This is a genomic window from Paenibacillus lignilyticus, from assembly GCF_017942085.1.
Taxonomy (GTDB): Bacteria; Bacillota; Bacilli; order Paenibacillales; family Paenibacillaceae; genus Paenibacillus_Z; species Paenibacillus_Z lignilyticus.
This window is the reverse complement of record NZ_JAGKSP010000030.1, coordinates 1-40442: the sequence shown is the minus strand read 5'-3', so window position 1 is coordinate 40442 and position 40442 is coordinate 1. Positions and strand designations below refer to the sequence as shown.

The following is a 40442-nucleotide window of genomic DNA, read 5'->3' as shown; positions in this document are numbered from 1 at the left end:
CTGCTCGCCGCCGCGGCTTGCGCCGGCACGGCCGGCGCCTTCGCCGATTCGCTGCTCGGCGCGACCGTGCAAGTGATGTACCGCTGCCGGGTATGCGGCAGCGAAACAGAGCGCGCCGAGCATTGCGGCGGCAGCGACGCCGTGCAGCGAATTCGCGGCTTCGCCGGGATGAGCAACGACGCGGTGAATTTCGCGTCCTCGGCGCTGGCCGGCTTGCTGGCGCTGCTGATAGGCTGCGCCTTTTTCTAATATCTCCCTGCAGCAAACTCGTTGAATTAAGACTATCCCTATGGATGTCGTACGAGTTATAATCAACCTAATGTTCACGTTTTTGGATGCAATTGTGCGAAAATCTAACAGGTTCTCGGGTTGACAGCCCAGTTTTCGCCTAGTATCCTAACTCTAATAGAAAATTTTTACAGATGTAAATGTAAACGAATTCATAGATTCGGGAAGGAGAATGGCCGCACGTGAAGATTCATACGGCGGAATCGCCGATTGCCAGCAACCTTCCGCTGCTCCAAGCGGATAATGTGAAACGAGTCTTCGGCCGCGGTGACAATTCTGTAACCGCTGTCAAGAATATTAATTTGACGATTAAGAAAGGCTCGATGATCGCGCTTAAAGGCCGTTCCGGCTCCGGCAAGACGACGCTGCTCAATTTACTTGCAGCTTTGGATCAGCCGACAGAAGGTGACGTTTATTTTAACGGCCAAGTTATTTCCAGACTGCCCGAGAAACAGCGCAGCACCTGGCGCAGAACGAATCTGGGGCTGGTGTTCCAGGCTTTCGGTCTTATCCCGCTTATGTCCGCGTACGAGAATGTGGAGTTCGGGCTGCGTATCGCAGGCAGCGATTCGAAGCTGCACAAGGAACGCGCCGAACAAGCGCTGGAATGGGTGGGCATGAAATCCCGCATGAAGCACCGCCCGCCTGAGCTCTCAGGGGGGGAACAGCAGCGTGTAGCGATTGCCAGAGCGATCGCGCATCGACCCGTCCTTCTGCTGGCGGATGAGCCGACAGCCGAGCTGGACAGCCGGATGGGGCTGCAGGTGATTAAAGTGTTCCGTGACCTCGTTGAAAACCTGGGAATGACCGTTGTCATGACGACACACGATCCCGGTATTATGGAAATCGTCGATCATGTTATTGCATTGGAGGATGGAGAGATTGTCTCAGAACCTAACGCGTAAACATCGCCGCAGATTGTTCGTCAAGGAGGCTGCCGCAGTCATGGTCGCGGCTTCGCTGCTTTCCGGCTGCTCGCTTCTGCCGCAGAAGCAAGTTGTCCTGCAGCCGCCGCTTGTACAGCCTGCCGCGGAGAAGGTAGATGCCATCGAAGTGAAGAAGGCGACAATTGAGCGGAGTTTCTCCGGCGCGGCTGTAGTCGCGTCGAGCAAGAATGTGCCGCTCTTCTATAAGGAAAGCGGAAGATTGAAGGAGCTCCACGTGAAGCTCGGGGATGAAGTGAAGGCAGGACAACTGGTGGCCGAGCTGGATATGGGTGATTTGGACCTGCGCGTGAAGCTGCAGAAGCTAAGCCTGGAGCGTGCTCAAATCGAATATTTCCGAGTGAAGCAAAGCGGTGTTACCGGTAATGAACTGCGCATGAAGGAAATCGATCTGGAGCGGGAACAGCTGATGCTCGATTCGATGAATGATCAGTTTGAGTCCGCGAAACTGACGACAACGATCAGCGGCATCGTATCTTATTTGGATACGAAGTCGCCGGGTGACGGCTTGAACGGGTATACGCCGCTGGTGACTGTTGCAGATCCGACGCAGCTTTATCTGATCTACACGGCAGAGGATCCGAAACAAATTGCCGGTGTTCAACGAGACATGGCCGTCCAGATCAAGATGGGCGATAAGAAATTTGATGGCAAAGTGCTGCAATCCCCCTCGGATGCGCCGATTACGCTAAACAAGGAAATCGACGATCGCAACACGAGGCTGCTCTATATTGCCATCGCGAAACCGGACAAAACGTTCGAGCTGGGCAAAACAGCCGACATTCATATCGTGCTTGAGAAACGTGACGATGTGGTAGTCATACCTCGCAGCGGCTTGCGTACTTACTTGGGACGTACCTATGTACAAGCGCTGGATGGCGACCGCCGCAAAGAAATCGACGTTCAGCCGGGTATCATGACATCCACGGAAGTCGAAATCGTCAAGGGATTAGATCCGGGCATGAAAGTGATCCTGAATAACTAATTTCAGCTCATGAGAAGAGAAGAGGTGAACCGATGGCAATCTGGACGATGATTTTTCGTAAAATGGCGAAGAATCGTTGGCTGCAGCTTAACTTATGGTTTGGGCTTACGATCTGCGTAGCACTGTTCAGCTCCATGCCGCTATACTCGCATGCGATTTTGCAGCGCACGTTATTTAAAGAGCTTCAACAGCTTCAGAAGGATCAGAACGTCTACCCTGGCTCATTAAGAGCTTCTACTTCTGTTTCCGGCACGAGAAACTTCGACGAAATCAGAAGTTTGATCGGCAAAGCGGATCGCTATATGTACAACGCGCCGCAGCGCCTTGGCTTGGATGCCCAGTCGTATATCATGTCGAGGGCAACACAGTCGTTCAAGATTATTCCTGTCGATGCCTCCGAACGCGAGAAGAAAGAAATGAGCGTGACGGGAAGCATTCGGACCGTCTCGGATATCGACAAGCGGGTGCATCTGATCGATGGCCGGATGCCGGATGCGAATCGCAGCGACGGCGTTTATGAAGCACTCGTTACGCAGAAATTTATTATTGATCTTAAGCGTGATCTTGACCATGAGTTCGTCTATACGAATAAGGATACGGGTCAGCAGCTCCGCATTATTCCGGTAGGGATCGTGGAGTCGAAGCAGGACAACGTGTACGATCAGTTCAATGTGGAATCGTATAATACTTCCTTCTATATTCCGTTCAAGCAGTTCAACCATGATTTTATCGAGAACCAAGGACTGTTGAAAATTTCGGTGCTTTCCTGGCAGTACTCGCTTAACTATGAGCAGATGAATATTGACCGGATCGATACGTATCTGGGCCAATATACGGCCATGAACAATTATTTCAACATGCGCCTTGGCATTTCGTCGGTGGATATGCCGGCTAAGAATCCGATTGCCACGTATACGGTGAAGAAAGACAAGCTCGACATCATGCTCTGGTCCTTATATTCGCCGGTCATGTTCATGCTTGCGTTCTACTTGTATATGGCAGCTAATCTGATTATTGAGAGGCAGAAGACGGAGATATCCGTATTGCGAAGCCGCGGCGCAAGCCGACTGCAAATTATGCTCGTCTTTCTGGTGGAAAGCCTGCTGCTCGGTCTGTTGGCCCTTGCGGTCGGCCCGTTCATAGGCGTCTATTTCACCAAAATCTTAGGGGCTTCAAGCGGGTTCCTGGAGTTCGTGCAGCGCTCCTCGCTGGATGTTGTGCTGAACAGCACCTCTTATAAAATTGCCGGTGCAGCCGTAATCGGCTCCATCATTCTCATTCTGGTTCCGGCATTCTTGGCTACTCGGATATCGATTGTAGGGCATAAACAGCAGATGGCGCGCTCCAACAAAATGTCTTTCTGGCACAAAACAGGCATAGACATCGTTTTACTGGGTATGGCGATCTACATGTTATATGGCTTTAACAAGCGGATGGCCGATCTGAAGGCGCTTGCACTGGATCCGAATGCGATCCAAGTCGATCCGCTGCTGTTCTTCATGCCGGCACTCTTCAGCTTGGGAACGGGGCTCTTCATTCTTCGGATCTATCCGTGGCTGATTAAATTGGTTTTCTGGATTGGCCGGAGATGGTGGACACCTGCGCTGTATTCCACGCTGCTGCAGATCAGCCGTTCGTCATCGCAATATTTAACCATCAAGGTGTTCTTGATTATGACGGTCGCCATGGGACTGTTCAGCGCCAATGCGGCACGCACGATCAATGGCAATATGGAAGATAAGATTCAATACACGACAGGTTCGGATATTCAGCTGTCCGTTCACTGGGATAACGACAAGCCGCCTCCGGCGCCGGCAGGCATGCCGGCCATGGTAAATGCGGATGATGCGGGGGCGGTTCAAGCTCCTAAAGTTGTCACGTATACGGAGCCTTCGTTCATTACGATGAAAGAGCTTGCCGGCGTGGATACGGCAGCGCGCGTGTTCCGCAAGGATGATGCCAATTTCTCCGCGAATGGGCAGAATGGCGGTACGTCCTTATACGGGATCGATACGTATGAATTCGGTAAAGTAGCCTGGATGCGCGGCGGACTGCTGGAGTATCCGATCAACAGCTACTTGAACCTGATCGCGAGTAATCCGAAGGCAGTGCTTGTCTCCAGATCCATCGCCGACAAAATGAATGTGAAGCCGGGCGACCCGATCTCGGCGAAATGGGCAGGGCTCGACAGCGCGAACTTCATCGTTTACGGGATTATCGATTATTGGCCGGGATGGAATCCGCTGCCTCAGTCGGGCAACCAGGACGATCCGAATGTGCGGATGCCGAATTTGATTGTCGGCCATCTGTCTTACATTCAGAACCATCTTGCGCTTGAACCTTACGAGGTGTGGATTAAGCTCAAAGAAGGCGCCACAAGCTCGGTGATCTATGCGGACTTGGAGAAGAAAGAAATCCCGGTTGAGAAGCTAGTGGATGCGAACCAGCTGTTGATTCGCTCGAAGAACGATCCGTTCCGGCTGGCGATCAACGGTGTCATGACGCTTGGTTTCGTCATTTCGATGATGATCAGCTTCTTCGGATTCCTATTGTTCTGGGTGCTTACGTTATCGGGCAGGACGCTGCAATTCGGTATATTACGGGCAATGGGAATCTCGTTTATGCAGATTATCGGCATGCTGCTAAGCGAGCAGCTGTTGACTTCTGCGGCTGCAATCCTATTTGGGGTACTGATCGGAAATGCGGTGAGCAGCCAGTTCGTTCCGCTGTTCCAGCTGTCCTTCAACGCTTCGGATCAAGTGCCGCCTTTTGAAATTGTCCGTCAGCTAAGCGATTACGTGCAGCTGTACAGCGTCGTAGGCATTATGCTGACAATCGGGCTGGCCGTGCTCGGCATTCGGGTTTCGCGTATGAAAATTACGCAAGCGCTGAAGCTTGGGGAGGAATAAAACATGATTCACTGCGACGGGCTTGTCAAAATTTATAAGACGGACGACTTGGAGGTCGTAGCTCTGCAAGGGCTTGACCTTCATGTCGAAGCCGGTGAGCTGATGGCGATTATCGGCAACAGCGGCAGCGGTAAATCCACGCTGCTTAACATGCTGGGAGGGCTTGACCGCCCTTCAGCCGGTAAGCTGCTTGTAGACGGCAAGGATTTGCTCAAATTTACGGAACGCGATCTGGTCAAATACAAACGGGAGACGGTTGGGTTCGTATGGCAGAGCAACGCGCGAAACCTGATTCCGTATTTGACTGCGCTGGAGAACGTGGAGCTGCCGATTCTGCTGAAAGGCCGAGGCAAACGGCTGCGGGCGCTCGAGCTGCTGGAGGCGGTTGGGTTAAGCCATCGCATTAAGAATCGGCTGAGCGAGCTCTCCGGCGGCGAGCAGCAGCGGGTAGCCATCGCGATAGCGCTCGCGAACGAGCCGAAGCTGCTGCTTGCCGATGAACCGACGGGCTCGCTCGACACGCGCATGTCCAATCAAATTCTGGACTTGTTCCGGGAGCTTAACAGCAGAATGGGCATTACGATCGTTATCGTTACGCATGATCCGTTGCTTGCGCGCAAAGTTGACCGGGTCGTTGCGATCCGCGACGGCAAAACCTCTTCTGAGATTATCAGACGGCAATCTTATGCGGAAGAGTTGGCTGCGCTTGCGAACGGCAGCATCTTCGAAGCGGAAGAAAGCCATGTGGAATATGCCGTTATCGACAAAGCAGGTCGGCTCCAGATTCCGGCATCGTATCTGCAAGCGGATGAGTTCAAGGAGAAGAATAAAGTGCGGGTAGAGATGGAAGAGGGAAGAATTATTTTGTATCCGCCGGAAGCGAAATAATAGGCAAAGATCCGGGAAGACTGGCCAGTAACTGCAGAGGCAAGTCTCCCGGATTATTTTTCATTTATTCATAGTTTACATATCGGAATTCTATTAGTATACTAATCCCATAAGATGGATTGCTTGTGCAAGCTAAAATATAGCGATAAACCGGGAGTGTGAGCAGCTATGCCGAAAGTAGTAATAATTTCAGGAAGTCCGAATCCGATTTCTCGTTTGAACGGGTTGACCGATTACGCGGAAGCTAAGCTTCTGGGACTCGGGTGGGAAGTGAGCTCGCTGCATGTAGCTTCGCTTCCGGCAGAGGATCTCGTATTGGCTCGCTGGGACAGCTCGGCGATTAAAGATGCGAATAAGCAGATTGCAGACGCGGACGCTGTCATCGTAGCAAGTCCGGTGTACAAAGCATCTTTCACCGGCGTGCTTAAGACTTACCTGGATTTGCTGCCGCAGACCGGCTTGGAAGGGAAGGTTGTGCTGCCGTTGTTCATTGGCGGAACGATCGCTCATTTGCTGACGATTGATTATGCCTTGAAACCGGTGCTTTCGGCGTTATATGCGCGTCATGTTTCAGCAGGCGTCTATGCCGTAGATTCGCAAATCAAGAAGACCGATGCCGGCGGCTTGCAGCTGGATGAGGAGCTTATTCAGCGTCTGGACGGAGCCGTGTCTTCTTTCGCGGAAGCGACAGAATTGTTTGCTTCGCTGCGGACGCCGTCCCAGCCGTAATAACCGCGCAATGAGAAAGAGCAGCCCGGTTGGGCTGCTCTTTCTCATTCTTAGGAAGTGGAAGCAGCTTAAGAAGTCAGCTGCTCCATTTGCTCGATCAATTGTTCGAACACGCTCATCGCTTGCTCGATCGGTTCCGGGGTCGACATATCGACGCCGGCTTTCTTCAAGATATTGATGGAATAGTCGCTGCCGCCGCTCTTCAGGAAGCCGAGGTAACGCTCCACCGCAGGGGCGCCTTCCTCCAGGATCTGTTTGGAGAAGCTGGTAGCTGCGGAGAAGCCCGTCGCATATTTGTACACATAGAAGCTGGTGTAGAAATGCGGGATACGTGCCCATTCCATTTCGATGTCTTTATCGATGACCATGCCGTCGCCATAGTACAGCTTGTTCAGGTCGTAGTAGATTTTACTGAATTCCTGCGGCGTCAAGGAATCGCCTTCCTCGGCGCGTTCGTGAATGATCTTCTCGAATTCCGCGAACATCGTCTGACGGAATACCGTTGTGCGGAATTGGTCGGCATAGTAGGTCAGCAGGTACATTTTTTCTTTCGGATCGGTCGACTTCTTCAGCATGTAATCCATGAGCAGCGCTTCGTTGAGCGTCGAGGCCACTTCGGCCAAGAAGATCGTGTATTGCGCGTCGCGGTAATCCTGATTGTTGTCGGAATAGTAGGAATGAAGCGCATGGCCCATTTCGTGCGTCAAGGTGAACATGCTGTTCAAGTTGTCCTTGTGGTTGAGCAGCACGTAAGGGTGCGTGCCGTAAGCGCCCCAGCTATATGCGCCGCTGCGTTTGCCTTCGTTCTCGTATACGTCGATCCAGCCTTTATCGAATCCATCCTGCAGCACGGTCAAATAATCGCTGCCTAGCGGCTTCAAGCTCTCGCTGACGGTTTTCTTCGCATCCTCGAAGGTGATGTCCATCTTGAACTCATCTACAAGCGGAGCGAACAAGTCATACATATGGAGCTCATCTACTTTCAGCAGCTTCTTGCGAAGCTCCATGTAGCGATGCATGAGCGGAAGATACTTATGAATGGTGCTGATCAGGTTCCCGTACACTTCCTTCGGAATGTTGTCTCCGTAGAGCGACATTTCGAGCGTAGAAGGATATTTGCGGGCACGTGAGTAGAACAAGTTCTTCGTTACATTCGAGCTGAGCGTGGAAGCAAGTGTGTTCTTAAGCTTGCCGTACGTGTCGTACATCGCTTTGAAAGCACCTTCGCGCACTTCACGGTTCTTGCTCTCCAGAAACTGTATGTAACGGCCATGGGACAATTCAACCTCTTCGCCGTTCTCGTCCTTCACTTTCGGGAATTTCAAGTCGGCGTTGTTCAGCATGCTGAAGATTGTGCCCGGAGCTTGGCTGATGTTACCGACCTGCGCAAGCAGCGCTTCTTCGGATTTGGAGAGTACATGCGCCTTCTGACGGCTCATTTCTTCCAAGGTGTGGCGATACTTAGCGAGATCCGCGTTATTGATCATGCTTTGGAGCGCTTCGTCGGAGAGACTGAGCACCTCAGGCGTGATGAAGGAGAGCGCTTCGCCGGTTTCGACGCTCAGCTTCTTGGATTTGTCGGAGAGGGCTTGGAAGCCCGGCTCTGCCGTATCCTCGTGATGTTTCATGTTCGCGTACACATAGAGTCGTTCTACTTTGAGCGAAAGCTCGTCCTCAAGCTCGAAGCAAGCTTTGAGCTGTGCTGGGTCTGCTAATTTGCCTTGATAAGCTTCTACTTTCTTCATCTGCTCTTTCGCTTGCGCATATTCCTTGTCCCATGCGGATTGATCCGCGAAAATATCCTCCAGCTGCCAGCGGTGCTCAGCTGCGGTTTCGGAGCGTTTTGGTACTTGGTTCATGGGAACCCTCCTCGCATGATGGTTGGTAGATGTGGCGGAATCAGCAGAATGGGGTGCTTCACGCTGCAGGACGTTAGCTTGACTTGATTGCAGCAGTGAGAGCGATAATAGGATCGGCAGCCATTTCACGCTAGAAGTCACGCTCCCTGAAAGGTTGTGACTCTAGTTTGGCCCGGCAGGCGGTTCCTTATGTCCCCATCGTTGTCAAACTGTACACGATCAGGAAAAAGGCAAATGCAATAAATACGATCGCTGCGATGGCAAGTCCTCTGCGCAAGCTGGGCGGAATATTATTCCGCTGCATGATGATGACGACCCCGAGTGAAAAAGCGGCAATGATGAATATAATCGTAGATGTCTTATCCACTTATATGTAGCTCCCCTCCGCACAACCTATGCAGGTTGGTACATGGTTATGTTCGATAAACAGGATGAATTTTCCTCCTGCACGCAAGCCTCGAATTTAGACCGATCTGAAGGCTTCCATGATAGCTGCGAGTTCTTCCTCGCGGCCTGCAAATTCAGATGGACGGAAGCGGTTCTCGGCCCAGTGCAGCATTTCCGGGCGGCTGACGAATGTATGGCATTCTTCGCCCCATTGATCGTTGATCTCGCGAACAATCAGTGTTTTGCCTTGTACTTCAACGTTGAGCATATTGTATTTATCTGTTTTATAAATTTGAACCTTTTTAAACATAAGGACCATCCCTCTCTGTAAATAGCTTGATGCTTCATACAATGATAGCCATAAAATAGGGTAGAAATCAAATATTTCATGGTCTTACGCCGTCAAATAAAGCGGCTTTTGGGGGAGAAAAGGATAAACGAATTTGGTTCACGAATTACTTATGAGGTCGAATAACAGCCAGTGAATTATTTAATCGAAGGAAGTGGAGAAGTGGATAGCTTGCTAAGAGAGAAAATTATCAGAAGAGAACCGGGCATCACTACATATGGCATGACACCGCCTAAGGAGTCGAATACTGCCGAGAAAATCGCCGAAATCGCTCAGAAGCAAGTGGAGCGGCTGGAAGGTTTACAAATAGACGGTTTAATCCTGTACGATGTGCAGGAGGAGAGCGATCGCATCGAGCAAGACCGGCCGTTTCCGTTTCTGCGGACAGTCGATCCCACGACATACAGCAAGGAGTATTTGAATCAATTAGCGGTTCCCAAGATCATTTACCGCTGCGTCGGCAACTATTCAGCGAATCAGTTCTCGGAATGGCTGCAGGCAGAATCGGATCAAGACCGATTCTCCGTCTATGTGGGAGCATCCTCGAGCAAGCAGGCTACGAGCATGCGGCTACCGGAGGCGTACGAGCTAAGCCGGCGTATGGATCCGAACCTGACCTTCGGCGGTGTTGTGATACCGGAAAGACATACGATGAAGAACGATGAGCATCTTCGCGTGATACAGAAAATGAACAGCGGCTGCCAATTCTTCATCTCTCAGGCAACGTACAATATAGAAGCGACCAAAAATTTCTTATCGGACTATTACTATTCCTGCAGAGATCAGGAAATCGACATGGTGCCGATCTTGATCAATGTTGCGCCTTGCGGTTCGCCGAAGACGCTGGAATTTATGAAATGGCTTGGCATCAGCATTCCGAAATGGCTGGAAAATGACTTGAAGCATTCCAATGATATTTTAGATAAATCCGTTACGCTCTCGCATCGCATGTTTGAAGAAATTTTCGATTTCGGATTGGAGAAGGGGATTCCGCTCGGGTGCAGCGTAGAGAGCGTTTCGACGAGAAAAGTTGAAATTGATGCTTCCGTGGCCCTTCTGAATGAAATCAGAGCGACGATTGCAAAGAAACGGGTCAAGTAACCCAAGATTCCATTAACACAACTCGTCCTTTTTGTCAACATTTAATTGCAAATAACTGGCATCGAGTGTATAATAAAGCAAGTCGCCCGGTTTTACGGTCGCGCTCATTTTTAGGAGGTTGTTCATTTGAAAGGAACAGTTAAATGGTTTAACGCAGAAAAAGGCTATGGCTTCATTCAAGTAGAGAATGGCGAGGACGTGTTCGTTCATTATTCCGCAATTCAAGGCGAAGGCTTCAAGTCGCTGGATGAAGGTCAATCCGTAGAGTTCGATATTACACAAGGCAATCGCGGGCCGCAGGCGGCAAACGTTACCAAACTGTAAGCTATGCAGCTTCCACCGGGAAGCTTCTCATAAGTAAACGCTATAGATGAGCCCGACATGATGATGTCGGGTTTTTTTTATTTGTTTGGGGGCTTTGACCTCCACATGGACAAGATGATAAACTGGTGAATGGAAATTATTCTACCTCTGCTAAGGAGCGAATTAGAGCTTATGAAATTCAAATTGTTTAAAGACCGCAAAGGGAAGGCCGATCAGGCTAAAAATAATAAATTCGTTAAGCTGGCAAGAGAGCTATACGTTCATGCACGCAAAGGCGGACCGAACCCGGAGTCGAACTTTGCCTTGAAGAATACGATTGCGGCGGCTCGTGCCGAGCAAATGCCGACAGACAGCATTGAACGTGCGATCAAGAAGGCTGCAGGCGCCAATGATAATGTGGAGTATGAAGAAATCATGTATGAAGGCTACGGCCCGGGCGGTACCGCGATCATGGTTCGCTGCTTGACGGATAACCGGAACCGCACGGCTGCGGATGTTCGTTCGATCTTCAATAAACGCGGCGGGAATATGGGCGAGAGCGGCTGCGTCTCCTATATGTTCGATCAGAAGGGACTGCTCGTCATTAGCCGTGAAGAGCTGGATACCGACGAGGATACGATGATGATGCAGGCGCTGGAAGGCGGAGCGGAGGATGTTATCGTCAATGAGGAAAGCTTTGAAGTCATTACGCATCCGCATGAGTTCGAAGCCGTGAAGACGGAGCTTGAGAAGCTTGGGCATAAGTTTGAAACGGCGAGCGTTCAATGGCTGCCGCAAAACACGGTTTCAGCAGAAGGCGAAAATGCAGAGAAGCTGCAGAAGATGATGGATGCTTTCGAGGATAATGAGGATGTCCAAGACGTTTACGTCAATTTCGAACTGTCGGACGAAGAATAGATCTTGATAAAAGCCCCCTTGCAAATTGCGAGGGGGCTTTTTTACTATATGCAATAGGAGCATGCTAGGCTAGGCATCGCGATCGATGTAATGTTTACCAAGGAAAGCGACAGATGCGACTAAGGCAAGCGTCATGGCCAGTTGGAAGAAGGCTGTTCTTCCGAACTGCTGGAAGACTGCGCCGCCGGCAGTCCCGCTTATTGCGCCGGCAAAGCCGCTCCAGACGATGGCGTAAACGGCCTGCCCGGAGGAGCGGAACTCATCGGGAATGATGGAAGACAAGTAACGCAGCGCCGTAACCATGTAGATCCCGAACGTAATGCTGTGCATCGCCTGGATCGGAATAATCCAGATCGGGTCTGTTATTTCGCTGATGAGCCAGAAGCGCAGGGCATACATCAGGCTGGCGATAGCCAGCAGGGGAAGCTCTTTGAATTTATGACCGTACTTGCCGAGCAAGTACAGGATCGGGATTTCACTGATGGCGGAGATCATCCACGCAATGCCGACAAGCGAGTTGTCCGCACCCATTTCCCGCATTGTGACGGCCAGAAAGCCTTCATACATCCGATGCGCGATGGAAACAACCAGAACGATGGCGAAGTAGCTGAGGATGCTCGGTTTGCGAATGAGCTTCAGGAAACCGCCGAATTGGATTTTTCGCTTCGTTCCCTGATAGTCTTTAAGTGTAAAGGATAGCAGCAAGGCAAGGCTGATCGAGCCGACAGCCAGCGGAATTGTCGTTGAAGTACCGGTTACTTTAATGAGCTGGCCGACCAGAAACGCCGAGAATGCAAAACCCAGTGATCCGAATACTCGAATGAGCGCATAGGGCTTGGATGTAAATTGACTGGATAACAGAATCAGGCTGTCGCTGAGCGGATTGACAGGCGTCTGAAAGAAATAGAAAGCCAGCATAATGAAGCAGACAATAACGAAGGCATCCGTCGTAAAGAGCAGTGAGACCATGACCAGTTGTCCAAACATGAGAAGCGTCATTATTTTCTTAATGGTCCGATAGCGGTCGCTTGCTGTTCCGAAGATGATGTTCGCGAAAATCGAAATGAACGGCCCGGTTGAATAAATGATGCCAATTTGACCCGCCGTATAACCGCGGTCCATGAAGTACAACGGGAAGTAAGAGACGACAAGCGCTTGTGTAGTATAAATAACGTACATAAAGAATCGTAGCATGAACACTTCTCGCGTCTTCGAGCCAGCTATAGAAGCCGCTTGCGCGTTATCGGCGGAAGCGTTGTTTAGGTTTGATCGTGTAGTGCCCAAAATAATTTCACTCCAAATCTGCTGCCTGCCTAGACATTGTTTTGTCCGCATGTCCGACTCGTCTGATCGCAATCGCGATGAACAGACATTCTGCGGCTACCCCAATCGATTGTGCCCATGCGCCGATTGCGCCATTCCAGCCCGGCGTCAGCATAATGCATAGAACCGAGGTTGCTACCGTGAACAATAGATTCACGGATTGTGAGCCCAAGATGATGCGTGTCTGACCGCGCACCATAATGAGTCCGTTACCTACATCCAGCCACGGCAGCGCCAAGGCGAGCAGGACGAATGGCTGCATGGCAAGGATGGTTTCCGATTTCAGTTTCCCTTCAACGCCCATGACATGGCCGACGATGAAATCGCCTGCCGGCGTGAAGGCCAGAAGAGCGACGAGCAGCGTTGGGATGAAGCCAAGCAGCAGCGTGAATTTTCGGACGGCTTTCGGATCGATTTTATAGAAGTTCAGTACAATTTGATGGAAATAAGTAAAGAAGCTTAAAGTGAGCTGAACCAGACTCGCTGCAAGCGCAAAGGATGCAATGGACAACGCCGCATCGCTTGTTTTACCGAGCAGTATATTGATAGAAGGCCCGATCCAAACCGCGATCAGCGTGGACAGCAGCAATGGACGATAGAACGAGAATACTTGCCTGAAGTTCTGTATGGCATGCCGTTCTACTTTCTCCGGCATCTGCTTGACCAGCGAAGAGCCTTCAAGATAACTAACCAATGCTTCGATCATCATGCCGGCCAGGAAAATGACAGCGCCGACCGTTCCGCTTGTTACCCCTTTGTTCATAAAATAAACAGCAATGCCGTACATTCCGACAAGACGCAGCGCCATGCCGATCGTCAACCATTTGGTGCGTAAATGATAAATAATGACGCCGTGATATAAACAGCGGATGCCTGAGAAAATACTGACGAACATGAGAATTTGATAGACCTCCAGAATATGCGGAACGAGGTCGTCATCTGCGCCGAATAGTCCTCCGAATATCCAAGTGCCGAGCGGTGAATAGCAGATGACCATACCAAGTACCAGTATGGCTGCGAACACAACTTGGCCGACTCGCAGCATAGCGCGGAAAGACTGCTTATCGCGTACCAGTGCCGAGCATGTCTGGCGCAGCAACACGGCGGGCCTTTCCGTAATAATAAGCAGACTCATCGCGATGGCATAACTCGCGATGACGACTTTCTGATTGGCTGCATGTGCCAGTGTACTATTGATTATGACATGTGAGATAGTTACGAGAGAGGCTGAAAGTCCCAGCGGCAAAAAAAAACGCCATAGCTGTCTCATCGACACAGAGCCTGGCTGTTTCCCCATAGTTCGTTCTCCTTGCAAGCGATATGTACCTCAGTATAGCATATGGCGAACAAGTTTTCGCGCTGGATTTGTACTCTATGAAATGGTACATTATTTGTTGGAGGTTTTGAGACGTGAACCAATTTTTTTGTTGGAATGACCGGCTTGGAATCCCGCTTCCGTCCCTCCATCAGGATTGGGACATGTACAGTGAAAGGGATCGCACGTTCATTGTGACAGAATGGGAGATTATTCGCGGGACGATTCCTGAGCGCGTAATCGCATTGGAAGCGGTCATTAACCTGAAGCAAGTTCAGCTGTTTGAAGAAGAGAACTTCGAGCGTTCATGTACCATTAACTCCGACATTGCCGAGCTGGCAAGCCGGATTAATGATTTACATATTTGGTACCGCATGAATCAAGAAATTGAAAATAAGCGCCATTCGTAACAAGCGGAGTGGGAGAAGGAGGGCGCATCCCGATGCAACTAACAGCTTTGGCCCGCCAAATGCCGCAAACGCCTATTCGATTAATGTACCGGGTATACAAATATGTACTGCCGGAAGTTAGAGCCGAACTTGCAAGATTGCGTGTCATTGCCGAGCGAATTCCCGACGATGAGCTGCGTACGCAAGCGATAGCCAGCATGACGAGCAAGCAGTTTCACTGTGAAGGAGGCGGTATTTACGCCGCCGCCAACTTGCAGTTCAGGGATGTGCTCGTTCCTCTCATCGTTGCATTGCAGACGATCAGTGATTATTTGGACAACTTATGTGACCGAAGCACTTCGCTCGATGCGGACGATTTTCGACTGCTTCATCAATCGATGCTGGATGCCGTAGACCCGAACGCGCCGCTGCGCGATTATTACGCACTGCGGACAGAACGCGACGACGGGGGGTATTTGCATGAGCTGGTGCGTACATGTCAAGCCTGTATAAGGAAACTGCCATCGTATCCGGCTGTGCAGCCTTATGTGACAGAGCTTGTTGGACTATATGGTGACCTGCAGGTTCATAAACATATCGTCAAAGAGAAACGCGAACCGGCTTTGCTGGCATGGTGGGAGCAGCACAGTCAACTTGCACCGAATTTCAAGTGGAACGAGTTTGGAGCGGCAACAGGCTCCACATTGGGTATGTTTATGCTGTTTCTTGCCGCTTCGGATGAAGGCTGCGGCCGCGAAGAAGCGCTTCAAGTGCGCAACGGCTATTTCCCTCATGTTTGCGGTCTTCATATTATGTTAGATTATTTGATCGACCAAGAAGAAGATCGGATAGGCGGAGACTTGAATTTCTGCAATTACTATTCCAATCAAAGTGAATTGGTGACGCGAATCGGAGACATCGTCGAAGGTGCGCGGCGGGATGTGAGCGGGCTGCCCGCTCCGAAGTTTCACCGCATGGTAATCGAGGGCCTGCTCGCCTTATACCTGTCCGACCCCAAAGTCCGGGGTCAGAAGGATGTGCAGCTCGTTTCGAAGCGCCTGATGCGGAAGAGCCCGCTCACGCGGCTGTTCTTCTGGGGAAACAGCGTTGTTATTCGATTGCGTCAATTTAAATAAAGGTAGGATCATGGAAATCACAGATAAAGATGAAAGAGGAGTGGATTTGCAATGTCAGCAGTAAAATCAATTGCCGTTCTTACAAGTGGTGGAGATTCGCAAGGGATGAACGCAGCGGTTCGCGCTGTTGTCCGTAGTGCTTTATATCACGGACTTGAAGTATATGGTGTACAACGCGGCTATCAAGGCCTGCTTAATAATGATCTTCGTCAAATGGATCTTCGCAGCGTAGGGGATATCATTCAGCGCGGTGGTACCATTCTTCAAACCGCCCGCTGTAAAGAGTTTCTGACGCCGGAAGGCCAACAGAAAGGTGCGGAAGTACTCCGCGAGCGCGGCATCGACGGTCTTGTCGTCATCGGCGGGGACGGTTCCTACCAAGGCGCCAACAAGCTTTGCAAGCTGGGCATCAAAACAATGGGATTGCCGGGAACGATCGACAACGATATTCCGTTCACCGACTACACCATCGGATTTGATACTTCGGTTAGCATCGTTGTCGATGCGATCAACAAGCTGCGCGATACGATGACTTCGCACGAGCGTTCTTCGGTCGTAGAGGTTATGGGCCGTCATTGCGGCGATATCGCGCTGTATGCCGGTTTGGCGAGCGGTGCGGAAACCATTATCGTACCGGAAGTGCCGTTTGATTTGGATCAAGTCGCTAACCGCATGAAAGAAAACTTCAGCTCCGGCAAACGTCACAGTATCATCGTTGTTGCTGAAGGCGCGGCAAGCGGCGAAGATATCGGTAAAGGCATTACGGAGCGTTGTGGAATGGAGCCTCGCGTTACCGTTCTGGGCCACATTCAGCGTGGCGGAACGCCAACGCACAATGACCGGATCCTTGCCAGCCAACTGGGCGACTTCGCTGTTCGCAAGTTGATGGAAGGCGATTCCGGCAAAGGCTGCGGCATTATCCGCGGTGAGCTCGTCGTGACAGACATTGATAAAGTAGTAAACACGAAGAAACCGTTCAACATGGATCTCTACAACCTGGCTCTTCGTTTATCTCAATAAATGAACTTAAAGCCTTATATGCGCGTCTGCCGGGGAGTATGGTCCCGATTGACTGCCCGTATAAGGCTTTTCTATTAATTAGGAGGTTGGAAGGATGTTCTTGTACAAAATCGAAATCGAAATGGAAGATACTTCGGCGCATCTGATTCTGCTCGCAGAGACGGATGAGAAAGCGTTCTCGTTCGTAGAGAGCCATGTTGCGCGTCATTATATCAAAATGCCAGTCCTGAAGGCGGTTGCCATCGTGGAGAAGAAACGGACCGAAGTCGGTTCAGGTTACCTGATTCCCCAATCGTAAATTCCTTTATTGACCAAACATACAAAACATACTATTATGTATGTAAAGTGGAAATTGGAAGGGGAATATTTATGCGCATTACGATTATCGCGGGAAGCAATCGTCCGGAATCGACCAGTACCAAATTGTCCAGATATATCGGGAAGTTTATGGAGACGGAGGGCCATGAGGTTACCGTATTCGACCTGTATAAGCAGCCGCTGCCGTTCTACGGCACGCACGAGGATACGAATCCTAACCTCGCAGCATTGCGCGAATCGGTATTCCACAGCGATGCTGTCGTGCTCAGCACGCCTGAATATCACGGAAGCATCTCCGGCGTGCTGAAGAATGCCCTTGATTTCCTTGGCGGCGATCATTTCGACAGCAAAGCCGTGCTATCTATCTGTTCTGCCGGCGGTGCAGTAGGGGTAAGCTCGCTTACCCAATTGCAAGCCATGGTACGGAACATGCACGGCATCAATTGTCCGGAGTGGATCTCCATCGGCGGCGCGGCACGTCAATTCGAAGCCGACGGTACCCCGTCATCCATAGATGTCGTAACCCGCGTTCACCGTACCGTACCGTATTTCTTGCAATTGGCAGCGAAGCTGCGCAAGTAAGTTAGCTTCGTGAGCTTTAAACGCAAAACGCTCTGCAGCCCTGTCGGAATTCATTCCGAGCACGGCCTGCAGAGCGTTTTGCGTATCATTTAGAAGTTGGCGTCCGCCGTATAACGATTGTTCGCGTTCCATAGTAAATATTCATGAATGCCGGAATCCTGCAATGCTTTAATCTGTGCGTCCACTTCGGCTTTGCCGTATTTAATATAATGCCCTTTGCCAAGCCAGCTCGCTGTGAAGTCTTGAATCCAAGGCCGGATGATCGGTTTATAGGATCCGATCGGATCTAATTTCTTGTGTGTATCGACCATGGCACCTTTGATGGTCGCGTAAGGGTCTTTATCCGGATCCTTCACTTTAAACCAGCCCGTGCTGTAATGACTTGGATAAATCATCGGTGCAATGACATCCACATATTTCGATATTTTCACGAAATCTTGCCCGATTCCTTCGGCGGCCGGTACGGAAGCGGCGTAGCCGAATATATCTACCGATACGCGCACGCCTAGCGGCTCAAGCTGGGACTTCGCATATTTGACGAATGCCGCGATCGTGTCTACTCGCGTATCTTTATTTTTCTCGAATTTCAGGGAGTCGGCTTTCTTCTCGAAGCCTTCCGGGAAGCGGACATAGTCGAATTGAATTTCTTTAAAACCGAGCTTCACGGCTTCCTTTGCAATCGCAATGTTGTAATCCCATACTTCTTTCTTATAGGGGTTGACGAAGCTGTCGCCCTTGCCGTTCTGCCAAATCGATCCGTCCTTACGCACGAAGGAAAGCTCGGGATGACTTCTGGCAAGCACGGTATCCTTAAATACTACGATCCGTCCGATGGGGTATACCTCATGTTTCTTCAGGCGTTCCATCGTTTGATTGATATTGCTGATGAACTTCTTTGGTTTGCCGAGCTTTAACAGCTCTGGGTTGGTAGTGGGGTAGGTAATGTAGCCGTTATCATCCTTCAAATCGATGACCATGCTGTTCAGAGCCGTATTATCGAGCAGCTTCAGCAATGATTCCATTCGAGCGCCTCCGGCACTGTGAGCCGTTACATAGATGCCTTTCACTTCGGGGGCATCCGGCTGCGGATCATGCTTGACGAATTCGGTTCCTGTATTGGAACCTGTGCCTGTTCCTCCGGGAGTTGCGGTACCCGTGCCCGGATTCGTTCCTGTCTGCGTCGTACCTCCGGGACCATTCGGCTGCTGCGAATTCGGAGCGGCTATCATTGTAGCGAGCAGTTGGTGGGTAGAGGCGGATTGCGCGCCTGCTTGCGCATCAGATCCGGTTAAGACATGAAACAACAATAACAAAGTAGAAACAATAACATCCATTTCAATTCTCTCCCCATCTGCCAAGTCAGTAAAATTATAATTCAGTTTCGGATGAAGGCACAGAGGTATTTTGTAGGAATTTGTTAGAAATTGAAGAGGAGGGGAAGGCAGTCGCTTTATTGAAACAAAAAAAGAACGAGAACCGATTGCTCGTTTCTCGTCCGGGTAGTTCTCTATTGCAAAAGCACTTCTCTTTGATGCTCGCAAATGCTTTGCTGCACAATCTCCATCGCGTCCTCAGGTTCCAGCAATGCCAGTCCATCCCGCAGCACGATATTCAAATTCAATTCCCGCTCCGTGAGGAAAGGCACTAATTCCGGTGCTAGCTTTTCCACAATCTGTAATAATCTGACCGTTTCCATATCCATGAAGCATCACCCTTTCATCGTAATGGAGGGTAAAACGTATGGCACGAAACAAATTCAACGGGATAGCTATATTATAACAGCAGCGAATTCAAAAACCTAGTGTTAAGCAAACAATTTCCATATTAGCCGATGCCCGTTTTGCAAATTAAAGGGAAGGCTTGCGGAATTCGCCCATTACACCGACGGTTTCTACAATATTTACGAATGCGCGCGGGTCCGTGCTTTCAATAATTTTGCGCAGCTGGTTCAATTCGAAGCGAGTTGTCACCGTCATCAGCATGTCGTTCTCTGCATTCGTGTAGGCGCCGCGCGTCTTAATGACGGTTACGCCCCTGATCAGCGGAATCATGGCGGTGCGCATTTCTTCGGTCTTCGTAGTGACGATAAAGACGGTAATCTTCACATGACTAATATGAATGAGGTCGATGATTTTACCTGTCGTAAAGATCGACAGCAAGGAGAATAACGCGATATCCCAGTCTTTGGTCAGCATTCCCAGTGCGGCGATAACGGTTCCGTTCAGGACGAAGATCAGCATGCCGACCGATAAGTCGCGTTTGCGTGTAATAATGGCCGCTATTATATCGAAGCCGCCGGAGGAGGAGCCTACACGAAGAGCCAGTCCGCTTCCGAAACCAATGACGACGCCGCCGAATACCGCGCCAAGCGTTAAATCCTCAACCATGGGGTTAACCGGAACAAGCTGCATGAAGAGCGTCGTAGCGGCAACCGAGAACGCGCTCCAGCCGACAAAACGCAAGCCCAGTACCCGCCATCCCCAGATTAAAATAGGCACATTTAGAATAAAATAAAGCCAGCCAATGTTTAGGCCGGTCGCATACCCGGCAATCATCGTAATGCCGGATACGCCGCCGCTGATCATTTTGTGCGGAATCAGAAGCTGGTTAAAGCCAAAAGCGATCAGCAAAGCACTGATCAAAGTCGTTGCTGCAGTTCGTGAAGTTCTCAAAATAGTTCACCTCGGCGGAGTATAATCAACAGGTAGCAGTTTAACAAAAAAAGTTGGAAGTTGTCTAATGTAATAAATGATGCTAGTATATGTATTTAGTGCTTGCTGGTATTCAGAAATACAGTTGTGCTATAATAAACTGTATATTTTCTGTAGGATGCAGATAGAAGGAGATTGAAACAGTTTGAAAACATTTGCTGAATTCGGCTTAGAACCTAAGGTTCTTCAAGCCATTACTGAGCTTGGATTTGAGGAATCTACCCCAATCCAATCGAAAGCCATTCCAATTGCGCTTGCCGGCACCGACTTGATCGGGCAAGCTCAGACAGGAACGGGCAAAACGGCCGCCTTCGGGATCCCGCTTGTCAACAAGATCCCGGTTACTGAAGAGCGTATCGTCGCATTAATTATGACCCCGACCCGTGAGCTTGCGATTCAAGTTTCGGAAGAAATCGGAAAGCTTACACGTTACAAAGGTCTACGTTCATTGCCGATTTACGGCGGTCAAGAGATCGGTCGTCAAATCCGCGCATTGAAGAAACGCCCGCAAATCATCATCGGTACACCTGGTCGTTTGCTCGATCATATTAACCGTAAAACAATCAAACTTGATGATGTCCAAACCGTTATCTTGGATGAAGCGGATGAAATGCTGGACATGGGCTTTATGGAAGATATCACTTCCATTCTTTCCTTGGTACCGACTAATCGCCACACGATGCTGTTCTCGGCTACAATGCCTCCGAACATTCGTAAACTGGCAGATCAATTCCTACAATCGCCTGAGCATGTGTCGGTAATCCCAACACAAGTCAGCGCACCAACGATTGAACAAGCTTATATCGAAGTTCATGAGCGTCAGAAGTTTGATGCACTGAGCCGTTTGCTTGATATGGAATCCCCTGACCTTGCAATCATCTTTGGACGTACAAAGCGCCGTGTAGATGAGCTGAGCGAAGCCCTTCAGAAGCGTGGTTATTCTGCAGACGGCTTGCATGGCGACTTGTCCCAGAATCAACGTGATAACGTTATGCGTAAATTCCGCGACGGCAGCATCGATGTGCTGGTAGCAACAGACGTTGCAGCACGTGGTCTTGACGTTTCGGGCGTAACGCATGTTATCAACTTCGACTTGCCGCAAGATCCGGAGAGCTATGTACACCGTATCGGCCGTACCGGCCGTGCCGGTAAAGAAGGTACAGCGTGGTCGTTCGTAACGCCGCGTGAGCTGGATCACATGCACTTCATCGAGAAAGTGACGCGTCACAAAATCGCGAAGAAGCCATTGCCAAGCATCGCTGAAGCAATTGAAGGCAAACAACGCGTAACAGCTGAGCGCATTCTGGATGCTCTGGAAGGCGAGGCAGTTAATGAATTCAAAGCCATTGCAATTCAATTGCTTGAGCAATATGATTCCGTTAACTTGCTGGCAGCAGCTATTAAATTGATCACTGGCGAGAAGAAAGATGTTAACATCGAACTTACGCCTGAAGATCCGATTCGCGCTAAGAAACGCAGACCGGATGTTCGTACAAGCGGACGTCGTTTCTCCGGCGGACCATTTGGCGGCGGCAATCGTTCCGGCAGCGGACCTCGCGGACGCGGCGAAAGCAGCGGAAGCAGCCGTGGCGGTTATGGCGGCAGCGGTGGCGGCTACAGCGGCAATCGCAGCAGCAGTTCGAGCAGCAGCACTAGCAGCAGCAGCTACAACCGTGATCGCGATCGTGACAACAAAGGCCGTGGAGACGGCCGCGGCGAAGCTCGCCGTTCCCGTCCATCCTCCGACGAATAAGCAAGGATAGACACCGGGGCTTCTGTTTAGCCGAGCAATCGGATAAATAGAGCCCCTTTTTTATCTTGTTATCTGCTGTCAGAAGAAGCCTTTCGAGACAATTATAAGTAGAATGAACAGAACAAGAATCAATGCGGCACTAGTATGAGAGCCATGACCCATATTACCCATTAGCGACGTCCTCCTCGGCTTTTGTCTTGGGTGCGATAACACTATATGGTATGCACATGGGTGAATGTCGTTTAGACGCCTGCCCACATTCCCGAAAATGGGCGTTGGCTTCTTGGTCTGTCTATATTATAGTTAACGTAGTATAAAATGAAATCGCTTGCTAGGAGGACTTGGCTACTATGGAAATGAGAGGCATGATGGGCGGGTTTTATAAAATCTCGGAATGGATTATGCGCTTATCGGTAACAAACGTGCTATGGATCATTTGTTCCTTGCCGTTTATTATTTTACTGCTCCCTGTGTTATTTGCTCAGAACAGCGATCAAATGCTGAGTTACTTCATCGTTTCCGGCATCGTTGCTCCGTTCACTTTGTTTCCGGCAACTGCGGCTATGTTTGCGGTTGCGCGCAAATGGGTAATGGGTGAGGTAGATGCGCCGCTCCTTCGCACGTACTTTAGAAACTATAAGGACAGCTACGTGCAAAGCATGATAGGCGGAATCTTGTATATGGTTCTGTTTACGATTCTCATTGTGGACTTCCGGGTATACTTGGTGAAATTGGAATCGTTCCAGCTGGTTTCTTATTTGTTCGTTGCACTCGTTGCTTTGCTGGCTGTATCGCTGTTCAATTTCTTCTCGATGGTGGTTCACTATCACATGAAGACGCTGCAGCTGCTTAAGAACGCATTGCTGCTTACGATCGGACGGCCATTCCGGTCGCTCTCGACAGTCATTATGTGCGGCTTCGTTATTTATATTAGCTTCAGCTCGCCGAAATTGATGTTTCTTGTTCCGTTCTTCACGGGCAGTGTAGTGGCGATTATCGCCTTCTGGAACTTCTACGCGATCTACATGAAGCTGCAGCTGCAAGCGGAGAAGGCAGCGGAGGCGGCAGCGGAGGAAGAGCGCAAGCGTCTCGAAGACGAAGCATTCCTGCCACATACAGAAGAAGGTCAAAACACCATTAAATAGCGGCGGGTGTCACGTTTACTTTTGCCCCCGTTACGTCTATAATAACTATACATCCTGCGATGTACGTTACGGCTTATCACTTGTTTTGAACCAATGGCTGTTTTAAGGGAGACTCAATTGAAACGCAGCTGACAGGCCCTCGAAAAGGGATCTCAAAAACGTTTCTGCGGCCACCCACCTGCGAGAGCGGGTTCAGAAACAAGCAAGTCGGACGGCATGGCGGGTTACTTACTTTAAGCGAAAAGGGGGCAACCCCTTTTTTTTATGTTAGAAACTATGTTATGATATTTCTTAGCGTACATAGAAGTTGGAGGGGGAGATTACCTTTGTCTTTGAAGCGGTCCCTTATCGGGTTGCTGCGCAGTCATGAATTGACTGGCGATAAAGCGAAAGATCCGTTACTGAAATCCCATTATTACAAGTTGTCACGGGAGAGAGCTTGGGAAGAGGTTGTCTCTACACTAAAGAAGATGCAAGGCTACAAGGTGCTTCATGAAGTGCAGTCCGTAGGTGAGATCGTACTCGAGAAACGTACGGTAACCGGCCGTACAATGGATATTACCGTATCCGTTATCAACGTGAATCCTGTTACAGCAGCGGTGGACATTTATTCCGCGTCGCGCGGTTCGTTCGGAGATCTTGGATCTAATTACCGCATCATTATTGATATTTATCGGACTCTCGATAAGAAGCTGGCTCAATATAAAACGACCGGCATATAATAACGAGAAAAAGCGAGGAAGGGAGTCCCTGCCTCGCTTTTGTCATATGCTGATCTTTATGTAGCTTATACGAGTGCTTTCACTGCATTAATCGCATTCTCGTAGTTCGGGTGCTCCGTCATTTCGCTAAGCACTTCCACGTATTGAATCGTGTCATTGCCGTCGATGACGAAGATCGCACGCATATCCAAGTGTAGATCTTTGATCAACACGCCGTAAGCTTCGCCGAAATTGTTGTTCTTGTAATCCGACAGCAGAACAACTTTATCGACACCTGCAGCACCGCACCAACGAGCTTGCGCGAACGGAAGGTCAACGCTGACTGTCAGGACAGCTACGTTATCGCCAAGAGTTGCTGCTTCTTCGTTGAAACGACGAGTTTGCGCATCGCAAACGCCTGTATCAATGGAAGGCACTACGCTGACAAGTTTCACTTTGCCTGCGAAGTCTTTCAAAGAAACAACCTCAACAAGAGATTTGTTCAATTGAAAATCAGGAGCTTGGTCACCGATTTTCAGTTCTGGGCCAATCAGAGTAAGCGGGTTGCCTTTAAGAGTAGCAACGCCTGTGCGTTCTTGTGCCATTAATAAACAGCCTCCTTAGGATGGAATTGGTTCATACCAAATTATTATAACTATAATGAAATGCCATTGTCCAATAGGAGGGCAAAGGAGAACACGATGATATTTCTTCGTTATGAAAGTTTTCGCAGTTACTTGCGGCTATATCCGGTTACAGCGGCTATTATCGCGCTGAATCTGCTCATCTATATTAGCGATCGCTATCTATTGGATAGCCAGCTGCTGGAACGAGGCTTCTTTTACAGTGATCCCAACGACAATTATTTCTCGCTTGCGGAACCTTGGCGTTATGTGACGGCCCAATTCTTGCATCTGAGTATTTCGCATATTTTCTTCAATATGTTTGCCGTGCTGGTGTTTGCGCCTCCGCTTGAACGGATGCTCGGACATGTGAAGTATCTGCTGTTCTATCTGCTGTGCGGCATCGTCGGCAATCTATTCAGTGCCATCGCAGACTCGTCTACTGCGGGAGCAGGCGCATCGGGAGCAATCTACGGTGTATATGGTGCTTACCTCTACTTGGCACTAATGAAACGCTCGCTTGATCCGGATTCGCGTAAAACGGTGTATACGATACTGATCTTCGGTATTTTATATTCGATATTCGCGCCGGGGATCGGGCTATGGGCACATTTTGGCGGATTGTTTGCCGGTTTCGTGCTTGCTTATGCATATGACTGGTATTTAATCGGGAAGAAGAATCGCCGATATAATCGATAATGGCAGCTGATATAGAGAAGAAGAGGGGACGCTAGTGGAGCTTCGTCAATTGTATTATTTCGTTAAAGTGGCTAAGAAAGAACATGTTACGAAAGCAGCAGAGGAGCTGCACGTGGCACAATCTGCCGTCAGCCGACAAATTCATCAACTGGAGGAGGAGCTTGGCGCCAAGCTCTTCCTGCAGAAGGGGCGCAACCTGCAGCTTACACCTGTGGGGGCGTTGTTTCTGAAGCGGGCAGAAGTAATATTGGCTGATTTGGAGCGCTCCGTCGTGGAGATCCAAGAGTTTCTCGATCCGGAGAAAGGAGAAATTCGACTTGGTTTTCCGCACAGCTTGGGGATCTCGCTTATACCTGAGGTAGTGGCGGCGTTCCGGAAGCTGAACCCTAACGTGAAGTTTCGGTTTAAACAAGGGATGTTCCCGTCTCTGATCCAAGACGTGATGAAAGGCGAAGTGGATCTTGCTTTCGTATCGCCATGTCCGGAGAAGCATCCTCACGTGAACGGTCAAATTGTCTTAACGGAAGAGCTGTTTGCGATACTGCCGCCGAATCACCCGCTTGCGAGCGAAGAGTCCATTGAATTGGTTCAGCTGAAGGACGAGATGTTCGTGCTGTTCAGCGAAGGCTACTCGCTGCGGCCAATTGTATGGGAGGCTTGTCTGGCGGCTGGATTTACGCCGCAGATCGGCTTCGAGGGGGAAGAGACGGATACTATTCGCGGACTGGTTGCGGCAGGTATGGGAGTCAGCTTGCTGCCTGAAATGGCGCTCTATGCATCGGGACCGCTTAAGCCGGCTAAGGTGCGCGTCCGTTCACCGCAAGTAACACGGACAATCGGACTTATTTATCGATCCAATGAGAAGCTCCCGCTAGTTGCAAAATCGTTTCAGAGTTTCCTGCTCGAGTTCTTTGCATGCAGTCGGTTTCGGAAGCAATAGACGCGGTGCGTTCAACCTTCTAAGGTCAATCAGAGCGAAATCTGATTGGCCTTTTTTATTAAGGGGATACTTGTAAAAAATCCCTTTGAGCGGCGGAGGAACAGACGTCATGAGCAGAGAACGGCGAAGAAGCAGACAACAGCGAATTTTCATCCTCCTTATGATGTTGAGCGCGATGGTAGTGTTAGTCGTACTGCGCATCGGTTGGCTGCAGCTAATGCCATCGGCACCCGTAACGGCAACTAGCTCCGATTGGAAAGAGGAGTCTGTCGCGCAGCGAGAACGAACATTAGTACTGGATACAGGCAGGGGAGATTTCTACGACCGTTTCGGCAGACCGCTTACGGGAGAGACCTACGAGGCCTTGGCTGTATTTCCGCTGCAAATGAAATCTCGTACGAATAACCCCAAGGAATTCGATGAACTGGCCAAGGCGCTTGGCATACAGTCTTCTATGTTGAAACAATGGATGGCGAGATTAACGGTGCCCGTCTTCTGGCAGCAGGAGGGGCAGAAGGTGCCTCATCGTCTAACTGCCAAGCAACTCACCGCGATAGGAGCGTTGCATATTAACGGTGTGCGCGTGCTGCCCTACCATAACCGCTACCCGTCTGCCTTCAGCGCCATACATGCGCTCGGCTACATCAGCCAGCATCCGGAGCTGCTTCAAGCCGATTACAGCAAGCGGCTTAAGGAACATACGATGACCCTGCGCGACCAGACAGGCGGCTCCGGCTTGGAGCATTCGTTAGATCCGCTGCTGCAAGGTACGGGACCGACCGCAGTGTCTTATTTTACAGATGGAACGGACAAGCCTATGCATGGCTTAAACTTAAGGCTCATTAGCCCGAATAATCCATACTATCCGGTTAAAGTAATGACGACGATGGATCTTTCTTTGCAGCATCAGCTGGAGAACTATGTGGATCATAAAGGACTGAAAGAAGGAGCGGTCGTAGTCCTCGATACGGCTAACGGAGATATTATTGCGATGATTTCAAAGCCGCAACTCGCGATGAGCTCCATCAACGCGGCGGGTCCGGATGCTGCCAATCATGCGATTAGGGCGGCAACACCGGGTTCGATATTCAAAATCGTGACGGAAGCGGCTGCACTGGAGTCCAACGTTACTAGTGAAGGCGAGCAGTTCTATTGCAATGGGAATTATGGCCGCTATGGCCTTCATTGCTGGAAGGACGGGGGGCATGGACACGTCACGCTCCAAGATGCATTTGCGGGCTCATGTAATGTCGTGTTTGCTGAGCTTGCTGAGCGGCTTAGTGCGCGGCAGTTTCTGGTGACCGCAGATCAGCTCGGTATTGCTCGGCAGGTCGGATGGAGCAGCAAAGAAGCGTTTGCGCCGCTTGGAAGACCGCTGCGGCAATTCCAGGAGGAAGAAGCGGGAAATGTGTTCGCTGTACCTCAAGGGGCCAGAGATGGCGGTCAGCTGGCGCAAACGGGCATAGGGCAAAGAGACGTCAAGCTCTCACCGCTTCAAGCGGCTAACCTTATCGTTACGCTGTTGCATGAAGGGCGTGTACAAGAGCCGAGGCTCGTTAGTGAAATTCGGTACGGGAATGGACAAGTGTTGGCTAAGCTTGCCAGACAGACTTCGCCCTCGCAATATGGGCAAATCCATGCACGTACAGCTCGGACTTTGCTTAGGAGCATGGAGGCAGTAGTCCATTACGGAACGGGGAAAGGGATCCGAAACGGAATTTGGACGGTCGCCGGAAAATCCGGCACCGCCCAAATTAGAAGAGGAGATCGGGAACGATTGAATCAATGGTTTGTGGGCTACGGACCGGTTGGGCAACCTCGCTATGCAGTGGCGGTTCTGGCCGAGAACCGAACACCCGGAACATCCAATCAAGCGACGGCTATTTTCCGCGGAGTGATGGATATTCTTGCGATGCAGCGGAAGGACGAAATCGATTAAAGCTAGTCCACGATTTCCGTATTCTCCGCCGGATTGGTTTGATGATCGAACTCCCCTTTAGGTGAATGAATCCAGCGGTGGAAGTAACGTTGATCATACAGCGCCTTGAGCAGAATCATAAGAATGGGCGACAGGATCACGCCTGCAATCCCGAATATCGAAAGTGAAATAATCATGAATGCGAGCATCGTGAAGGCAGAAACGCCGAGCGTGTCTCCTGTAATCTTCGGCTCCAGAAATTGACGAGTCAATACGACGGCAAGGAACAAACAACTGAGCCAAATGGCGAGCGTCGTATTACCGACAATGAATAAGTATATGATCCACGGAATAAATACCGTCCCGACGCCGAGTAAGGGCAGGATGTCGAAGAAAGCGGACAGCAGCGCGATGGAGAAGGCATTGGGCACGCCGAGAAGCAGCAAGGCGACGAAAATAACGATGAACGTAATGCTGATCAGCTTGCCTTGGGCTTTCAAATAACCGGCAATGCCGGAGAATACATTCTCGCGCAAGAATAGAAAGGCCTTCTTGAATGTATTGGGCGTCTTCTCCTGCGCCAGCTTCTTCCACTCCTTGATTTCCAGACTAAGGAAATAAGCGAGTATGATTCCGATCGTGAAGTTAATCATAAAGGCGGAGAAGGATTTCAAGTAACCGCCAAGCGAGAGCAGGAAGGATACCGCAAGATTAGATCCCCATCTTGTGATATAGCCGAAGATCTCATTGGCTTTCTCCACAACATTATCCGGAAGCGGAAGGGCATCGACTTTGTCTTCGAGCAGAGCGGCGTTTTTCTGGAACTGATCGACGAGTAAATCCTGATACTTGCCAAGGTTGGAAGCAAGTCCGGTAACCTGGGCGGTGACAACGAAACCGGCACCTACAAATGCGCCGACGATGACGAGGGTGAAGATGAGAACGGATATGCCCGAAGCGATGGATTTCTTCATTCCCAGCCGCTGCATCCACCGAGCAGGGGGCTCAATAAACATGAAAATTAAAAAAGAAAGGAATATTGGAGTGGCAATCCGGTATACATAACTGAATACAAGCATGACGAGATACACGGTCAGAACAATTAAGGCAATATCGAATGCGGTACGCCAATATTTACGGTAGAAGGAAAGCATCGATTGACTCCTTTTTTAATAGTTGTTATGCGGTTTTGTATCATGATTGTACTATAAAATAACAGTGTTTCCCAACTTAACTTTATGTTAGCCTAATTTTCCGATTTATGCTGTATTTCTTCGTTGTAACTTCCGTAGCCGTTATTGTACGTGCTATGTTACAATGAATGAAGGTATCAGGCATCAATGGCACTCCCTCTTCCAATGGACAAGGATCGAAACTAGGGTGGTGGGAAAACGTATCATGGAAAACTTCCTGCTGTGGGGATTTTATTTTTTAACGTTTTATGCTTTTTTACCCGGAATCATAAGCCGTACATTTGGTTTTCGCGTATTTAAACGGGGACGTGCAGAACGGGAAATTGCCCTTACGTTCGATGATGGGCCAGATCCTGTCTATACACCGCAGCTGCTTGATTTATTAAAGAAATATAATGCGAAGGCGACATTCTTTGTCGTTGGCATCCATGCAGAACGGAACCCGGAGATCTTGCAGCGTATGCATGCTGAAGGGCATGTCATCGGCATTCACAATTACGTACACAAGTCCAATTGGCTTATGCGTCCAAGAACGGTTAAGAAACAAATTCATCGCACATCAGAGATTATCCGCCGGGCAACCGGCGTTCGTTCGGCGTACTACAGACCTCCGTGGGGGATCGTCAATCTGTTTGATTTTTCTAATTTGGGCTATCTTCAAATCATTCTATGGTCTGCGCTGTTCGGCGATTGGCGCAAACGGGTAGGGGCTGAACGGCTTAAGGCTCGCATGATGAAGAAGCTTCGGCCGGGAGAAGTGCTGCTTCTTCATGATTGCGGCGCTACTTTCGGGGCGGACCTTGATGCGCCGGCTAACATGCTTATTGCACTGGAGGCGTTCTTAGAGGCGGGTCGTGAACGCGGCTTTCAATTTGTCCATATTACGGACATGATTGCTCTCACGGACGGGGATCGCAGTAAGTCGAAAGAAGCCAAGCCTGCGTCGCACGGCCTCTTCAAACGGGCAGTGATCGCATGTTGGATGGGCTGGGAGCGGGTGTTCCACGTTCTGTTCCGCGTGAAGTCAGGCGGAGAAGGCTCTATCTTCCACATTCGGCTTGTCCCTTATCCGGGACAAACGCTGGAGCTGTCGGACGGCAGACGAATCGAGCACAAGGATCCTGTAATCGAGCTTCACTTTGATAATCATAAGCTGCTGAAAATGATGACTGAATCACGCTCGATGATGCAAGTTGCGATTATGCTCATTCGAGAAGTGCAGAAGGGGATGCCAAAGCTTGCCCAGCAGCTTGTAGGAAACAAAGAATACGAACATGCAAAAGGGTTATATGGCGTCAGCATGATTAATCGCGGCGCAGAGCAATTCGGATTCAGCGTGCTGCCGATTCCGAAAGGTCTGTTTGATTACTCTACACGGCTGTATTTGAAGCTTCTGCTCCGTGTGCTTCATCCTTCGGGTAAGAAACGTTTGACTGAGCAAGGCTCGCGGCTTGATCCGCGAATTATTGCGATGTCGATGGACCAATTCTGGGGGCGCTACGGTGCTGAGGCGAACGTGAATCCCAGCTGGAAGAAGGCGCAGGTTTACGAGCCTAAGCTTCATCAAGGAACGCGCCCGGGGCTAACGCCTGCAGCTTATGACAATGCGAATGCAGCAGGAGCAGGAGAGTATACGCCATAACGAACAAGATTATAAGAAAGGCGCCTCGGAACTCGGGGCGCCTTTCTTGTTGATGTGCTGCCAAACATTCATTAGTGGTTGATATAACGCTCGAATACGGCACCAAAATCTTTGGATTTGTATTGCTTTTGCGTTTCGGCAAGCCAATTGAACGCGAGCTGGTTTATCGATTTGAATTGTTCCGAGAGATCGATTTCCGCTTTATAAATTTGGCTGACGGTGGAGGAGGCAAGATCCAGGCTCTGTCTTGCAAAGCCAAGTGAAATTTCATTCTCGTGCGTAAGCTCGGCGATTTTGATCAGTGCTTTGTAGAGATCCTTTACTTCTTCGATATGTTTCTTATGAACGTCTATGGTGAACGGTGTGCCGCCAAGATTGAATTTGATTTCGACATCCAAATCGACGGTGCCCGCCGTTTCTAAGTATACGCTGGAAATCTTATGTGCGCTGTATGAATAGCGGTGGAGCGTTCTTTTCTTGCTGACTGCACTTGTGCCGTCGAGGTGGATGAGCGCTTGATTCGTGAAGCAATACTCATCGGACTTGGATTTGATCAGAAAATAAATTTTCTCGTTATCCTCGTGAAGGACGTAGTCGTCGGCATCGACCTTATCATAGTTTTCCGGTTTGATGACAGATCCTAAATCGCTTAAACCAAGCAAATCGGCAGCTACTTTCCCGAACATGAGAATCCCTCCAAAATATAAAATGAAAATCGCCCTGCATATAAGTAGTTGACTTCCAACTAGTCATACGCAGGGCGATTCCATTATGTTTCAGTTTTGGGCGGAATTAATTAAATCTTAGTACGCCGCCTGTGCTTGCATTTGTTACAAGGTGGGAGTAACGAGCCAGATAACCTTTTTTGATTTTCGGCTCAAAGCCTTTCCAATTCGCACGACGAGCTTCGAACTCCTCATCGCTGATCAGAAGGTTCATTTGGTTGTTGATCAGATCAAGCTCCACGAGATCGCCGTCTTGAACGAAAGCGATAGGACCGCCTTCGGCAGCTTCCGGAGAAACGTGTCCGATACTGATGCCGCGGGATGCGCCGGAGAAGCGGCCGTCCGTTACGAGACCAACTTTAGCTCCCAGACCCATACCGACGATTTGCGACGTTGGCGCAAGCATCTCCGGCATACCAGGTCCGCCTTTAGGGCCTTCGTAACGAATGACGACAACATGTCCTTCTTTAACTTTACCGTTAGCGATGCCATGCAGTGCCTCATCTTGCGAATCGAAGCAAATTGCAGGACCTTTATGGTAGCCGCCGACCGATTTATCAACAGCGCCGACTTTAATGATCGCACCGCGTGGCGCAAGGTTACCGAATAGAACAGCTAGTCCGCCGCGCTCGCTATGCGGGTTGTCCAGCGTATGAAGAACATCCGTATCCTTGATATCGTGTCCGGCTACATTCTCGCGAAGTGTCTTACCTGTTACAGTAAGCACGTCACCGTGAAGGGCGCCTTCTTTTTTGAACAGCTCGTTGATAATTGCGCTTACGCCGCCTGCGTTGTGCACGTCTTCGATGTGGTAATCCGAAGCCGGAGCAATCTTCGCAAGATGCGGAACGCGTGCTGCAATTTCATTGATGCGCTCGATTGGGTATTCGATACCCGCTTCATGTGCGATTGCAAGCGTATGAAGGACTGTGTTTGTGGAGCCGCCCATTGCCATATCAAGTGCAAATGCATTGTCGATGGAATCTTTGGTCACGATATCGCGTGGTTTCAAATCCATTTCGATCAGGTTCATCAGCTGACGAGCAGCTTGCTTAACGAACTCTTTACGCTCAGGCGATACAGCCAGGATCGTTCCGTTACCCGGAAGGGCCAGTCCAAGACCTTCTGCCAGACAGTTCATGGAGTTAGCCGTGAACATACCGGAGCAAGATCCGCAAGTCGGACAACCGAATTGCTCAAGCTCCGTAAGGCTGGCTTCGTCGATTTTACCTGCTTGGAATGCACCGACACCTTCAAATACGCTGGAGAGCGAGATAGAGCGGCCATCGGAAGTTTTGCCGGCTTTCATAGGTCCGCCGCTGACAAGCATTGTCGGGATGTTGACGCGAAGCGCGCCCATAATCATGCCCGGTGTTATTTTGTCGCAGTTTGGAATACAAACCATGCCGTCAAACCAGTGAGCATTTACAACGGTCTCAACGGAATCCGCAATAATTTCGCGGCTCGCGAGGGAGTAACGCATACCGATATGTCCCATTGCAATTCCGTCGTCGACGCCAATCGTATTGAATTCGAAAGGCACGCCGCCTGCTTCCCAGATCGCTTCTTTAACGAGCTTTCCGAATTCCTGCAAGTGAACGTGGCCTGGAATGATATCAATGTACGAGTTGCAAACCGCGATAAACGGTTTACCGAAGTCTTCCTCTTTTACCCCGGCAGCACGCAGCAAGCTGCGGTGCGGAGCGCGGTCAAATCCTTTTTTAATTGTGTCTGAACGCATCTTTTTTGCCGCCATTTCTGTCCCTCCCAAAGTAAGTTCAATAAATTTTAGTCTATCACATCGGGCATTGAATGGCTAGCACGTTCACCTATGGAAGAGGTGGCAAGGAAGCTGAGGAAATCACGTATTAGATGAAGGCTTTTCTCTTCGTTTTCGACAAAACCTGACACCGAATTCCAATATGTAGCAATAATCTCAATTAATCTATCACTACGTGTTATTAAACATGACACAAATGATTTACTTGATTCCGTGAAACCGCTATAATAGTAGAAAACGTTGGAAGAGGTGCCTGTATGCAGTTAACGGAAAGGGAAAAAGAAAAGCTTCTAATTACGATTGCTGCCGATTTGGCACGTAGACGACTCAATCGAGGCGTGAAATTGAACTATCCCGAAAGTATCGCGCTGATTACTTCTGAAATCTTGGAAGGCGCCCGCGATGGGCTGACGGTAGCGCAATTAATGGAACACGGCACAACCATTCTAAGCCGAGATCAAGTGATGTTAGGCGTGGCGGATATGATCCATGAAGTACAAGTGGAAGCAACTTTTCCGGATGGAACGAAACTCGTGACCATTCATCATCCCATACTTTAACGTCGCTATGAGAGGGGGATCGCCATGATACCGGGAGAATACCGCACGGCGTCCGGAGAAATCGAACTGAATGCCGGTCGGGAGACAGTGGAAGTTCTTGTTGCCAATACGGGGGATCGTCCTGTGCAGGTAGGTTCGCATTTTCATTTTTTTGAAGTAAACCGGGCGCTTGCGTTTGATCGCGAAGCGGCATTCGGCATGCGCCTGGATATTCCGGCCGGCACCGCGGTTAGGTTTGAGCCGGGCGAGGAGAAGCCGGTTCAGCTTGTAGAGCTCGGTGGCAGCAAACGCTCCTTCGGACTGAACGCGCTGACTAATGGTCCGGCGATTCGCGGCAATATGTCCGATGAAGTGCGCACCAGGCTTTCGGCGTGGGAGGGAACCAAGCATGAGTAAGATGAGTCGCGGCAGCTATGCGGCCATGTTCGGTCCGACATCGGGCGATGCCGTTCGATTGGCGGATACGGAGTTATGGGCTCAAATCGAGAAGGACTACACCGTCTATGGAGATGAGTGTAAGTTCGGCGGTGGAAAAGTCATTCGAGATGGTATGGGGCAATCGAGCGGGGCGCTACGTAGTGAGGGGGTTCTGGATACGCTCATTACCAATGCGATTGTCATCGACCACTGGGGGATTGTGAAAGCCGACATCGGGATACGAGACGGTGTCATTGTCGGGATTGGCAAAGCAGGTAACCCGGATATTATGGATGGCGTAATGCCGACTATGGTCGTCGGCGCGAGTACGGAAGTGATTGCGGGCGAAGGGAAAATCGTAACGGCCGGCGGAATCGACAGCCATATTCATTTTATTTGCCCGCAGCAGATAGAAACGGCGCTATCTTCCGGCGTAACGACGATGATCGGCGGAGGTACGGGGCCGGCAACCGGTACGAATGCAACGACGTGCACGCCCGGGGCATGGCATATGCGCAGGATGTTGGAAGCTGCTGAAGCGTTTCCGATGAACCTGGGCTTTACCGGCAAAGGCAATTCTTCCTTTACCGGACCGCTCATCGAACAAATTGAAGCGGGTGCCATCGGGCTGAAGCTGCATGAAGACTGGGGAACGACGCCGGCTTCCATCGACGTTTGCCTTACAGCTGCGGATTTGTACGATGTTCAGGTAGCGATTCATACGGATACGCTGAACGAAGCGGGATTTCTGGAAGATACGCTGGCGGCATTTAAAGGCCGGACTATCCATACGTATCATACGGAAGGGGCCGGCGGCGGGCATGCTCCCGATATTATCCGGGCAGCCGGCGAGTTGAATGTGCTGCCTTCCTCCACGAATCCGACACGTCCGTTTACGATTAACACAATCGAAGAACATTTGGATATGCTCATGGTCTGTCACCATTTGGACAGCAGCATTCCGGAGGATGTTGCATTCGCGGACTCTCGGATTCGTCCGGAGACGATTGCGGCTGAAGATATTTTGCATGATATGGGCGTATTCAGCATGATCAGCTCCGATTCGCAGGCAATGGGGCGCGTGGGGGAGGTTATCATTCGTACTTGGCAAACCGCTGACAAGATGAAGAGACAGCGCGGCCCCCTGGCGCCTGATACCAGTGCTGAGGCTGATAATTTCCGCATCAAGCGGTACATCGCGAAGTACACGATCAATCCCGCAATTACGCATGGCATCTCGCATCTGGTTGGTTCTATAGAACCCGGCAAGTTTGCGGATTTGGTCGTGTGGAGTCCGATGTTTTTTGGCGTAAAGCCGGATCTGGTGCTCAAAGGCGGAAGCATTGCTTATGCACAAATGGGGGATCCCAATGCATCGATTCCGACGCCGCAGCCGGTATTCGGCCGTCCGATGTTTGCCGCATTTGGCAAAGCCAAGAACAGCAGCTCGATTACATTTGTATCGCAGGCTGCATATGATCGCGGCATTGCAGAAGAGCTCGGATTAGCCAAACGGATTGAACCGGTGCGTGGCTGCAGAACGGTGACGAAGAAAGATATGGTTCACAATGATGCGACGCCGGTGATTACCGTTGATCCGGAAACCTACGAAGTAAAAGTAGATGGTGTTGTGGCGACCTGTGAACCGGCAGGCGTATTGCCGATGGCGCAGCGATACTTTTTGTTCTAGAGGCATTCATGTAGCGTAGCTGCTTCCGGCTTGGGATGGAGGTGAGGGGAAGCTTGGCCTACTATTCAGAAGAAAGTTCTCAGCCTGTAGTGCTGCCTTGGCTTGCTCTTCAGCAGTTGCTCGACTCGGCTTTGCCGATCGGCGGATTCTCCCATTCCTTCGGCTTGGAGACGCTGGTTCAAGAAGAGGTGCTGCAAACAAGTAAGCAGCTTGAGGAATACACGGTATCGATGCTCATGCAGAGCTGGTCAACGGCAGATGTGATGGTCATCAAATCCGTATATCGAGACATGCCGTCATTCCATTATCGTTCCATATGGGACGTAGAGCGGCTCGTTCACGTTCAGCGCGCAGCGATTGAAACGCGAAATGGGATCGAGAAGATGGGGCGAAGGCTATTGCAACTGTTGGGCTCCTTATATCCCGATTATGATTGGACGCTTCTGCAGGAAGCGCTCAAGTCGAAAAGCTGTTTAGGCACTCACCCGCTCGTGTTCGGATTTGCTTGCTATCGTCTGGGCATTTCGCTTGAACAGGCAGCGCAAGGATATATGTATGCTAGCATCGTCAACTGCATCAACAGTGCGCTTCGACTCATGTCTATTGGCCAAACCGAAGGGCAAACCATCATCGCGAGGCTGACGCCGAAGACGCTGGATGCTTGGAAGGCGGTGTCTGGGATGACACCGGAGGACGCCTTCAGTTTCATGCCAATAAGTGAAATTGCGATGATGCGCCACGAGAATCTGTATTCTCGTCTATTCATGTCTTGAGAGTAGGAAGCCGGTAATGGAAACTTCATATCCCGCTAGGAGGAATGTACAATGTGTCAAGGACAAGGTCATCATCATCATGAGTGGGAGCAGCCGGCAATCGATCGCGCAGGTTCAAGACCGGTTCGAATCGGAATAGGCGGTCCTGTAGGTTCGGGAAAGACAGCATTGGTGGAGCGTCTTGCAGGTGCGCTGAAGGATAAATATAGTGTGGCGGTCATCACGAATGACATTTATACCAAAGAAGATGCGCGGATTTTGGCTGCAACCGGTGTGCTGCCGGAAGAGCGTATTATCGGGGTGGAGACGGGCGGATGCCCGCATACCGCGATTCGTGAGGATGCGTCGATGAACTTTGAAGCGGTGGATGAGCTGACGAGCCGTTTTGACGATCTCGATTTGATCTTTATCGAAAGCGGCGGCGATAATTTGGCGGCAGCCTTTAGTCCGGAACTGGTGGATCGGTTTATTTACATTATTGACGTGGCACAAGGCGAGAAAATTCCGCGTAAAGGCGGCCCGGGCATCATGCGTTCGGATTTGTTGATTATTAACAAAATCGATCTGGCCCCTCATGTCGGTGCCAGTCTTGAAGTGATGGAGTCCGATACGAAACGCATGCGCGGAGAGCGCCCTTATGTATTCTCGAACCTCTTCGGTGGCGTGAATGTGGATCGAATTGTTGCTTGGCTGGAGCATGAGCTCGCCCACGCTCATGGACATGAGCATCACCACGAGCACGAGCATAATCATGAGAGTGGACATGAACATGCCGCAGCACATCGCCACCACCACTCCTAATCAGGAGGGGCAGCGTGTATCGCAGCTTCGGGCGGTATTTGAGAAGCGGGAGCGCGGAACGGTTTTGACCTCGAAATATCATACTGCACCTATTAAGATCGCAAAAGCTTTTCCGCTTGATGGCCCGCTCGGTGTTATCGTGATGGATGTGTCTCCGGGGTTGTTGGCCGGCGATCGATACGAATTCGATTGGCAAATCAAGCCGGGTGCGCATGCGTACGTCACGAATCAATCGTTTACGAAGGTGCATCCTTCAAGCGTGCTGCTTGGCGGTTCTTCAATCAGGCAAAGCTTCGAGCTCGGGAAGGAATCGGTACTGGAGTCCATGCCTGAGCCGGTAATGCTTTATCGAGACGCTGCCCTGGATTCGGAGACGCTGGTGCGCTTAAGCGAAGGTGCGGTGTGGATGGGAGCAGAAGTGCTCTGCCCGGGCAGAACGCTGCGCGGCGAGTTGTTCGACTATATCCATCTGAAGAACAAGGTGCGCGTTTATTATGAGGATGAACTGATCTACGCTCAGCAGCAAAATATCATACCGGAGTCGCAGCAATTGTCGGCTCCCGGTTGTTTGGGGAAGTTGACTCATACCGGTGTATTCTATGCTTTTGCCGATCGAATCCAAGCGAAGCATGCTGAGGCAGTTCGGGCTGCGTTAGAATCGTTGCCGAGTCGTGGACAGAGAGAGGTTCAATGGGGCGTATCGCTTACCTATAAGCATGGTCTTGCGGTCATGGCAGCTGGAACAACGGCTTGGCACATCCAAGAAACGCTTGCTGCGGTATGGGCGGTAATGAGGAAGGAACTGCTGGGGTTATCGCCTTTTGCGATAAGCTAGTAAAAGGATGGCGAATGACTCGCCATCCTTTTTACTTGGAGAAGTATTCTGTTCTGGTGATCCCGAAGTAATCGAGATCCTCGAATTGATCCCATTTGAGGATATGCTGTTTAAAAGTCCCTTCGTGTTTCAGGCCGGCTTTGGTTAATACTGCGGATGATGCCGGATTACGTGTCATGGCGGCGCCGATGATACGATTCAAGTTCAGTACTTCGAAGCCGTAGCGGACAATACGTTTGGCGGCCTCGGTTGCGTAACCTTGTCCCCAGAATTCCTGACCTAACCAGTAACCGATTTCAGCTCGTTGATGTGCGGCTGTTAGGTTTAAACTGATGCATCCCATTAGCTGCTGTTGTTTCTCATCTATTATAGCGAATGTAAAACCGTGTCCGTGCTGGGCAGCGTCTTTGCGAAATGCGATCCATGCATCGGCTGCTCCATCGGGGTAGGGATGTGGAAGCGATAGGGTTGTGCGTGCGACCTCGTATTGCCCGGCTAGCTGTTGTACGGTGGACGCATCCCTTTGTTCAAACGGGCGAAGTTGCAATCTGGGTGTCTGTAAGGTAGTACTCATTCCGATTCACCTCGCAGCGACTTTTCCTCCATTATAGCAGTGGTCGAAGGCGAGGTCATCCGTGTTTCGGCATATAATAAAAGCCCTTGCTTTCCCGCTGTTGAGAGGGAGGAGCAAGAGCTTAATGTGCGATACAGTTTTAGATTAGTAAAGCTTATCGTTAATCCTCTGCATTGCTGTTGCTTTTCTTATCAGAGGACTTCGTAGTCGTATTCTTGCGTCCTTGTCCTTGCTGCTTTGCCATGGGTCACACTCCTTTCCGGGAAGATGTAGCCTATTGTGTGTAGGATTGTCCCCAAATATGAGCATAGTGGAAGAAGAATCAAAAAGACCATGACTCGAATGAAGGTCTCATTCCAATCATGGTCTTTGAATTGTTACATAGCCATTGGATTCCGTGATGTCAGCACATTCTTGATGCTTTGTGCGCGCCACTTTGACACATGGACTTGTTTGGCTTCGGAAGTGCTGCGGTCAAAAGAGATCGTACCGTCCGTTAGGGAGAGTACCTTCTCTGCATTGACATAGCAATTAGCGCTGACTTTAATGAAGCGACCTGATGTGATGTAACTGTTCAACTGCTCGGTAGTAATTCTCTTCTTTATGTTGTAGTTTCTACCGTGAAAGCTGGCCAGACCAAGCCTACCGACCTTGAAGTAATAAATGTCCTTCTCTACCTCAAAGTTTTCGTAAATGTTGCGAGCATCGTCTGCTACTACCTTCATCATGTAATGATCCCCCTCGATAAGATGAATTTGTTAGCGCTTTCATTTTAACACAAACCTTTGGGCTTGTGAACAGCACGAACCAAATTTTTCATATTTTTTTTGCTGAAGCGGGGTTGAAATCATTTTTCTTCATTATTAGCTCAAAATATACTGCGATGAATAAAGGTGTAAATATGGGTTAATCTACTTGTATAATAATACCTGTTGCGATAGTTGCTGAGTCCATGGTATATTCTAATTCCGCCGCTGAGAGATACAGGGACGCGGTGTTCGAAACGAAAACAAGCTGAAAAATAAAGCTTGCAATCATGTTTCGAAACATGGTATTATCTAATTCCGGTCACGAGCCGGGAGGAAATAAACCAAGTATTTGTTCTTTGAAAACTGAACAATGAGCGACCAGTCAAATGGTCATAAATCGCGAAACGAACGTTTCGCAAAGCTAGTTTTTTGAATGAGCTACCAAGCGAATTCTTAAAAATGGCCAAGCC

The 40442-nt window shown here is 50.0% G+C and carries 42 protein-coding genes and 1 other RNA gene; 28 read left to right on the top strand and 15 right to left on the bottom strand.

The window, feature by feature from the left end; genetic code table 11:
- The 6 genes from I8J30_RS30895 to ssuE all read left to right on the top strand — a co-directional run.
- Positions 1-249, top strand: a 249-nt coding sequence (locus I8J30_RS30895; protein WP_210664228.1) for a DUF92 domain-containing protein, incomplete at its 5' end; no start/stop codon positions are given.
- A 221-nt stretch (positions 250-470) separates the two neighbouring features.
- The gene (locus I8J30_RS30890; RefSeq protein ID WP_338044981.1) at positions 471-1193 is read left to right on the top strand and encodes an ABC transporter ATP-binding protein; all 723 of its coding nucleotides are present in this window, start codon (positions 471-473) and stop codon (positions 1191-1193) included.
- Positions 1171-2217, top strand: a complete 1047-nt coding sequence (locus I8J30_RS30885; protein ID WP_210664227.1) for an efflux RND transporter periplasmic adaptor subunit — start codon at positions 1171-1173, stop codon at positions 2215-2217. The genes I8J30_RS30890 and I8J30_RS30885 overlap by 23 nt, the downstream gene beginning before the upstream one ends.
- Before the next feature lie 32 nt (positions 2218-2249).
- Positions 2250-5126 carry an ABC transporter permease gene (locus I8J30_RS30880; RefSeq protein WP_210664226.1) on the top strand — a complete coding sequence of 959 codons (2877 nt, stop codon included), beginning with the start codon at positions 2250-2252 and terminating at the stop codon, positions 5124-5126.
- A gap of 3 nt (positions 5127-5129) precedes the next feature.
- Entirely contained in the window at positions 5130-6014 is an 885-nt protein-coding gene (locus I8J30_RS30875; RefSeq protein WP_090981728.1) for an ABC transporter ATP-binding protein, read from the top strand.
- 168 nt (positions 6015-6182) lie between these two features.
- A complete protein-coding gene (ssuE, locus tag I8J30_RS30870; RefSeq protein WP_091220690.1) occupies positions 6183-6743 on the top strand; it encodes an NADPH-dependent FMN reductase in 561 nt (186 codons plus the stop codon).
- Between the two features lie 68 nt (positions 6744-6811).
- Here ssuE and pepF read toward each other — a convergent pair whose 3' ends face one another.
- The 3 genes from pepF to I8J30_RS30855 form a co-directional block, all read right to left on the bottom strand.
- Positions 6812-8602, bottom strand: coding sequence for an oligoendopeptidase F (gene pepF, locus I8J30_RS30865; RefSeq protein WP_210664225.1), 1791 nt, complete (start codon positions 8600-8602; stop codon positions 6812-6814).
- 187 nt (positions 8603-8789) lie between these two features.
- The gene (locus tag I8J30_RS30860) at positions 8790-8969 is read right to left on the bottom strand and encodes a hypothetical protein (RefSeq protein WP_210664224.1); all 180 of its coding nucleotides are present in this window, start codon (positions 8967-8969) and stop codon (positions 8790-8792) included.
- 96 nt (positions 8970-9065) lie between these two features.
- A complete protein-coding gene (locus I8J30_RS30855) occupies positions 9066-9299 on the bottom strand; it encodes a hypothetical protein (protein WP_091220683.1) in 234 nt (77 codons plus the stop codon).
- 201 nt (positions 9300-9500) lie between these two features.
- Between I8J30_RS30855 and I8J30_RS30850 the strand changes: the two genes are divergently transcribed.
- The 3 genes from I8J30_RS30850 to I8J30_RS30840 all read left to right on the top strand — a co-directional run bounded on the left by I8J30_RS30850 (position 9501) and on the right by I8J30_RS30840 (position 11660).
- Positions 9501-10439 carry a methylenetetrahydrofolate reductase gene (locus I8J30_RS30850; protein WP_338044980.1) on the top strand — a complete coding sequence of 313 codons (939 nt, stop codon included), beginning with the start codon at positions 9501-9503 and terminating at the stop codon, positions 10437-10439.
- Between the two features lie 126 nt (positions 10440-10565).
- Complete coding sequence (locus tag I8J30_RS30845) at positions 10566-10763, top strand: cold shock domain-containing protein (protein WP_090981718.1); 198 nt, start codon at positions 10566-10568, stop codon at positions 10761-10763.
- A gap of 171 nt (positions 10764-10934) precedes the next feature.
- On the top strand, positions 10935-11660 hold the full coding sequence (locus I8J30_RS30840; RefSeq protein ID WP_240548505.1) for a YebC/PmpR family DNA-binding transcriptional regulator: 726 nt from the start codon (positions 10935-10937) through the stop codon (positions 11658-11660).
- A 69-nt stretch (positions 11661-11729) separates the two neighbouring features.
- Here I8J30_RS30840 and I8J30_RS30835 read toward each other — a convergent pair whose 3' ends face one another.
- Together I8J30_RS30835 and I8J30_RS30830 are read right to left on the bottom strand one after the other, a co-directional pair.
- Positions 11730-12944 (bottom strand): MFS transporter, encoded by a 1215-nt coding sequence (locus tag I8J30_RS30835; protein WP_240548504.1) that lies wholly within the window; start codon positions 12942-12944, stop codon positions 11730-11732.
- Positions 12945-12951: 7 nt separating this feature from the next.
- Complete coding sequence (locus tag I8J30_RS30830) at positions 12952-14280, bottom strand: multi antimicrobial extrusion protein MatE (protein ID WP_210664223.1); 1329 nt, start codon at positions 14278-14280, stop codon at positions 12952-12954.
- Positions 14281-14393: 113 nt separating this feature from the next.
- Here I8J30_RS30830 and I8J30_RS30825 point away from each other — a divergent pair, with 113 nt between their 5' ends.
- The 5 genes from I8J30_RS30825 (at position 14394) to I8J30_RS30805 (ending at position 17743) form a co-directional block, all read left to right on the top strand.
- A complete protein-coding gene (locus I8J30_RS30825) occupies positions 14394-14708 on the top strand; it encodes a hypothetical protein (RefSeq protein ID WP_210664222.1) in 315 nt (104 codons plus the stop codon).
- Positions 14709-14740: 32 nt separating this feature from the next.
- Positions 14741-15823 (top strand): tetraprenyl-beta-curcumene synthase family protein, encoded by a 1083-nt coding sequence (locus tag I8J30_RS30820; RefSeq protein ID WP_210664221.1) that lies wholly within the window; start codon positions 14741-14743, stop codon positions 15821-15823.
- A 51-nt stretch (positions 15824-15874) separates the two neighbouring features.
- Positions 15875-16843, top strand: a complete 969-nt coding sequence (gene pfkA / locus I8J30_RS30815; RefSeq protein WP_091220670.1) for a 6-phosphofructokinase — start codon at positions 15875-15877, stop codon at positions 16841-16843.
- Between the two features lie 94 nt (positions 16844-16937).
- Positions 16938-17141, top strand: coding sequence for a DUF3906 family protein (locus tag I8J30_RS30810; protein ID WP_210664220.1), 204 nt, complete (start codon positions 16938-16940; stop codon positions 17139-17141).
- 71 nt (positions 17142-17212) lie between these two features.
- A complete protein-coding gene (locus tag I8J30_RS30805; protein ID WP_210664219.1) occupies positions 17213-17743 on the top strand; it encodes an NADPH-dependent FMN reductase in 531 nt (176 codons plus the stop codon).
- Between the two features lie 89 nt (positions 17744-17832).
- Here the strand turns inward: I8J30_RS30805 and I8J30_RS30800 are convergent, their stop codons facing one another.
- From I8J30_RS30800 to I8J30_RS30790, 3 genes are all read right to left on the bottom strand, one after another.
- On the bottom strand, positions 17833-19077 hold the full coding sequence (locus I8J30_RS30800; protein ID WP_210664218.1) for a putative glycoside hydrolase: 1245 nt from the start codon (positions 19075-19077) through the stop codon (positions 17833-17835).
- A gap of 173 nt (positions 19078-19250) precedes the next feature.
- The gene (locus I8J30_RS30795; protein WP_091220662.1) at positions 19251-19445 is read right to left on the bottom strand and encodes a hypothetical protein; all 195 of its coding nucleotides are present in this window, start codon (positions 19443-19445) and stop codon (positions 19251-19253) included.
- A 145-nt stretch (positions 19446-19590) separates the two neighbouring features.
- The gene (locus I8J30_RS30790; protein WP_371264841.1) at positions 19591-20418 is read right to left on the bottom strand and encodes a YitT family protein; all 828 of its coding nucleotides are present in this window, start codon (positions 20416-20418) and stop codon (positions 19591-19593) included.
- Between the two features lie 181 nt (positions 20419-20599).
- Here I8J30_RS30790 and cshA point away from each other — a divergent pair, with 181 nt between their 5' ends.
- Positions 20600-22207, top strand: a complete 1608-nt coding sequence (cshA, locus tag I8J30_RS30785; RefSeq protein WP_210664217.1) for a degradosome RNA helicase CshA — start codon at positions 20600-20602, stop codon at positions 22205-22207.
- Between the two features lie 78 nt (positions 22208-22285).
- Here the strand turns inward: cshA and I8J30_RS30780 are convergent, their stop codons facing one another.
- Positions 22286-22378, bottom strand: coding sequence for a YjcZ family sporulation protein (locus tag I8J30_RS30780; protein ID WP_091220657.1), 93 nt, complete (start codon positions 22376-22378; stop codon positions 22286-22288).
- Positions 22379-22557: 179 nt separating this feature from the next.
- Between I8J30_RS30780 and I8J30_RS30775 the strand changes: the two genes are divergently transcribed.
- From I8J30_RS30775 to I8J30_RS30765, 3 genes are all read left to right on the top strand, one after another.
- Positions 22558-23352, top strand: coding sequence for a YesL family protein (locus I8J30_RS30775; RefSeq protein WP_091220655.1), 795 nt, complete (start codon positions 22558-22560; stop codon positions 23350-23352).
- 48 nt (positions 23353-23400) lie between these two features.
- Positions 23401-23582: non-coding RNA, 6S RNA (gene ssrS / locus I8J30_RS30770), on the top strand.
- 96 nt (positions 23583-23678) lie between these two features.
- A complete protein-coding gene (locus I8J30_RS30765) occupies positions 23679-24074 on the top strand; it encodes a DUF1499 domain-containing protein (protein WP_177245889.1) in 396 nt (131 codons plus the stop codon).
- 65 nt (positions 24075-24139) lie between these two features.
- Here the strand turns inward: I8J30_RS30765 and tpx are convergent, their stop codons facing one another.
- A complete protein-coding gene (gene tpx, locus I8J30_RS30760) occupies positions 24140-24658 on the bottom strand; it encodes a thiol peroxidase (RefSeq protein ID WP_210664216.1) in 519 nt (172 codons plus the stop codon).
- Positions 24659-24754: 96 nt separating this feature from the next.
- Between tpx and I8J30_RS30755 the strand changes: the two genes are divergently transcribed.
- The 3 genes from I8J30_RS30755 to I8J30_RS30745 all read left to right on the top strand — a co-directional run bounded on the left by I8J30_RS30755 (position 24755) and on the right by I8J30_RS30745 (position 28254).
- Positions 24755-25375, top strand: coding sequence for a rhomboid family intramembrane serine protease (locus tag I8J30_RS30755; RefSeq protein WP_210664215.1), 621 nt, complete (start codon positions 24755-24757; stop codon positions 25373-25375).
- 34 nt (positions 25376-25409) lie between these two features.
- Positions 25410-26315, top strand: a complete 906-nt coding sequence (gene gltC, locus I8J30_RS30750; RefSeq protein ID WP_210664214.1) for a glutamate biosynthesis transcriptional regulator GltC — start codon at positions 25410-25412, stop codon at positions 26313-26315.
- 109 nt (positions 26316-26424) lie between these two features.
- Positions 26425-28254: a peptidoglycan D,D-transpeptidase FtsI family protein gene (locus tag I8J30_RS30745; protein WP_210664213.1), complete on the top strand. Its 1830-nt coding sequence runs from the start codon at positions 26425-26427 to the stop codon at positions 28252-28254.
- A gap of 2 nt (positions 28255-28256) precedes the next feature.
- Here I8J30_RS30745 and I8J30_RS30740 read toward each other — a convergent pair whose 3' ends face one another.
- The gene (locus tag I8J30_RS30740; protein ID WP_210664212.1) at positions 28257-29387 is read right to left on the bottom strand and encodes an AI-2E family transporter; all 1131 of its coding nucleotides are present in this window, start codon (positions 29385-29387) and stop codon (positions 28257-28259) included.
- 244 nt (positions 29388-29631) lie between these two features.
- Between I8J30_RS30740 and I8J30_RS30735 the strand changes: the two genes are divergently transcribed.
- Positions 29632-31068, top strand: coding sequence for a polysaccharide deacetylase family protein (locus tag I8J30_RS30735; protein WP_210664211.1), 1437 nt, complete (start codon positions 29632-29634; stop codon positions 31066-31068).
- Positions 31069-31139: 71 nt separating this feature from the next.
- Here I8J30_RS30735 and I8J30_RS30730 read toward each other — a convergent pair whose 3' ends face one another.
- Positions 31140-31754 carry a PH domain-containing protein gene (locus I8J30_RS30730; protein ID WP_210664210.1) on the bottom strand — a complete coding sequence of 205 codons (615 nt, stop codon included), beginning with the start codon at positions 31752-31754 and terminating at the stop codon, positions 31140-31142.
- A gap of 106 nt (positions 31755-31860) precedes the next feature.
- Positions 31861-33549, bottom strand: coding sequence for a dihydroxy-acid dehydratase (gene ilvD / locus I8J30_RS30725; protein WP_210664209.1), 1689 nt, complete (start codon positions 33547-33549; stop codon positions 31861-31863).
- Positions 33550-33830: 281 nt separating this feature from the next.
- Here ilvD and I8J30_RS30720 point away from each other — a divergent pair, with 281 nt between their 5' ends.
- From I8J30_RS30720 to I8J30_RS30695, 6 genes are read left to right on the top strand one after another with little or no spacing between them, the layout of a single operon-like run.
- Positions 33831-34133 (top strand): urease subunit gamma, encoded by a 303-nt coding sequence (locus I8J30_RS30720; RefSeq protein ID WP_091220630.1) that lies wholly within the window; start codon positions 33831-33833, stop codon positions 34131-34133.
- 24 nt (positions 34134-34157) lie between these two features.
- Positions 34158-34529, top strand: a complete 372-nt coding sequence (gene ureB, locus I8J30_RS30715) for an urease subunit beta (RefSeq protein ID WP_210664208.1) — start codon at positions 34158-34160, stop codon at positions 34527-34529.
- Positions 34522-36240 (top strand): urease subunit alpha, encoded by a 1719-nt coding sequence (gene ureC, locus I8J30_RS30710; RefSeq protein WP_210664207.1) that lies wholly within the window; start codon positions 34522-34524, stop codon positions 36238-36240. The genes ureB and ureC overlap by 8 nt, the downstream gene beginning before the upstream one ends.
- Before the next feature lie 53 nt (positions 36241-36293).
- Positions 36294-37013 (top strand): urease accessory protein UreF, encoded by a 720-nt coding sequence (locus I8J30_RS30705; RefSeq protein WP_240548502.1) that lies wholly within the window; start codon positions 36294-36296, stop codon positions 37011-37013.
- A gap of 51 nt (positions 37014-37064) precedes the next feature.
- A complete protein-coding gene (gene ureG, locus I8J30_RS30700; protein WP_210664205.1) occupies positions 37065-37814 on the top strand; it encodes an urease accessory protein UreG in 750 nt (249 codons plus the stop codon).
- Complete coding sequence (locus I8J30_RS30695; protein WP_240548501.1) at positions 37765-38649, top strand: urease accessory protein UreD; 885 nt, start codon at positions 37765-37767, stop codon at positions 38647-38649. The genes ureG and I8J30_RS30695 overlap by 50 nt, the downstream gene beginning before the upstream one ends.
- Before the next feature lie 31 nt (positions 38650-38680).
- Here the strand turns inward: I8J30_RS30695 and I8J30_RS30690 are convergent, their stop codons facing one another.
- A complete protein-coding gene (locus I8J30_RS30690) occupies positions 38681-39223 on the bottom strand; it encodes a GNAT family N-acetyltransferase (protein WP_210664204.1) in 543 nt (180 codons plus the stop codon).
- Between the two features lie 377 nt (positions 39224-39600).
- Entirely contained in the window at positions 39601-39951 is a 351-nt protein-coding gene (locus I8J30_RS30685; RefSeq protein WP_091220600.1) for a hypothetical protein, read from the bottom strand.
- Between the last annotated feature and the right edge of the window lie 491 nt (positions 39952-40442).

Excerpts from the sequence above, each read along its gene's own strand:
- I8J30_RS30880 (WP_210664226.1), top strand. The coding sequence starts at position 2,250 with ATGGCAATCTGGACGATGATTTTTCGTAAAATGGCGAAGAATCGTTGG.
- I8J30_RS30875 (WP_090981728.1), top strand. The coding sequence starts at position 5,130 with ATGATTCACTGCGACGGGCTTGTCAAAATTTATAAGACGGACGACTTG.
- ssuE (WP_091220690.1), top strand. The coding sequence starts at position 6,183 with ATGCCGAAAGTAGTAATAATTTCAGGAAGTCCGAATCCGATTTCTCGT.
- pepF (WP_210664225.1), bottom strand. The coding sequence starts at position 8,602 with ATGAACCAAGTACCAAAACGCTCCGAAACCGCAGCTGAGCACCGCTGG.
- I8J30_RS30855 (WP_091220683.1), bottom strand. The coding sequence starts at position 9,299 with ATGTTTAAAAAGGTTCAAATTTATAAAACAGATAAATACAATATGCTC.
- I8J30_RS30840 (WP_240548505.1), top strand. The coding sequence starts at position 10,935 with ATGAAATTCAAATTGTTTAAAGACCGCAAAGGGAAGGCCGATCAGGCT.
- I8J30_RS30830 (WP_210664223.1), bottom strand. The coding sequence starts at position 14,280 with ATGGGGAAACAGCCAGGCTCTGTGTCGATGAGACAGCTATGGCGTTTT.
- I8J30_RS30820 (WP_210664221.1), top strand. The coding sequence starts at position 14,741 with ATGCAACTAACAGCTTTGGCCCGCCAAATGCCGCAAACGCCTATTCGA.
- pfkA (WP_091220670.1), top strand. The coding sequence starts at position 15,875 with ATGTCAGCAGTAAAATCAATTGCCGTTCTTACAAGTGGTGGAGATTCG.
- I8J30_RS30810 (WP_210664220.1), top strand. The coding sequence starts at position 16,938 with ATGTTCTTGTACAAAATCGAAATCGAAATGGAAGATACTTCGGCGCAT.
- I8J30_RS30805 (WP_210664219.1), top strand. The coding sequence starts at position 17,213 with ATGCGCATTACGATTATCGCGGGAAGCAATCGTCCGGAATCGACCAGT.
- I8J30_RS30800 (WP_210664218.1), bottom strand. The coding sequence starts at position 19,077 with ATGGATGTTATTGTTTCTACTTTGTTATTGTTGTTTCATGTCTTAACC.
- I8J30_RS30795 (WP_091220662.1), bottom strand. The coding sequence starts at position 19,445 with ATGGATATGGAAACGGTCAGATTATTACAGATTGTGGAAAAGCTAGCA.
- I8J30_RS30780 (WP_091220657.1), bottom strand. The coding sequence starts at position 22,378 with ATGGGTAATATGGGTCATGGCTCTCATACTAGTGCCGCATTGATTCTT.
- I8J30_RS30775 (WP_091220655.1), top strand. The coding sequence starts at position 22,558 with ATGGAAATGAGAGGCATGATGGGCGGGTTTTATAAAATCTCGGAATGG.
- tpx (WP_210664216.1), bottom strand. The coding sequence starts at position 24,658 with ATGGCACAAGAACGCACAGGCGTTGCTACTCTTAAAGGCAACCCGCTT.
- I8J30_RS30755 (WP_210664215.1), top strand. The coding sequence starts at position 24,755 with ATGATATTTCTTCGTTATGAAAGTTTTCGCAGTTACTTGCGGCTATAT.
- I8J30_RS30745 (WP_210664213.1), top strand. The coding sequence starts at position 26,425 with ATGAGCAGAGAACGGCGAAGAAGCAGACAACAGCGAATTTTCATCCTC.
- I8J30_RS30740 (WP_210664212.1), bottom strand. The coding sequence starts at position 29,387 with ATGCTTTCCTTCTACCGTAAATATTGGCGTACCGCATTCGATATTGCC.
- I8J30_RS30735 (WP_210664211.1), top strand. The coding sequence starts at position 29,632 with ATGGAAAACTTCCTGCTGTGGGGATTTTATTTTTTAACGTTTTATGCT.
- I8J30_RS30730 (WP_210664210.1), bottom strand. The coding sequence starts at position 31,754 with ATGTTCGGGAAAGTAGCTGCCGATTTGCTTGGTTTAAGCGATTTAGGA.
- ilvD (WP_210664209.1), bottom strand. The coding sequence starts at position 33,549 with ATGGCGGCAAAAAAGATGCGTTCAGACACAATTAAAAAAGGATTTGAC.
- I8J30_RS30720 (WP_091220630.1), top strand. The coding sequence starts at position 33,831 with ATGCAGTTAACGGAAAGGGAAAAAGAAAAGCTTCTAATTACGATTGCT.
- ureB (WP_210664208.1), top strand. The coding sequence starts at position 34,158 with ATGATACCGGGAGAATACCGCACGGCGTCCGGAGAAATCGAACTGAAT.
- ureC (WP_210664207.1), top strand. The coding sequence starts at position 34,522 with ATGAGTAAGATGAGTCGCGGCAGCTATGCGGCCATGTTCGGTCCGACA.
- ureG (WP_210664205.1), top strand. The coding sequence starts at position 37,065 with ATGTGTCAAGGACAAGGTCATCATCATCATGAGTGGGAGCAGCCGGCA.
- I8J30_RS30695 (WP_240548501.1), top strand. The coding sequence starts at position 37,765 with ATGAGAGTGGACATGAACATGCCGCAGCACATCGCCACCACCACTCCT.
- I8J30_RS30690 (WP_210664204.1), bottom strand. The coding sequence starts at position 39,223 with ATGAGTACTACCTTACAGACACCCAGATTGCAACTTCGCCCGTTTGAA.
- I8J30_RS30685 (WP_091220600.1), bottom strand. The coding sequence starts at position 39,951 with ATGATGAAGGTAGTAGCAGACGATGCTCGCAACATTTACGAAAACTTT.